Source organism: Thermodesulfobacteriota bacterium, assembly GCA_031082315.1.
Lineage (GTDB): Bacteria > Desulfobacterota > QYQD01 > QYQD01 > QYQD01 > QYQD01.
Genome location: JAVHLC010000002.1, coordinates 1 through 57,671, shown reverse-complemented (window position 1 = coordinate 57,671; position 57,671 = coordinate 1). Strand labels below are relative to the sequence as shown.

The 57,671-nt window shown below is 49.7% G+C and carries 50 protein-coding genes, 1 tRNA gene and 1 riboswitch (1 of these 52 running past the window's edge); of the genes, 28 read left to right on the top strand and 23 right to left on the bottom strand.

Annotated elements, in window-relative coordinates; all coding sequences use genetic code 11:
• From RDU59_02140 to RDU59_02130, 3 genes are all read left to right on the top strand, one after another.
• Window positions 1–2,097: the 3' portion of a response regulator gene (locus tag RDU59_02140; GenBank protein ID MDQ7837275.1), read on the top strand. It extends 678 nt beyond the left edge of the window; 2,097 of the gene's 2,775 nt are visible here — the last part of the coding sequence; the start codon falls outside the window, past its left edge; it ends in the stop codon at window positions 2,095–2,097.
• A gap of 391 nt (window positions 2,098–2,488) precedes the next feature.
• A complete protein-coding gene (locus tag RDU59_02135; GenBank protein MDQ7837274.1) occupies window positions 2,489–3,499 on the top strand; it encodes a lysophospholipid acyltransferase family protein in 1,011 nt (336 codons plus the stop codon).
• The gene (locus RDU59_02130) at window positions 3,435–4,574 is read left to right on the top strand and encodes a dipeptide epimerase (protein ID MDQ7837273.1); all 1,140 of its coding nucleotides are present in this window, start codon (window positions 3,435–3,437) and stop codon (window positions 4,572–4,574) included. Before RDU59_02135 ends, RDU59_02130 begins: the two co-directional genes overlap by 65 nt.
• Here RDU59_02130 and RDU59_02125 read toward each other — a convergent pair.
• Entirely contained in the window at window positions 4,562–5,851 is a 1,290-nt protein-coding gene (locus RDU59_02125; GenBank protein MDQ7837272.1) for an outer membrane protein transport protein, read from the bottom strand. The two genes, RDU59_02130 and RDU59_02125, sit on opposite strands and share 13 nt — an antisense overlap.
• Window positions 5,852–6,021: 170 nt before the next feature.
• Entirely contained in the window at window positions 6,022–6,474 is a 453-nt protein-coding gene (locus RDU59_02120; GenBank protein MDQ7837271.1) for a universal stress protein, read from the bottom strand.
• 366 nt (window positions 6,475–6,840) lie between these two features.
• On the opposite strand from RDU59_02120, the gene pgeF reads away from it, so the two are divergent.
• The 12 genes from pgeF to RDU59_02060 all read left to right on the top strand — a co-directional run bounded on the left by pgeF (window position 6,841) and on the right by RDU59_02060 (window position 15,734).
• Window positions 6,841–7,611, top strand: coding sequence for a peptidoglycan editing factor PgeF (gene pgeF, locus RDU59_02115; GenBank protein MDQ7837270.1), 771 nt, complete (start codon window positions 6,841–6,843; stop codon window positions 7,609–7,611).
• 27 nt (window positions 7,612–7,638) lie between these two features.
• Window positions 7,639–8,412 (top strand): dihydroorotate dehydrogenase electron transfer subunit, encoded by a 774-nt coding sequence (locus RDU59_02110; GenBank protein MDQ7837269.1) that lies wholly within the window; start codon window positions 7,639–7,641, stop codon window positions 8,410–8,412.
• Window positions 8,409–9,332: a dihydroorotate dehydrogenase gene (locus tag RDU59_02105; protein MDQ7837268.1), complete on the top strand. Its 924-nt coding sequence runs from the start codon at window positions 8,409–8,411 to the stop codon at window positions 9,330–9,332. Before RDU59_02110 ends, RDU59_02105 begins: the two co-directional genes overlap by 4 nt.
• A 108-nt stretch (window positions 9,333–9,440) precedes the next feature.
• Window positions 9,441–9,917 (top strand): DUF134 domain-containing protein, encoded by a 477-nt coding sequence (locus RDU59_02100; GenBank protein ID MDQ7837267.1) that lies wholly within the window; start codon window positions 9,441–9,443, stop codon window positions 9,915–9,917.
• Window positions 9,918–9,974: 57 nt separating this feature from the next.
• Complete coding sequence (locus RDU59_02095) at window positions 9,975–10,337, top strand: NifB/NifX family molybdenum-iron cluster-binding protein (protein ID MDQ7837266.1); 363 nt, start codon at window positions 9,975–9,977, stop codon at window positions 10,335–10,337.
• A gap of 495 nt (window positions 10,338–10,832) precedes the next feature.
• Window positions 10,833–11,126, top strand: a complete 294-nt coding sequence (locus tag RDU59_02090) for a DUF5320 domain-containing protein (GenBank protein MDQ7837265.1) — start codon at window positions 10,833–10,835, stop codon at window positions 11,124–11,126.
• Window positions 11,127–11,135: 9 nt separating this feature from the next.
• Window positions 11,136–11,993: an ATP-binding protein gene (locus tag RDU59_02085; GenBank protein MDQ7837264.1), complete on the top strand. Its 858-nt coding sequence runs from the start codon at window positions 11,136–11,138 to the stop codon at window positions 11,991–11,993.
• Window positions 11,990–12,856 (top strand): 4Fe-4S binding protein, encoded by an 867-nt coding sequence (locus RDU59_02080; protein ID MDQ7837263.1) that lies wholly within the window; start codon window positions 11,990–11,992, stop codon window positions 12,854–12,856. The genes RDU59_02085 and RDU59_02080 overlap by 4 nt, the downstream gene beginning before the upstream one ends.
• A gap of 28 nt (window positions 12,857–12,884) precedes the next feature.
• Window positions 12,885–13,217, top strand: coding sequence for a NifB/NifX family molybdenum-iron cluster-binding protein (locus tag RDU59_02075; GenBank protein MDQ7837262.1), 333 nt, complete (start codon window positions 12,885–12,887; stop codon window positions 13,215–13,217).
• Window positions 13,218–13,321: 104 nt separating this feature from the next.
• Entirely contained in the window at window positions 13,322–14,536 is a 1,215-nt protein-coding gene (locus RDU59_02070; protein MDQ7837261.1) for a cation diffusion facilitator family transporter, read from the top strand.
• Between the two features lie 35 nt (window positions 14,537–14,571).
• Complete coding sequence (locus RDU59_02065; GenBank protein ID MDQ7837260.1) at window positions 14,572–14,931, top strand: CGGC domain-containing protein; 360 nt, start codon at window positions 14,572–14,574, stop codon at window positions 14,929–14,931.
• 161 nt (window positions 14,932–15,092) lie between these two features.
• Entirely contained in the window at window positions 15,093–15,734 is a 642-nt protein-coding gene (locus RDU59_02060) for an MBL fold metallo-hydrolase (protein ID MDQ7837259.1), read from the top strand.
• Between the two features lie 8 nt (window positions 15,735–15,742).
• Here the strand turns inward: RDU59_02060 and RDU59_02055 are convergent, their stop codons facing one another.
• On the bottom strand, window positions 15,743–16,891 hold the full coding sequence (locus RDU59_02055; GenBank protein MDQ7837258.1) for a radical SAM protein: 1,149 nt from the start codon (window positions 16,889–16,891) through the stop codon (window positions 15,743–15,745).
• 552 nt (window positions 16,892–17,443) lie between these two features.
• Between RDU59_02055 and RDU59_02050 the strand changes: the two genes are divergently transcribed.
• The 4 genes from RDU59_02050 (at window position 17,444) to carB (ending at window position 22,893) form a co-directional block, all read left to right on the top strand.
• Window positions 17,444–18,457, top strand: a complete 1,014-nt coding sequence (locus RDU59_02050; protein MDQ7837257.1) for a histidinol-phosphate transaminase — start codon at window positions 17,444–17,446, stop codon at window positions 18,455–18,457.
• A 51-nt stretch (window positions 18,458–18,508) separates the two neighbouring features.
• Complete coding sequence (locus RDU59_02045; protein ID MDQ7837256.1) at window positions 18,509–18,910, top strand: PTS fructose transporter subunit IIA; 402 nt, start codon at window positions 18,509–18,511, stop codon at window positions 18,908–18,910.
• A gap of 52 nt (window positions 18,911–18,962) precedes the next feature.
• On the top strand, window positions 18,963–19,490 hold the full coding sequence (locus RDU59_02040; GenBank protein MDQ7837255.1) for a ZIP family metal transporter: 528 nt from the start codon (window positions 18,963–18,965) through the stop codon (window positions 19,488–19,490).
• Window positions 19,491–19,692: 202 nt separating this feature from the next.
• Window positions 19,693–22,893: a carbamoyl-phosphate synthase large subunit gene (gene carB, locus RDU59_02035; protein ID MDQ7837254.1), complete on the top strand. Its 3,201-nt coding sequence runs from the start codon at window positions 19,693–19,695 to the stop codon at window positions 22,891–22,893.
• Between the two features lie 124 nt (window positions 22,894–23,017).
• On the opposite strand, the gene selB is transcribed toward carB, so the two are convergent.
• The 17 genes from selB to RDU59_01950 all read right to left on the bottom strand — a co-directional run bounded on the left by selB (window position 23,018) and on the right by RDU59_01950 (window position 43,488).
• Window positions 23,018–24,931 (bottom strand): selenocysteine-specific translation elongation factor, encoded by a 1,914-nt coding sequence (gene selB, locus RDU59_02030; GenBank protein ID MDQ7837253.1) that lies wholly within the window; start codon window positions 24,929–24,931, stop codon window positions 23,018–23,020.
• 134 nt (window positions 24,932–25,065) lie between these two features.
• Window positions 25,066–26,502, bottom strand: a complete 1,437-nt coding sequence (locus RDU59_02025) for a flagellar hook protein FlgE (GenBank protein ID MDQ7837252.1) — start codon at window positions 26,500–26,502, stop codon at window positions 25,066–25,068.
• A gap of 14 nt (window positions 26,503–26,516) precedes the next feature.
• Entirely contained in the window at window positions 26,517–27,212 is a 696-nt protein-coding gene (locus RDU59_02020; GenBank protein MDQ7837251.1) for a flagellar hook capping FlgD N-terminal domain-containing protein, read from the bottom strand.
• A gap of 18 nt (window positions 27,213–27,230) precedes the next feature.
• Window positions 27,231–28,895 (bottom strand): flagellar hook-length control protein FliK, encoded by a 1,665-nt coding sequence (locus tag RDU59_02015; GenBank protein ID MDQ7837250.1) that lies wholly within the window; start codon window positions 28,893–28,895, stop codon window positions 27,231–27,233.
• A gap of 319 nt (window positions 28,896–29,214) precedes the next feature.
• Window positions 29,215–29,790, bottom strand: a complete 576-nt coding sequence (locus RDU59_02010; GenBank protein MDQ7837249.1) for a hypothetical protein — start codon at window positions 29,788–29,790, stop codon at window positions 29,215–29,217.
• Entirely contained in the window at window positions 29,783–30,250 is a 468-nt protein-coding gene (fliJ, locus tag RDU59_02005; protein ID MDQ7837248.1) for a flagellar export protein FliJ, read from the bottom strand. Before fliJ ends, RDU59_02010 begins: the two co-directional genes overlap by 8 nt.
• 257 nt (window positions 30,251–30,507) lie before the next feature.
• Window positions 30,508–31,842 carry a flagellar protein export ATPase FliI gene (fliI, locus tag RDU59_02000; GenBank protein ID MDQ7837247.1) on the bottom strand — a complete coding sequence of 445 codons (1,335 nt, stop codon included), beginning with the start codon at window positions 31,840–31,842 and terminating at the stop codon, window positions 30,508–30,510.
• Complete coding sequence (locus RDU59_01995) at window positions 31,826–32,536, bottom strand: FliH/SctL family protein (GenBank protein MDQ7837246.1); 711 nt, start codon at window positions 32,534–32,536, stop codon at window positions 31,826–31,828. The genes fliI and RDU59_01995 overlap by 17 nt, the downstream gene beginning before the upstream one ends.
• 198 nt (window positions 32,537–32,734) lie before the next feature.
• Entirely contained in the window at window positions 32,735–33,760 is a 1,026-nt protein-coding gene (fliG, locus tag RDU59_01990) for a flagellar motor switch protein FliG (GenBank protein ID MDQ7837245.1), read from the bottom strand.
• Complete coding sequence (gene fliF, locus RDU59_01985) at window positions 33,761–35,326, bottom strand: flagellar basal-body MS-ring/collar protein FliF (GenBank protein ID MDQ7837244.1); 1,566 nt, start codon at window positions 35,324–35,326, stop codon at window positions 33,761–33,763.
• 224 nt (window positions 35,327–35,550) lie between these two features.
• Entirely contained in the window at window positions 35,551–35,856 is a 306-nt protein-coding gene (gene fliE / locus RDU59_01980; protein MDQ7837243.1) for a flagellar hook-basal body complex protein FliE, read from the bottom strand.
• Window positions 35,857–35,964: 108 nt separating this feature from the next.
• Window positions 35,965–36,402 (bottom strand): flagellar basal body rod protein FlgC, encoded by a 438-nt coding sequence (gene flgC / locus RDU59_01975; GenBank protein MDQ7837242.1) that lies wholly within the window; start codon window positions 36,400–36,402, stop codon window positions 35,965–35,967.
• 2 nt (window positions 36,403–36,404) lie between these two features.
• Window positions 36,405–36,794: a flagellar basal body rod protein FlgB gene (gene flgB, locus RDU59_01970; GenBank protein MDQ7837241.1), complete on the bottom strand. Its 390-nt coding sequence runs from the start codon at window positions 36,792–36,794 to the stop codon at window positions 36,405–36,407.
• Between the two features lie 227 nt (window positions 36,795–37,021).
• Window positions 37,022–38,389, bottom strand: a complete 1,368-nt coding sequence (locus RDU59_01965) for a sigma-54 dependent transcriptional regulator (protein MDQ7837240.1) — start codon at window positions 38,387–38,389, stop codon at window positions 37,022–37,024.
• Between the two features lie 17 nt (window positions 38,390–38,406).
• The gene (locus RDU59_01960) at window positions 38,407–39,675 is read right to left on the bottom strand and encodes an ATP-binding protein (GenBank protein ID MDQ7837239.1); all 1,269 of its coding nucleotides are present in this window, start codon (window positions 39,673–39,675) and stop codon (window positions 38,407–38,409) included.
• 183 nt (window positions 39,676–39,858) lie between these two features.
• Window positions 39,859–41,880 (bottom strand): tetratricopeptide repeat protein, encoded by a 2,022-nt coding sequence (locus RDU59_01955; protein MDQ7837238.1) that lies wholly within the window; start codon window positions 41,878–41,880, stop codon window positions 39,859–39,861.
• 201 nt (window positions 41,881–42,081) lie between these two features.
• Entirely contained in the window at window positions 42,082–43,488 is a 1,407-nt protein-coding gene (locus RDU59_01950) for a sigma-54 dependent transcriptional regulator (protein MDQ7837237.1), read from the bottom strand.
• Window positions 43,489–44,149: 661 nt separating this feature from the next.
• Between RDU59_01950 and RDU59_01945 the strand changes: the two genes are divergently transcribed.
• Window positions 44,150–45,277, top strand: a complete 1,128-nt coding sequence (locus tag RDU59_01945) for a DegT/DnrJ/EryC1/StrS family aminotransferase (GenBank protein ID MDQ7837236.1) — start codon at window positions 44,150–44,152, stop codon at window positions 45,275–45,277.
• Between the two features lie 118 nt (window positions 45,278–45,395).
• Here RDU59_01945 and RDU59_01940 read toward each other — a convergent pair whose 3' ends face one another.
• Window positions 45,396–45,671: a hypothetical protein gene (locus RDU59_01940; protein MDQ7837235.1), complete on the bottom strand. Its 276-nt coding sequence runs from the start codon at window positions 45,669–45,671 to the stop codon at window positions 45,396–45,398.
• A gap of 324 nt (window positions 45,672–45,995) precedes the next feature.
• Here RDU59_01940 and RDU59_01935 point away from each other — a divergent pair, with 324 nt between their 5' ends.
• The 6 genes from RDU59_01935 to recQ all read left to right on the top strand — a co-directional run bounded on the left by RDU59_01935 (window position 45,996) and on the right by recQ (window position 54,648).
• Window positions 45,996–46,838 carry a universal stress protein gene (locus RDU59_01935; protein MDQ7837234.1) on the top strand — a complete coding sequence of 281 codons (843 nt, stop codon included), beginning with the start codon at window positions 45,996–45,998 and terminating at the stop codon, window positions 46,836–46,838.
• The gene (locus RDU59_01930; GenBank protein MDQ7837233.1) at window positions 46,828–49,506 is read left to right on the top strand and encodes a cation-transporting P-type ATPase; all 2,679 of its coding nucleotides are present in this window, start codon (window positions 46,828–46,830) and stop codon (window positions 49,504–49,506) included. Before RDU59_01935 ends, RDU59_01930 begins: the two co-directional genes overlap by 11 nt.
• 278 nt (window positions 49,507–49,784) lie before the next feature.
• Window positions 49,785–49,918, top strand: a riboswitch (cyclic di-AMP (ydaO/yuaA leader).
• An 83-nt stretch (window positions 49,919–50,001) separates the two neighbouring features.
• Window positions 50,002–51,984 (top strand): APC family permease, encoded by a 1,983-nt coding sequence (locus tag RDU59_01925; GenBank protein ID MDQ7837232.1) that lies wholly within the window; start codon window positions 50,002–50,004, stop codon window positions 51,982–51,984.
• Between the two features lie 80 nt (window positions 51,985–52,064).
• Entirely contained in the window at window positions 52,065–52,166 is a 102-nt protein-coding gene (locus RDU59_01920; GenBank protein ID MDQ7837231.1) for a hypothetical protein, read from the top strand.
• 45 nt (window positions 52,167–52,211) lie between these two features.
• Window positions 52,212–52,288: transfer RNA gene (locus RDU59_01915), tRNA-Arg, on the top strand.
• A 170-nt stretch (window positions 52,289–52,458) separates the two neighbouring features.
• Entirely contained in the window at window positions 52,459–54,648 is a 2,190-nt protein-coding gene (gene recQ, locus RDU59_01910) for a DNA helicase RecQ (GenBank protein ID MDQ7837230.1), read from the top strand.
• A 554-nt stretch (window positions 54,649–55,202) separates the two neighbouring features.
• Here the strand turns inward: recQ and RDU59_01905 are convergent.
• Window positions 55,203–55,697 carry a hypothetical protein gene (locus RDU59_01905; GenBank protein MDQ7837229.1) on the bottom strand — a complete coding sequence of 165 codons (495 nt, stop codon included), beginning with the start codon at window positions 55,695–55,697 and terminating at the stop codon, window positions 55,203–55,205.
• Window positions 55,698–55,820: 123 nt separating this feature from the next.
• The gene (locus RDU59_01900) at window positions 55,821–56,714 is read right to left on the bottom strand and encodes a hypothetical protein (GenBank protein MDQ7837228.1); all 894 of its coding nucleotides are present in this window, start codon (window positions 56,712–56,714) and stop codon (window positions 55,821–55,823) included.
• 364 nt (window positions 56,715–57,078) lie between these two features.
• On the opposite strand from RDU59_01900, the gene RDU59_01895 reads away from it, so the two are divergent.
• A complete protein-coding gene (locus RDU59_01895; protein MDQ7837227.1) occupies window positions 57,079–57,387 on the top strand; it encodes a transposase in 309 nt (102 codons plus the stop codon).
• The coding region (locus tag RDU59_01890; protein ID MDQ7837226.1) for an IS3 family transposase at window positions 57,384–57,671 on the top strand (288 nt) is incomplete at its 3' end. The genes RDU59_01895 and RDU59_01890, both read left to right, overlap by 4 nt.

Sequence of the window (57,671 nt, the reverse complement as noted above, 5' to 3'; positions counted from 1 at the left end):
AGAGACAAAGAATTAATAAAGAAGAAATATGACGAGGTACACAGGCTAAATATTCAACTTAAGAACAAGATCGACCAGCTCTTAAGCCTTCAGGAAGTGAGCACAGCGATCCTTTCTACCCTGGATACAGAACGTCTGTTTGATTTGATTTTAAAGCTTCTGGTCAAGGTGGCCCGGCTGGACAGGGCGGCTATCTTTATCGTGGACGAAGAGAAACAGGCCCTTTCTCTGGTACATGCTGTCGGCGTCTCGCCGGAAGATTTTTCAGAGATCAAGGATTACACGGTATCCTTATCCAAAATAGATAACATTATTGCCCGAACTGCGGCCCGGAACGAGCCTGTCTTTGTGGAAGATGTGGCAGGATCGGCATTGAATAAAGATAATCCACTCGTCAGAAAATTTAAACCCAAAGCGTTCATTCTGGTCCCTCTGGCCGCTCAGGGTAAAATACTTGGCGTATTAATAGGTGATCAAGTCCAGGATAGTCTGAATGTGTCATTTCCTGATAGGGAGTTTTTGACGAGTTTTGCCAACCAGATCGCCATGGCCCTGAACAATAGCAATCTCTACAGGAAACTTGCCGAATCCGAAAGAAGATATCGACAGTTGATAGAGAATGCCCATGATGGCATCTGGGTCCTGGACGATAAAGACAACTTGATTCTGGCCAATCGGCGAATGTCAGAAATCTTTACCAATGGACATCTCATGGGCCAGAATATTCACCGCTACGTGGATGGGGTGAATGAGAAAATTCTCAATGGGCTGCTTGACCAAAACAAGGCTGGTTTCGTTGCCCAGGGAATGATGGACTTGAGGAGTAAAGACGGTGGGCAGATTTCAGCCATAATCAGTAGTGTGCCCTTAATGGAGGAGGGGTCATGTAAAGGCAGTTTTGCCATAGTAACTGATATCAGTCATATAAAGAAATTGGAACGGCAATTGTACCAGGCCCAAAAAATGGAATGCGTAGGGACTATGGCCGGTGGGATCGCCCACGACTTCAATAATATTCTGACTAGTATCCTGGGGTATACTGCCCTTCTGAAACAGCAGGTTCAAGATATGGATGCCCAAAAAAGTCTCGACGTTATAGAAAAGTCGAGCTTAAGGGCCGCAGATCTGGTCAAAAAAATGCTCACTTTCAGCCGGGGAGGCCAGATTCAAAACTTGGCGGCGGTTGATGTTAATGAAATTATCCTGGAAACAGTACGGTTGTTAGAAAACGTTATTGATAAAAGAGTGGAGATCCAACTGCGGCTAGATGCCAGCCCGGCTACCATTCTGGGGGATGCCACCCAACTACAGCAGGCCATGCTCAATATCTGTCTCAACGCCCGTGACGTAATGCCTGATGGCGGAGTACTAGGCATTAAAACGGAAATTTGTACGATAACTAATGGTTACGACACACACTATCCCTCTGTCGCACACGGGAGATACATGAAAATCAGCATATCTGACACCGGGCCGGGTATTGACGAAAATAAGTTAGGTAAAATTTTCGATCCGTTTTTTACGACTAAACCGCTGGGAAAGGGCACAGGGTTGGGGTTGGCAGTAGTCCACGGAATCGTCAAGGGTCTCAAAGGCCATATCCATGTGGATAGCAAGATTGGAAAAGGAAGCACCTTTGAATTGCTTTTCCCGGAGGCCGACATCGAAGCTGTTGAACAAGCGGCAACAGAACATACGGTAAAGGTTGAAGGCAGAGAAACGATATTGCTGGTAGATGATGAACAATACAACAGGGAACTGGGAGAAAAGGTGCTCACTTTTCACGGCTATAATGTGCTATTGGCCAAAGATGGCCTTGAGGCCGTTGACATATATAAATCTGCGAAGGATGCGATTGCCCTGGTTATTTTGGATTTCATGATGCCGAACCTGTCGGGGAAAGATACTTACAAACGGCTTAAGGAGATTAATCCGGGTGTGAAGGTGATCATTTGCACCGGTTACGGTCTTGACCATGAAGCTATGCAAGAGCTGCAGGGTGGGGTATGTGGCTTTATCCCAAAGCCGTATAATCTTGAAAAACTTACCCAGGCAGTCCGCAAAGGTATTGACTCAGGGGACGTCTTGCATAACTAGTTCAACATCTCCTTTAATTTGTTGTTTTCCCGCCATAATATCACTCGCTGGCCTGACTTTGACGTAGCCCTGCCCCTATCGTAAAAACTCTTTTTTTTCGTTTTATTATGTGATAAGCATATTCAGCGTTTGAGTGCTTCTTACAGCTAAGCGATTAACTTCTTTTCTCGTGCAGTCTCACTCAAAGCCTCTCTACACTTAGCGAAGGTCAATCAGATGTACCTTTAGTGCGGTCGAGGCCGATGACCAACTCTGCTGCTAATGCTAATAATCGTCTCCCGTCAAAAAACACACTGTCATACCTTTTGTCATCAATATTGCTAATACCTACGTTCAATCCAATTTTTTTGGATAATGGCCTATTAAAAATATTACGCGGGAGGTATTCACCATGAAAGGAACAGGCAAACGCATATTCGGCAAGGTCGGACTGAGCAGGTTTTTGCAATGGCGGATTAATACTTATATAGTCCGCTTTCTTCCCCTGGCCCTCTCGCGGGCCTATTTGTGCTTTTTGGGGTGTATATATTATGCACTCAATAAGGGGGAACGAAAAGCCATCGAAAATACCATAGCAGCCATATTTGAAGGAAGATGTCACCCCAAAGAAATAGAAAGAACAATCGAATTGACGATTAAGGGGATTTTCACCCATTACCATGAAAAGTTGTTGATGCCTTATTCTAACTATAAGTGGCTGCGTTCCTTCATATTCCAAAATATACGCCTGAGAAATCAGGGACTGCTCGATGCGGCCCTTAAAAAAGGCCGGGGTGTTATCCTGGTGACCGGTCATTTTGGAGCAGTGGAGTTCATGCCTGCAACTCTGGCCCTGCGCAACTATCCCCTGGCTATGATCGTCCGTTTCAAGACCAGAAGGCTCAAAGAGGCCACGCTGGAACTAACCAGACAACACGGTGTTCAAGTGCTGGATCCCGATTCTGAAAATATATCATTTGCTACGCTCAGGACACTCAAGGAGAATAGAATACTTCTTACCGAATGTGATGAGTTCGAGGCGTGGAGACCGCACAAAGATAGAAGTATAGAGTTTCTGGGAGTTACCTTGCCGGTGGACAGGACCCTGGATGCACTACAGAGGAAATATCAGTCCCCGGTGATCTTCGCACTCTTAAAACGTGGGTGGAACGGCACCTATGTCCTGGAATTTCATGATGTAACTAAAGACAATGAGACAAAACAAGGCTTTTCTATAGCCGAAAGGGCCTTGTCCGTCCTGGAGAATTATATTTACACCTATCCCGAGCAATGGTATCAATGGAAACAGGCCGGCCTGTTTTTAAGACCGCTACTGCAGGGAGTCATGGGGGAGACTGATGAGGTTAAAGGCGCTGGACATCTTTCATCTCCGCATCCCGTTTTTGTTCCCGGTCAAACATAGCCTGGCTGTCCGGGAGTGCTCGGAGTCTCTCGTCGTGCGGGCAGAGACGGAAACGGGTCTCTCCGGTTATGGCGAAGGGACTCCCAGAGGCTATGTAACCGGAGAAAGCATAAGCGGGAACATTGCATTTCTTGAAAAAGGTCTTGTCCCCATGCTTGCCGGGCACGTTTACCCGGACCCGCTAAGTGTGCGCGAGTTTCTTGACGCGCTGTCTGCGCAGGATGACGCATGCAAAAACCCCTCAGCGGTTTGTGCCCTTGAAACTGCGTTGCTGGACGCGGTCGGAAAGGCATGGCAGCAGCCTATATTTGAAATAATCAGTCTAGAATGTAAACAGAAGCAGCTTACTTACAGCGCTGTAGTTTCTCTATTACCTTTGGACAAGTTTGAAGCTTTTCTCCTCATGGTCAAACAGAGGGAGATGAGATTTCTCAAATTAAAGGTGGGCAACGAGTCAGACCTGGCCCGTCTGGAATTGGCCCGTAAAATTCTGGGAAGCGACATCGATATCCGGGTGGATGCTAATTGTGCATGGACGGCCGACGAGGCTATCCGGAAGATCGAGGAGATGAAAAGATACGGGATTTCGGCCGTAGAGCAGCCGGTAACCAAGGAAGACTTTAAAGGCCTTAAGAAGGTTTCCGAAAGCACCGGCGTTCCCATTATTGCCGACGAATCGCTCTGTAGTGTCGCCGATGCCAAACGTCTGGCGGAAATGAAGGCCTGTGAAATTTTTGATATTCGTCTCTCAAAATGCGGCGGTTTCCAAAATGCTTCCAGGATATTGGAGATAGGCCGTAAAACGGGTATAAGAGCCATGCTCGGGAGTCATGTCGGCGAAACAGGCATCCTCTCGGCGGCAGGCCGGCACTTTGCCCAGTGTTTTGATGAACTCGTCTATATCGAGGGTTCCTTCTCTTCCCTGCTTCTGAAAGAAGATATCGTCCAGGAAGATCTGGTCTTCGGCAAGGGGGGCAGGGCGCCTTCGCTTAAGGGCCCGGGGTTAGGCATTACCGTACGGGAAGACGTATTGAAACAATATGCCGTGCAACAGATAACTTTTCAAAAGCTGTAGGAGATACTAACCGCCAGAGAATGTGAGGTCTGCTGGTATTCCCCGTTAGTGCGGTTGTCACCGGGCACAACGTCTGCGCCAATGGTATTGTGCTTGTCCCGTTTTTTGCCCAGGATGTAGTTGTAGGCCATACCAATAGTAAAATCCTTGAGCCGATAATCCCCGCCCAGACAAAATATATGCCGGTCAGCATCCGGGATGGATGGATCCATAGTCTCATCCGGAACCGGGGATTCATCGAAAATATAACCGGCCCGGATGGTGGTGGCCTTATCCCATCGATAATTAACCCCGAAACGATAGGCGAACACATCGTTCCAGTTCCTTGGTTGAATCGATACCGATGTCTGGGCAGCGCCTACCGGTCTATCCAGGTCAACCCTTAATTCCTCAAAGGTGGACCAGCCTGTCCAGGTAAGGTCGCATTCAAAGACCCAGGGGGACAGCCCCTTGTAGGCGATGCCGGCGAACAGGGAAGGCGGAAAGACTAACCGGCTGTGAGCCCCGCCGCTCGGGAAGAGATGGGCTACAGCCGCGGGCACGCTGAATTCTGCCTCGCCATCAATCTTGACCTTGACCTCGCTCCGGTAGGAAAGGCCAATATTTGTGGCGGGAGTCAATTGGTAAATGAGACCCAGGTTGTACCCATAGCCGTAGTCTGCTCCCTTGAATAACCGGTCACCGTCGGGAAGTCCAAGCGTACCCAGGTTCAGCTTTCTTCTGAGATCGGCCTCTGTGCGCATGATATTGGCGCCGCCGGCAACGGATAATTCAGAAGATACTCTCCAGGAGAGGACCGGATTAATATTGAGGGTCTCTAGATCAGAACTTGTGGCCAGATAGCGGCCGGTCCAACCGGCATCCCATTTCGTCCCCAGCCCAAAAGGGGAAAATACGCCCAGACCTAAGGCCAGATTTGGCATAAGCTCGTGTGTCAAATAGAATTGAGGAGGAGAATATAATTGCGATTCGGTCCTGGTTTTTGTGCCCAGACTATCTTTATACTCGGCTCGCGGGGCAATGGCTGTAGCCCCCAGATAGACTTGGGTGCCCTTAAGCTGATTTATCCCGGCCGGATTGAAAAAGATGGCCGAAGGATCGTCCGCCTGGGCGGCAAAGGCATTTCCCTGCGCCATAGGCGCTGTGCCCTGCTGAAGAATGGCAAACCCGGCGGCAAAGGCGGACAAAGGAAAGAGAAGACAAAGCACGGTGGGTGCAGTCGCGATAATTATCAATAAACCCAATTTATTCTTTATGACCTTTTGCTCCGTCGTCATCCGACATCCCCACTTATGAGTCTTGGTTTATACCGGATTTATTTAGGGATGTCCGATAAGGGCTATACTATTTCAGATTATTTCTGCCTGTGCGGACACGCAGACAGGTAAATAGCTTGTTCCACATATAAGCCGCCCTCTTTTCATCTCTTGCCCGGGCGATGAAGAAATTAAATCTGCGGGACGCAGAGGACCGGACACGGCAACAGACGCACTACCTTTTCGGCAGTACTGCCGAAAAATATCTCGTCTATCTGTCCTCCCTTACCATGCTGGCCATATCCGCCCATAACGATCAAGTCAACCTTGTCTTTCCTGGCTTTAAGGGCAATCTCGTGGAATGGGACGCCTGCGGCCACTTCCGCGGTACAGGACGCCTTGGTGTTATTCCACTTTTTGATAAAATCTTTGAGCGCTGTTTTTGCACTGCGCATCATCTTTTCCCGGATTTCTTTTAATGGCGCGCCGGTAAATTCAGCAATGCGTTCGATATGCCGGGTATCAATTACATTAAGTAAGATTACCTTGGCCGGAAAAAGTACAGCCAGGTCCAGGGCATACCTGAACGCCGAGGCCGAACATTCGGAAAAGTCTATAGCTACCATAATACTCGAGATCTTCATATTTCCTCCATCCGAGAACTATCTTACTTAGTTCCCATCCGGGAACCCGAAAATTCCGGATGAGCGATCAGCACTCAGCTATCAGCGTTCAGCTTAATGTGTTGTTTGTCTTAGATTTTTGCTGACAGCTAATCGCTGACCGCTGAAAGCGTGAAGCCGGAAACAGTAGTTTCCGGATGAGCACTATTTAGTAGCTACTTATATCTTTCGCCGGGCATTTGTCAACAGTTCTCGCCAAACGGGCGGCCTTCTTGACAGTCCCGGTGAATAGCAGTATAAACGCTGATAACGTTGCAACGAGCGTGTAAACGTTCAAGCGTTTGCCGGTCTTGCAAATGACAGTATAAATGCCGATAAATAGAGAACATGCAAAAGACCGCTGCCGGCCCTGTAGAATTCTATCAGTTTGACCTCCTGAGCAACTTTCCTGAAGTCAGCCACGCTGTATTCACCCGCCGGGGGGGGATGAGCCCGGTTCCCTTTGATAGTTTGAATGTCAGTTATCACACCGGAGATGACGCAGCCCTGGTTCAGAAAAATAGAAAAAAAATAACAGCAATAATCGGGGCCGCCCATCTGGTCTCGGCGCATCAAGTGCATAAGAACGGCGTCAGGATTATAGATCACCCTCCCGAGAGCGAGTATGAACCGCAGGGATTTGATGCCTTGTTCACTCATCTCACGGACGTGGCCTTAATGATAAAGCAGGCCGATTGCCAGGCCATAATCCTCTACGACCCCGGGCACAAAGCCATCGGCAACGTGCACTGCGGCTGGCGGGGAAATGTCCTGGATATTATCGGTCACACTGTTCAGACCATGGCAGAGGCATTCGGGAGCAGGCCGCAGGACATCCTGGCCTGTATCAGTCCTTCTCTGGGCCCATGCTGCGCCGAGTTTAAAAATTTTCAGCAGGAGTTCCCCCCTTCACTCTGGCGATATGAGGTAAGGCCTGATCATTTTGACCTCTGGGCTATAAGCCGCGACCAGTTGCTTTCAGCCGGTATTCTTTCAGAGCACATTGAAATGGCCGGAATATGCACAAAGTGCCGGCAGGATGAGTTCTTTTCGTATCGTGGGGAAAAGATTACCGGCCGTTTTGGTACGGTAGTAGCATTGTCTAACGGAGTCTTTTAGTCTATAGTACACGGGGCCAGGAGCAAGATGGAGCAAGGCACAGCCACTGTTTTAGAAAACCGGCTCGCGGCGCCCGGTGTCTATAGGTTGCGCATAGAGGCGCCGGCCTTGGCCGGGGCTGCCGGTCCCGGTCAATTCCTCATGCTGCGTATTGGACAGACCCTAGACCCGCTCCTTCGCCGCCCCTTTTCCATACATGCCGTTCATGGTTCCAGGACTGTAGATATTCTCTACCGCGTAGTGGGCAAAGGTACGAACATACTTACTACTCTCAGAAGCGGCGAAGGTCTGGATATTGTAGGCCCTCTCGGCTGTGGTTTTTCCTGGCGAGAGGAGTCCCCGTCCCTTCTTGTGGCCGGCGGTATGGGTATTGCCCCCCTGTTTTTTCTTGCTCAAATCATCGCCAAAAATGGCGTAGGAGACAAGACTTCTGCACTCATCGGCGCCCGAAACAAAACAGAACTCCTTTGCGTGGAAGAGCTAAAGGCTATGGGGCTTCAAGTGCAGGTGACCACGGAAGATGGCTCGGCGGGTAAGAGAGGGCTGGTTACGGGGTTGCTTACAAACAGAGTTGCTGCCTTAAGGCCCGTTATCTATAGCTGCGGACCCTATCCCATGCTCCATGCCGTCGCATCTCTGGCTATGCAGTACGGCCTTTCCTGTCAAGTCTCCTTAGAGAGCTTTATGGCCTGCGGACTTGGCGCCTGCCTGGGCTGCGTGGCCGAGATGAAAAACGGCGATTTAGTCCGGGTCTGCAAGGAAGGCCCGGTCTTTGATGCTTATGAGGTAGCCTGGAAATGAAAAAGACGAACCCCGACCTTTCGGTCCGGATCGGCCTCCTTAGGCTGCAAAACCCGGTGCTTACTGCCTCGGGCACCTTTGGTTATGGCCAGGAATATGCCGGCCTGGTTGATCTTAACCGTCTGGGCGGGATAATCGTCAAGGGTCTTTCTCTTAACCCTCGTCCGGGGAATATGCCGCCGCGTACTGTAGAGACGCCTTGCGGACTGCTCAACGCTATCGGCCTGCAAAATGTAGGGGTCGAGAATTTCATCGCAGACAAGCTTCCATTTTTACGCAAGCTTTCTGTCCCGGTTATCGTCAACATCCTGGGACAAGACATTAAAGAATATCGAAAACTGGCGGAAAGGCTGAGCAACGTCGAGGGGATAGCGGCCCTGGAAGTCAATATCTCCTGCCCCAATGTGAAGAAAGGCGGCGTAGTCTTTGGGACAGACTACAAGGCCGCAGCGCGGGTTACCAGGGCGGTACGGGCGGCAGTGCGGCTTCCAATAATTATCAAGCTCAGTCCTAATGTGACGGACATCGTGAGCATAGCCCGCGCCGTGGAAGAGGCCGGGGCAGATGCCGTTTCCCTCATCAACACCCTCACGGGCATGGCTATTGATGTTGAGGCAAGACGCCCCAAGCTTCATAATGTCACCGGCGGCCTCTCCGGGCCGGCCATTAAACCCGTTGCCCTGCGTATGGTCTGGCAGGTAGCCGGCGCGGTGAATATCCCGGTAATCGGCTGCGGCGGCATTATGACCGCAGCCGATGCCCTGGAGTTTCTCCTTGCCGGGGCCTCGGCGGTCCAGGTCGGAACGGCCAACTTTGTCAATCCCAGGGCCACCATGGAGATTATCTCCGGGATAGAAGAATACCTGGCCAGGCATGACCTTAAAGACATAAAATCTCTGGTGGGCAGCCTGATACTATAGATTTCTTGACTTTTTATGGGGTCATCGACGTTCCCCTGCCAATTTTATTGACAGGGGAATTTTTTGTGCTATATTATTGGCATATGCTAATAATTAAGAGAGACAATCATGCCGCGACCTTTTAAATGCAGACGGGTTTGTGGCGCTCCCCGCGCGGCTTACTTCAAGCCTGCGGGAATTCCAGTATTTGCCCTGGAACAAGTCAACCTTACGGTGGATGAATTTGAGGCTATCCGGTTAGCTGATTTAGAGGGGCTGTATCAGGAAGAGGCCGCCAAGCGGATGAATATTTCCCGGCAGACCTTCGGCAATATCATCGAATCTGCCCACAAGAAGATTGCGGATGCCATCGTGAATGCCAAGGCGCTTAAAATCGAGGGCGGAGCTGTGGAAATGATGCAAAGATATTTTTTGTGTTCGGACTGTACGAACGAATGGGTTATGCCATACGATACCGAGGGGCCGGTTGAGTGCCCGAAGTGCCGGGGTAAAAACATTCTCAAGGCGCTCCAAGATCATGATTGGGCAGACGGCGGGGGGCCGGGCAGAGGACGGGGCAGGTGCCGCCGGAGAGGCAGGATATGAGGTATGCAATTTCAACTATAAATGTAGAACGGTAAAGAAAAGAGGAGGTGAACGGGTGTGAAGATAGCAATTAGTGCAAAAGGTAAAGAATTAGATGATGAGATTGACCCGCGGTTTGGCCGGGCGGCATATTTTATTATAGTTGACCCCGAAACCATGGAAATTAAGGCTGTGGATAACACGCAAAATATCGAAGCCATGCAGGGCGCCGGTATCCAGGCGGCGCGGACCGTAGCGGAAGAGGGCGCTGGCCTGCTCATTACCGGCCATTGCGGGCCGAAGGCCTTTATGACCCTGCAGGCAGCCAAGATAAACGTGGCGGTTAATGTGGCAGGAACAGTTCGAGAGGCGGTCGAAAAATTCAAAAAAGGCGAAATTTCATATGCGGCCAGTCCCAATGTCGAAGGACACTGGCGCTAAAGGAGGTAAGATATGCCTATGGGAGATGGAACCGGACCGGCAGGAAAGGGGCCGGGCACCGGAAGAGGTTTAGGGCGGGGCGGCGGCCGTGGCCTGGGGCCAGGCGGAGAGTGTGTCTGCCCGAGCTGCGGGCGGACGGCTCCCCATCAGCCGGGCGTGCCCTGTAATACAATCAAATGCCCAAATTGCGGCAGTCAAATGACAAGGAAATTTTGAAAGTTCTATGAAAAACAAACCACAGAGCGCACTGAGGAAAGAGAAAATTTTCAAGAAATAAAAAGAAATTAGAAAAAAACCAGTTCGCTGGGTGTTCATTGAACCTCTGTGCTCTCCAAAACAGGTCCGGATGTATTTTGAGACCACCAATACGAATATTAGGAGAGCACAGAGGGGAGAAGCTAACATCTGTTATAATTTATTGATATTTTATTTTCTCTGTGTCCTCTGTGGTTGAGTTATTGATAATACTCCGAAAAAAGAAAGGAGGTGAGGAGGATGCCGGGATTTGATGGTACAGGTCCGATGGGTATGGGGCCTATGACCGGTAGAGGCATGGGGCCTTGCGGCCGCGGATATGGCCGACCGTTTGGTTTCGGTCGCGGCTGGGGTAGTGGTCGAGGCTTCGGCTTTTCCGGAGCGCGGCGCGGTTACTATGGCCCGGCTCCGGGATGGAGAGAGCCAACCCCCGCGGAGGAGATGAGCGACCTGCGGGCAGAGGCTGAATGTTTGCGAGGGGAATTAAACCAGATTGAAAAACGTATCGCCGAGTTAGAAAAAGGAAAGGAGTAAGGACCTGAGATGGTAATCAGTATAGCCAGCGGCAAGGGTGGCACAGGAAAGACTACCGTGGGAGTAAACCTGGCAGTATCATTGGATAAGCGGGTAAGGTTTTTTGACTGCGATGTGGAGGAGCCTAACGCTCATCTCTTTCTAAAGCCGATTATCAATGAAAGGACCGCAGTTAACACTTTTGTTCCGGAAATAGATTTTACTAAGTGCACCTATTGCGGAAAGTGTGGCGAGATCTGCCAATTCAATGCGATTGCCGTGCTGAAGGATTATGTACTCACCTTCCCTGAGCTGTGCCACAGTTGCCGCGGCTGCCTCTTTGTCTGCCCGGAGAAAGCGGTACAGGAGTCAAGTCGGGAACTGGGCGTTATTGAACAGGGCCGGGCGGGGCAGGTAGAATTTATACATGGCCGTCTGCGCATCGGAGAGGCCATGTCTCCACCCCTGATCAGGGCGGTTAAAGAGAGGATAGATAAGAGGCAAATAAATATTATTGATGCCCCGCCCGGTACATCCTGCCCGGTGATCGCTGCCTTAAAGGGTGCTGATTTTGCCCTTCTGGTGACGGAGCCTACGCCTTTCGGCCTGAATGATCTTATATTGGCAGTAGAGGCCGTACGGGCGCTCAAGATACCACTTGGGGTGGTGCTCAATCGTGCGGGTAACGGTGATGTTTGTGTGCAATCATATCTGGCCAGAGAAAATATCCCGCTTCTCCTGGAAATACCTATGGACCGAAAGATTGCAGAGGCCTATTCACGAGGCCAGATGATAGTGGATGTCATGCCGGAATGGAAGGAAAAATTCAGGGGACTGTACCAGAAAATAGAAGACATACTTAACGGAAATAGGTGGGGAAACGCATGAAGGAACTGACCATAATCAGCGGCAAGGGAGGGACCGGGAAGACCAGCCTGGTAGCGGCCTTTGCCAGTCTGGCAGTAAACAAGGTTATTGTGGACGGCGATGTGGACGCTGCGGATCTGCACCTGATCCTTAAACCGGAGATAAAAACCCATGAGGAGTTCAAGGGCGGACGGAAAGCGGTAATTAATCCTGATTTATGCACAGCCTGCGGTCAATGCATAGAATTATGCCAGTTTAAGGCCATAAGTAAAGACTATGTGATAGATGAGTTTAGTTGCGAAGGCTGCGGGGTCTGTGTGCATTTTTGCCCGGTTCAGGCCATAGAATTTCCGGAAAACATTTGTGGAGAATGGTTCGTTTCGGAGACCAGGCTTGGGCCTTTTGTCCATGCGAAGCTGGGCATTGCCGAGGAGAATTCCGGCAAGTTGATTACCACGATAAGACGGCAAGCGGAGAAACTGGGTGAAGAGCGCGGCCTGGATATGATTCTCATAGACGGACCTCCGGGTATCGGCTGCCCGGTCATCGCCGCCACCACCGGGGCCTCAGCGGTGCTGGTCGTCACCGAGCCGACCGTCTCCGGAGTACATGATCTGGAGCGTGTAGGCGAACTAACCAAATATTTCAAGATTCCAGCCATGGTTTGTATCAACAAGTTCGACATTAATTTGGATGTGGCGGATCGTATTGAGAAGTATTGTGTTCAGGAGGGCTTTGAACTCGTGGGCAAAATTCCCTACGACCCGATTTTTACAGAGGCGATGATAGCAGAAAAGACGATTATCGAGTACTCCCCAAACGGGCTTTCGGAGATGGTGCGTGGAATGTGGGGAAGGATAATAAATAGGATGGAAACTATCTAAAAATTTTTAGGTCTTGGAGGTATGAAGTATGAAAATAGCATTGCCGGTTGTTGACAATAAGCTCTGCACCCATTTCGGTCACTGTGACAAATTTGCCATCCTGGATATCCAGGATAACAAGATTGTAAGCAAATCGTTGGTCATCCCGCCGCCCCATGAGCCGGGCGTGTTGCCCAGATGGCTGGGTGAGATGGATGTTAACGTCATAATCGCCGGCGGCATGGGTCAGAGAGCCTTAACGCTGTTTACCGAAAGAGGGATTAAGGTCATCACCGGCGCGCCGGCTTCATCCCCGGAAGAGCTGGTACAGCAGTACTTAAGCAATAGCCTTGTGTCCGGCCTGAATGTGTGTGATCATTAAATACATCTCTCATCCCTTGTCCCCTCTTTCCCAAAGAGGGGACTAACAATATCCCCCCTTTGAAAGGGGGAATAGGGGGAATTTAAAAAGATTTTCTAGGTAGCATGCACGAAGAGGGGAGCGGCGCTATCGCCCGGACAATGAGGTTTGAAAAGAGCGAAAAATTAGCCTGTTACTCTATTGTCCTTAGCGTCTTTCTGGTAGGCTTCAAGTATTTGCTGGGGACCCTTTCCGGTAGTATGGCCCTGATCGCAGACGCGGTCCATTCTTTTGCCGACGTTATTTCTTCGTTTGCTGTTTTTATTGGTATTCGGCTATCAAAGCGTAAATCCCGCGCCTTTCCTTACGGCCTTTATAAGGTCGAAAATCTGATCTCGCTGGTAATTTCCCTGCTTATTTTCGGGGCCGGGTTTGAGGTCGTAAAAACGGCCATAATGCAGGATGGGGAGATGATACTTACCCATGTGCCTTTGTCTATAGGGAGCTACCTGTTTATCATGACTGCCATCTATGCCTTTTCCCGTTATGAGCTTCGTCAGGGAGAAGAAACGGGATCTCCCAGTCTGATAGCGGATGCCCAGCAGCTCAAGGCAGATTTGTTTTCATATCTGGTCATTATTGGTGGTCTCATAGGAAGTTACTTTTACCTTTCTCTGGATCGGATTATGACAGTTATAGTCGCTTTTTTTATAGGACGTTCAGGATGGCGTATCTTTGTAGATGCCATCCGGGTCCTGCTGGATGCTTCGGTGGACTTTACCACATTGGACAGAGTGAAAACCATTACGTCGCAAGATCCTCATGTTCGGGAGATAAAGGAACTTCGGGGCCGAAGCTCCGGACGCTACAAATTCATCGAGATGGTTCTAACGCTAAAGGTCCGCAGTCTGGAAAAAGCGCACTATGTGAGCAAAAACATTGAGACCAGGGTCAAAGAAAGTATCCCGCAGGTGGACCGGGTTCTCATACACTACGAACCCGAGGAGAAGGACACGGTCACCTATGCCATACCCCTGGAGAAAGATAAGGCCTCGATATGTATCCATTTCGGCAGTTCACCCTTTTTTGCATTGATTACCGCAAAAGATAACGATATTTTTAATGAAGAGATAGTGTCTAATCCTTACTCCCAGGAAGAAAAGAGGAAGGGGATAATGACCAGCAAGTGGCTTATTCAAAAGGGGGTGGATGTGGTGTTAAGTAAAAGCAGCTTAGAGGGCAAGGGTGCCGGTTATCCCCTGACCGATGCAGGTGTAGAGATAACGGCCGTGCCTTATGAGAGGATAGAAGAAGTAGTCAATTCTATCACACATCCTTGAACAGATGAGTAACTTTAAAAGAGGAGGGAGAAAAAATGGCAAAAATAGCGATTCTTTCTTGTAAGAAAATCAAAGACATCACCTGCGTATCGTGTATTAAGTGTTTCAAGGCCATGCAGGCCAGAGAAGGAGAATTCGCGCGCTACAAGGACGAAGAATTGGATATAGTGGCCATGGGTGATTGCGGAGACTGTCCGGGACTGGCTATGCCCAAGTTAGCCCTCATCAGTGATGTGGCCAAACAATATGGGCGTGACTTTGATACCGTACACTTAGGGACTTGTATAGTAAAAGCCACGACCACTGCTGCCTGCCCTATAAATATCGACCGTCTAAAGGAGATGATCGAAAAGAAGATGAATAAAAAGGTGGTAGTCGGCACCCACAATTATTAAATCGGGCCGCTTTATTACTCCGGCAGGCAAATACATAAAAAATGTCATGCCGGATCCCCAATCAAGTTGAGGACAGGCTTGATCCGGCATCCAGTTCCTTGCTGGATTCCCGCTTTCGCGGGAATGACAGTATTTGGGTATTTAATTGCTGGAGTAATAGTATGAAGATCATCATTGTTTATGATAACGAAGCCTTGCGGGAAGGCCTCAAAGCTGACTGGGGCTTCTCCTGCCTCATAGAACCAGAAAATGGCCAGCGGATTCTCTTCGACACCGGGGCGAGCGGCTCGATTCTTCTCCATAATCTGGAAAGGCTCAACATCGACCCTTGCGCAATTCCCGAGGTCTTCATTTCCCACGCCCACTGGGACCATATCGGGGGACTTTTGGATTTGCTTAAGCTCAATAAAGAAGTCAAGGTTTACATTCCCAATTCCTGTCCTAAGCCTCCTGGTGCGGGTAAGGTGATCAGCATTACCGGCCCTGTTCAAATCCATGAAAACGTATTTTCCACTGGTGAGCTCGAAGGCATAGAGCAATCTCTTGTGGTCAGGGCCAGAGAGGGTCTGGTCGTGGTTACCGGTTGCTCCCACCCCGGGGTGAGAGCCATCCTTCAGGCCGCATCAAGCTTCGGAAAGGTCGATGCCCTCATCGGAGGTCTGCATGGGTTCAGAGAACTCGATCTCCTTAGGGATCTAAAACTGGTCTGTCCTTGTCACTGTACCCAGTTTAAGTCGGAAATAAGGCGTCTCTATCCTGAGAAATGTCTTGACTGTGGGGCGGGCAAGGTATTGGAAATTTAAATTGATGCTCAGATGCCATACGCCTTATAACAGGTACGGCATCCTCCCGGCAGAGGATTTCGGGACAGACCGTTTTTCAGTATCTTTTCAGCCTCCTCCAGTTCATGCCGGTCTGTTGTAAAAGGGCCTATATGGCCATAAGTCTTTTCGAATACATCGAGCCTGTTTTGATAAACTTTTCTGAATTCCGTATATTCGGGGCTGTTCCATATTTCTATAAAGTCTTTCTTGGCCACATTACCAAAGCATATCCTCGGTATTTCGTGATATGAGCCGCAGAAGATTCTGGGTATTGATTCCGACTTGGGCAGGTTGAGATACACGCAAGGCGAGACACTGCCATCATGAGAAAAAAACACGATGTGCAAGGGATTGAGTTCACACATGATGACCTCTTCCATCTCGAGTGGGTAACAGCGAAAGGGTAGCTTTATTCCCCGCGCTTCTTTTTCTGCTTCTTCCAAGATTCTTTGCAATCTGCTATCAGTCCCGTGGCAGGAAAAGACTCTTAGATCGTCCTGGACTTCAGTTGGGCAATAGTCAAGGTTGTTGGCTACCAGTTCGTTTACGCCTATTTCTCGCGCCAGACGCACGGCATCTGCCAGTTCTTCGATATTTGTCTTGGTCATCAGGTAGGAGAATACCACCTTGGGGGTCTTTGATTTTAGTTTTGCCTTAAGCTGGGCGAGGGTTTTTACGTTAGTAAGCAGGGTATCAAAATGTGAGCCGCACCGTATCGCCTCGTGAGCGTCTTTCGATGCCCCGGCCAAAGAAATGGCAATTATGTCAAGACCTTCCTTGATTAGTGTTTCTGATCTGTCAGGGGTTAGAAGGACCCCATTTGTGGTCAAACTCACCTGGCAACCCTTGGCCCTGGCCATACGAACCATGGCAAGTAATTCGGGGTAGAGCAGTGGTTCTCCCCACCCCTGGAGGTGAACATCCCTGACCAGGTGAAAGTATCTGCTTATCTTTTCAAAGACAGGAAGAGGCATATCGCCCGCTACCCATTCATCCTGGAAAGTAGTTTTCGGGCACATTACACATTTAAGCTGACACCTGGAGGTGGGCTCTATCTGAAAAGACAGAAAGGGCCTTTTTCGGGTTTTAAATTTTGCAAGATAGCTTCTCATAAGACCGGACACAATAGTCTTCACAGCTACATTCTCTTTTAACCCTTATAGGATAAAAACACAATGTTGGTTTCACTTTAGTCTTTTGAAAATGCCGCGAAACCCAGGACCAGATCATTATGCTAAGGCTTACAAGTAAAGACACAAAATTATTGCGAAGGATAACCAAGGCCAATGCTGCCAGAATGCACACGCTTCTTGGTCCATTATTTCGCTTTCTCCGTTGGGGACTTGCCTTTTCAGGATTGTATGCGATGTTCGCTGTATGTCCCTTTTGCGGGCGGGTTGGTTGCCCGGTTGGAGCCGGTAGCGCCGGTTTGGTAGGTGGATTCTTTGCCTTATGTATGCAGGCCTGGAAGACACTAAAGCGCACCATACTAAATAAGTCCGGCAGTATGTATTGATTAACGGACCTTGGGATTATAACAAATTTATGTCCAGGTTTGTTTGGGAGTCTGTATGGTGAAGAAAAACTAAGAAAAAATTTTGAACAGGCTCCGATATGAAGATTACTATTGTCTATGATAACGAAGCCCTGGAAGAAGGCATTAAGGCTGACTTTGCGGGTGAGATCTTATGAAGAAAAGCAGGCTAGAAAAAGGAGGGTTTCCTCTTGAGGGTATAAATTTGGCCCTCTGCGAAAACCCTCTTCCCCCCATAGATGAAGCCATAGAGGCGGCCAGGAAAGAGATCCGTCTGGGCAATCACTATACAGAACCCTATTCATGGAAGCTGAAAGAGAGAATATCAGACTATGTTAAGGTTCCTGTGGAAAATATCCACATAAATGCAGGCTCTGAACTTATACTCCGCCAATTGTTTTTACTTTATGGCCGGAGGGCGCATTTAATCTCTCCCACCTATTATCTTTTCGAGGAAATTGCAGAGAAAAAGACTTGTACTTTTTTGGCTGAAAAGGAAGATTTCCTTTTTAATATGAAAGGCCTTGAAATACCGAAAGATACAACTGTGGCAGTAATCGTCAACCCGAATAATCCTACCGGCACCGTCTTTAATATAAAGGAGAATCTTTCGCTTATCGAAAGACATCCTGATACCATGTTCTTAATCGATGAGGCATTCATTGAGTTCGGAAGCAATACAGCGGCAGATCTGATCCTTGAATACAAAAATGTTATTGTAACTCGTACGTTCTCAAAGGCATTTAGTTTGGCGGGTTTTAGAGTAGGCTATGCCATCGCAGATAACGAATTGATACGCTATCTGAATAATTATAATGATGCCTATCCGCTGGCAAGGACTGCCGAGGCTGCGGCAATGGCATCCCTTGAACATTTGGATAAAATTAATGCCAGAGTTGTAGTGCTAAAAGACCTGACCAAAGATTTTGCAAAATCATTACAGAATGTAGGCATTACGACGTACCCTACAGAGACCTACTTCTTTCTGGGTAAGATCCCCCATATGAGCGCAGATGAATTTGCTAAGGTTTTAAGAGAAAAAAACATCCACATAAGGCCCCTTCATCAGGAAGGGCTGGGGAATAATTTTTTAAGGTTTGCAACCTCCACCTCTGAAAATAACATGATAGTCCTGGATACCATAAGAGAAATCTTTGAAAGTCTGTAGCCATGAAGGTTAGCATTTTCAAGGTCGATTCTATCCCGGGTTAAGATCGATATGGATGGGTTCAGTGTCATAGTGGCCACGCATGGGCATTTAGGCGAGGAAATGATCCGCGTGGCTACTCATATTATGGGCCATAAGCTGCCCGTGATGGCGGCTTTTTCTGTACCATTTTCAGCGGGTAACAGTTCTGCGCTCAGGGTGGCCTTGAGAGACCAGATAGCCAGGCTTGACTGTGGAGGAGGGGTGCTCATCCTGACCGACATACTGGGGGGAACCCCTACTAATCTGGCGCGTTCACTCCTGGATGAAGGCAGGATAGGCATCGTAACCGGCGTCAACCTCCCTATGCTGCTCAAGTTGCCTAAAATTAAAGACCTGACCTTAGAAGATGCGGTGGAAATTCTGGCCGGCCTGGCGCGGAAGACAATCCAGCCGATCAACAGGAGGTTATGAAGATACGTCCATACAGGCCAGCCGAGATTCTTATGCGCAGGACGCTCTAACAATGATCTTGACTTACATCATCATATTCAGTTTCGCGGGCAGTATAGGCGCTATCGCCGGGGCGTCCATTCTCATGTTGCTCGGTAGCAAGGTCAAGAAGGTAATTCCTTACATTTTAAGTTATGCCATAGGCACCTTACTAGGTGCCGCCTTTCTGGGTATGCTGCCCAAGGCCATGACCATGCTCAGCCCGGCCCTTGTCTTGAGATATGCCCTAATAGGTCTCTTATTTTTTTTCCTCCTCGAAAAAATAGTTATCTGGCGGCATTGTCATGATCCGCAATGCGATGTCCACAGCGCGGCTGGTTACTTAATCCTGATTGGAGACGCCTTTCACAACTTCATGGACGGCATCGTCATTGCCACCGCTTTTATGATTTCCATACCTCTTGGAATTGGGACATCCCTGGCCGTAATAGCCCATGAAATCCCTCAGGAGGTAGGGGATTTTGCCATACTCCTGGACTCCGGCATTGCCAATACTGGGTCTTTGCCAAAAACAGATTCCACTTCTCTGGTTATCTCCTAAATGGAAGGTTTTCCGGAAAGCTCTCTTAAGACGGGCAGGTTAGTGTCGAACTTTTTTCCCCGAGCTTTAGCAGCAGAAAAAGCAAAAACGCGTGTATGTTTTTAACTTGACACACGACCGGGGCTTTCCTATATTCCCGGCAGTCGGAAGCAACGCCTAATCCGTTGTTTCTTGCATACGCGATGGATTTAAAGGAGATACCATGCCAAGACGTGAGGACATCAAAAAGGTAATGATCATCGGTTCCGGGCCTATTGTCATCGGTCAGGCCTGTGAATTTGATTATTCCGGCACCCAGGCCTGCAAGGCGTTGCGCAAATTTGGTTATGAGATAGTACTGGTTAATTCCAACCCGGCTACCATCATGACCGACCCGGGCACGGCCGACTTCACCTATATTGAGCCGCTTAATCTCCAGAGTCTGGTAGAAATCATTGAGAAAGAACGGCCTGACGCCCTGCTGCCTAATCTGGGCGGCCAGACTGGTCTAAACCTCTGCTCTGAACTGGCGCATGCGGGCGTACTTGAGAAATACGGTGTAAAAGTAATCGGTGTAGAGGTAGAGGCCATTAAACGCGGCGAAGACCGGATTGCCTTCAAGGAAACCATGGACAGGCTGGGTATCGAAATGCCAAGAAGCGCACCTGCCTTCACTGTGAAGGAGGCTGAGGCCATAGCTAATGATCTCGGCTACCCGGTGGTCATCCGTCCTGCTTACACCTTAGGGGGTACGGGAGGCGGCCTGGTCTATAATGTAGAAGAACTACGCATTATAGTCAGCCGCGGTATATCAGCCAGTCTCGTGGGGCAGGTGCTGGTAGAAGAGTCCGTCCTGGGATGGGAGGAACTGGAGCTTGAGGTCGTCCGCGATGCCAAGAACCAGATGATCACCGTCTGTTTTATCGAAAACGTGGATGCCATGGGCGTCCACACCGGAGACTCATTCTGTGTCGCCCCCATGCTCACCATCGATCCTGCCCTGCAGAAGCGCCTGCAGAAATATTCCTATGACATTGTCGAGGCCATCCGGGTGATCGGAGGGACCAATATCCAGTTTGCCCATGATCCCAAGACCAGCCGGGTGGTAGTAATCGAGATTAACCCCAGGACTTCCCGGTCTTCTGCCCTGGCCTCCAAGGCTACCGGCTTCCCCATTGCCCTCATCTCTTCCATGCTGGCCGTCGGTATTAGCCTGGATGAGATCCCTTACTGGCGGGAGGGGACGCTTGATAAATATACCCCATCCGGCGACTACGTGGTTGTGAAATTCGCACGCTGGGCCTTCGAAAAGTTTGAGGGCGTCGAAGATAAACTCGGCACCCAGATGCGGGCCGTGGGCGAAGTCATGAGCATCGGAAAGAATTACAAAGAAGCATTACAGAAGGCCATCCGTTCCCTGGAAACCAGCCGTTATGGACTCGGTTTTGCTAAGGACTTTCATAAACATTCTCTGCCGGAACTCATGGAGACCCTGGCCGAGCCGTCCAGTGAGCGCCAGTTTATCATGTACGAGGCGCTGCGGAAGGGCGCTACAGTAGAGGATCTCTATGCCAAGACCTATATAAAACCCTGGTTTATCCGGCAGATGAAAGAACTGGTAGAGATGGAAGAGCAAATCCTGCGCTATAAGGGAAAGGACCTGCCGGAGGAACTTTTGCGACAGGCAAAAAAGGATGGATTTTCCGATCGCTACCTGTCGCAGATTCTCGGTATTCCAGAGGCAGAGATCAGGCGGCAGCGTACCCAAGCCGGGATAGTTGAGGCCTGGGACTCCCTGCCCGTGAGTGGTGTGGAAAATGCGGCTTACTATTTTTCCACCTACAATGCCCCCGATAAGGTCGTGACCAGCAAAAGGCGTAAGATAATGGTCCTGGGCGGGGGACCCAACCGGATCGGCCAGGGGATTGAATTTGATTACTGCTGCGTTCATGCCGCCCTTGCCCTGCGCGACGAAGGCTATGAGTCTATCATGGTCAACTGTAATCCCGAGACCGTCTCTACGGACTACGACACCTCAGACAAGCTTTACTTTGAGCCGCTCACGGTAGAGGATGTCCTGAGTATCTATGAGAAGGAGAAACCGGAAGGGGTAATCGTACAGTTCGGCGGCCAGACTCCGCTCAACATTGCCAATGAGCTGGCCCAGGCAGGCGTTAAAATCATCGGTACCTCGCCGGAGGCCATTGACCTGGCTGAGGACCGGGACCGCTTCCGCCAGATGATGACCAAGATAGGCATACCGGAGCCTGAATCCGGCATGGCCAGCAACCCGGAAGAGGCCCTGGCCGTGGCCAAACAGATCGGCTATCCGCTGATGGTGCGGCCATCCTATGTCCTGGGCGGACGCGCCATGCAGGTGATCCACGACGAGGAGATGCTCACCCATTATGTTTCCGCGGCCGTAGATATTTCACCAGAGCGGCCCATTTTGATTGATAAGTTTCTGGAAAATGCTATCGAGGTCGAGGCAGACGCCATCGCTGATGGCTCAAACGCTTTTGTCCCCGCGGTTATGGAACACATCGAGCTGGCTGGTATCCACTCCGGCGACTCCGCCTGCGTGATTCCACCTATCAGCATACCAGCCAAACACCTCGACACCATCTACGAATATACAAGAAGAATAGCCCTGGAGCTTCGGGTGGTCGGTCTGATGAATATCCAGTATGCCATAGCCAATGATACCGTTTACGTTCTTGAGGCGAACCCGCGGGCCTCCCGGACCGTTCCCCTGGTCTCAAAGGTATGCAACATTTCCATGGTGCGCCTGGCCACCCAGATACTTCTGGGTAAAAAACTTTCCGATTTGAATCTCAAGCGGCAGTCGATTCCGCATTACGGCGTTAAGGAAGCAGTCTTTCCGTTTAACATGTTCCCTGAGGTTGACCCGCTACTTGGTCCGGAAATGCGGTCCACCGGAGAGGTATTGGGACTGGCGGACTCTTTTGGGCTCGCCTTTTACAAGGCCCAGGAAGCCGCCCAGCAGTTGCTGCCTTCCGAGGGAACCGTCTTGATTACCGTCTCGGAAAACGATCGGCCGGCAGTGCTGGAGGTGGCCCGCCAGTTTAGCAAGCTTGGGTTCAGAATCAGGGCTACCGCCGGAACCCAGGCCTTTTTAGCCGCGAAGGGAATCCAATCCGAGCCTATCAATAAGATGCATGAAGGACGTCCCAACATCGTTGATACCATTAAGAACGAAGAGATCCAGCTAGTGATCAACACCCCTAGCGGCAAGCTGAGCAAACACGACGACTCCTATATTCGTAAGGCCGCCATAAAGTACAAGGTGCCCTACATTACTACTCTGGCCGCAGCTCTGGCCGCAGCCAGAGGGATTGCCAAGCGCCGGAAGGGTCACGGCCAGGTGCGGTCTCTGCAGAGCTACCATGCAGAAATTTCATAGACGTGTCACATGACGACTCAAAAAATCCGGGCGGCCTCCCCGGGAAAAGGCTTTCCGTGTAACGCGGGGCCAAACTGTCTTTTCCTCTTGGCTGGTGTCTGTCCGGAAACTCTTCTCCCCCTGGCTATTTCTTTTCCCGCAGCACCCGTTTATCCCCCACCCGAATAGTGACCTTCGCGGCATCAAAGTATTCCAGGAGGGGTATCATGTACTTGCGTGAAAGGTTGGTCACCTCTTTGAACTGGGCCGGGGTTATCTCCTGGTGTTTTCTGAGAAAATCTACGATGCGGTCTCTAAGGTCAATTAAGGGCTTGTTATGGAAGCAGAGGTCTTCCTTCACCTTTATCAATATATTTTCCCGGATGAGAAGGTCAATAAATTTCCCGGACTGGGCGCCGTCTTTCCCCAGAAGCTCTGATACCGCGCTACGCGAGGGCGGCTCCCATCCCGCTTTAAGGTATATCTTTTCTATCTTATCCTTCAGGCCCTTTTCATCCACCTGCAAATCTACTTTATGACCGGGCAGGCGCAGGAGTTCCTTTTCGGCCACAAGCCTTTTGGATTGAACCAGATCGTTTATTAAAAAGGAGAATAACCTTGGATCCATCTCGGAAGAAAGTTTGCTTCTCAGCTCTTCCTTCGGGATGCCAAAGAGAAGCGGATTACGTTTGTGGTAATCTTGCAGGATGCCAAGGACATTTTCCCTGGCTCCCTCATAGACTCCGGAGGCCACAAAGGCCTGGTTTTCCTGATTGAAGAGCAGAATATCCCCGCTCTTGGTTAGTTTGTGGATTGTACTGGCCAAATCCTGTTCATTTAATCCGCCAAGAAGAGCTAGCTGCCTGCGCGTCAGCCCTTGCGCCTCCGCCTTGTTTACATGTAAAAGAACGATCTCTTCCGGGCTTCCGGCCTCCAGGATCTTTAAATCCGAAAGAGTGGCTTCGATGAAGCGTTTATGCCGTTTGGGGACAGGATGTAATATTTCTCCCCCGCCAATAGTACGCGTCGGTGAATAGCTGCGCAGCACGTAGCGATCTCCAGGCAAGACGGCTGCTTTTTTAAGCAGTCTTAACTGGGCATAGGTCTTTTCTCCCGGCTTTAGTTCATCACGGTCCAGCAGGGTTACTCTGGCGGCGATCTCGCATGTTCCGGTATGGAACCGCACCCGGGCGCTATTTTTTAATGGCTTAGAAACGCTCGGCAAGTAGTAAAGGCTGACATCCAGCAGGTAGGAGTTTTCCAGGCTGTTTGCCGTAGCCAGGACGTCTCCTCTCTCAATGGTTTCCTTTTCTATGCCCTGAAGGTTTATAGCCGTACGAAGCCCGGCCTTAGCCTCGCGCACTTCCTGGTTATGTACCTGGAGGCCGCGTATCCTGGCCGGCAGCGCACGGGGATAGATGGTAACGCTGTCTCCGGTGCTTATTCTACCTGAAATGGACGCGCCCGTAACCACGGTGCCAAAGCCTTTGATGGTAAAGACACGGTCTATAGGCAGGCGAAAAGGCCCGCTGGTCGGTTTTTCCATCACCCCGGCGGCCAGGGATTCGAGCGCTCCGGTCAACTCCGACAACCCATCCCCGGTTAGTGAAGAAACGACCACAATTGGCGCTTCTTCCAGGAAGGTTCCCTTGAGAAATTTGCTTACGTCATCCCGCACCAGTTCCAGCCATTCTTCATCCACCATATCCTTTTTAGTCAACACTACCACACCGCTCTTGACGTTAAGGATCTGACATATCTCCAGATGTTCCCTTGTCTGGGGCATGACCCCTTCATCAGCCGCTATAATCAGGGCCACTATATCGATACCGCTGGCCCCGGCCACCATGTTTTTGACAAAGCGTTCGTGCCCTGGGACATCGACGATACCCAGTTTTTGGCCGCCGGGCAGGGTGAGATGGGCAAATCCCAACTCTATGGTGATGCCGCGCTCCTTTTCTTCCTTGAGCCGGTCGGTGTCAATGCCGCTAAGTACCTTGATAAGGGATGTTTTGCCGTGATCAATATGCCCGGCCGTGCCCAAAATTACGTGTTTCATATTTAGCCTGGTCTTGGGAGTGGATTATGCTTATGGCATAGCAAAGATTTTGCAGGTTGGCAAGGTAAATTACCCTCCAAAAGGCAAGGCGGCAGGAGAGGTTTAAAACGACTCTCCTGCCGCTGTCAGAATTACTAACGTTTCAGGCTAATCAGTTCGGCGAGCATATCGTCGGTAGTGGTGATGATCTTGGAATTGGCCTGGAATCCCCTTTGCACGGTGATCATGCGGACAAATTCCGCGCCGAGATCCACATTGGACTGCTCCAGTGAGTTAGGGGCGATGCTTCCCAGTCCGTTCGTACCGGGCTGGCCGGTGATAGGCGCTCCGGACTCGGTAGTCACCGAGAAGAGGTTGCCGCCCAGCTTGGAAAGGCCGATCAGGTTGTTGAAATCGGCCAGACCAATCAAGTTACGCGGGATGATCTGCCCGTTAGAATAATGGCCGGTGATTACACCCTCGGCGCTGACGGAGACGGACTGCAGGAAGCCTGCGCCAAAACCGTTCTGGTCCTGAAAGATGGTGGTTGAGGCGCTGGCATACTGGCTGCTGGCCAGGGCCTCTTTCTCCCAGGCCGTGGAGGTTAAACTATAGGTACTGCCGAAATTGAGATCGACAACCTGGTTATCTGCCGCCCCCGTAAAATTGGCTTCAAACTGAAAATAGCCATTAGGGGTATCGTCATCAGCATCCAAGGCATCTAATGTACCGTCACTTGCGTCAACCGTGCTGGCAGTAATATCAGTTATGTCTCCAGAGGTGTTGAATTCTATCGTACCATAAAGCAGCGCACCGGCCCATTCATCCGTAGCCGGGTCTATTCCAGATCTTTGATCTTCGGCCGGGTTACAGGTCACCACGTACTCCCAGATGTTAGCGGTAGAGGTGGGATCAAAGTAGATTGTTACGTCGTGGCTATTGCCCAGAGAATCATAGACCTGAATGGCGCTGTGGTACGTGTATGAGTTCGCACTTGCCGGCGGGTCGGCGGTCCCGTCCCAGTCGCTGTCCCCCGGCACAACATCATAAAGATCATTTCCACTGGCCTCAGACTCCCGCGAGTCTAAGTTGGTAATGACCTCTATGGCATCTGTCGCCACCGGGGCAGAACTCTTGGGAACCAGGATATCCCCGATCGTGCCGGTAACCTCACCGGTATCCTGATCCAGTGCCCAGCCCTGTGCTACGTATCCGGCCGGATTAACCAGATAACCGCTCTGATCAAAGCGGAATTCACCGGCCCGTGTATAATACAGGTTATTTTCCGTCCCCGGGGCCCGCACGATGAAAAAGCCGTTGCCGCCGATAGCCAGATCGGTCGCCTGTGAAGAGCTCTCGAAAGAACCCTGGGCAAACAGGCCGCTTACGCTGGCCAGTGTGACGCCGCGACCGACCTGGGATGACCCGGAGGCCGTGGATATCTGCTGGGCCAACACGTCCTGAAAGGTAGCTCGGGACGATTTAAAGGCCACGGTGTTCACGTTAGAGATATTGTCGCCAATAACGGACATGGCATTGCCCATGGTAGAAAGGCCGCTGATGCCCGCATAGAGCGAACTTGAAATAGACATGATTTATCCCTCCGTTAGGTAGTTGTCTCTTCTTGTGTATTACTATCAGCTGTATCTATTACCCTGACCACATCAGCCACGCTGATCTTTGATCCATTTTCCAGTACCAGCATGGTTAAGCCGCCCTCAAAGTCCAGGCCGGTGATACGGCCGCAGATGGAGGTATTGACCGGGACCTCCTGACCGGCGGCGTCTTTAGCTACAACATCGAAATAGTACCGGCCATCGGGAAGAACCACACCTTTCTGATCTTTGCCATCCCATCCCAGCGTATAACTACCGGCATCCCCGGACCCAAGATTGAGGCGGCGCACATTTGTGCCGTTCTCATCAGAGATATTGATGACGCAAGAATTCGCGTCTTCCGTTAATTCATAATAGGCTTCAGTTGCTTTACCCTCTTGCAGTGTGATCTCATCCGTTACCACTTCCACCTTCTTATCGATTAAAGAAAGGAGTTGCAGGTTATTCTGCGAGGTCTGGTAGGCTATCAGGTTAGTCATATTTTCGTTTAAGTTATAAAGCTGCTCCAGACTGCTGAACTGGGCGAGTTGCGCCGAAAACTCATAGGCCTCCATAGGATTGAGCGGGTCTTGATGTTCCATCTGGGCCACAAAGAGCTTCAAAAAAGAATCCTTATCCAGGACCTGGCCACCCCCGGATTGTGTCTGACTGGCCGAGGTGGCCAGTCCCAGTCCATTTATATCCATTTCTCATCCTCCTTTTAGTCAGGCAAATAGGTCAATCCCCTGTATCAAGGACTTGGGGGAATTAATAGGTACGGTTTCTATCCCTTCTCCCCCGGCATAATCCTCGTCTCCATCACGATATAATGGCCATGGCCTGCGATCATGCCCTGCATACGGTTCATGTTCTCTAAAAAATTGGCGAAAATCCTGGCTCAATTCCACATGGCATTCCCCCATTTTGATGCCCTGTTCGGACAAGGCCGTTCTGAGTTGCGGCAGGCCGCTCTCCACGATCTCTTTTACTCTGTAATTATCAAGAGTAAATGTGGTATGGAGCTGGTCGTTTTTGAAAACCAGGTTGACCTTTACTTCGCCCAGGTGTGGCGGGAAAAGCTTAATAATCACCTGATCTTCCTTCAGGCGAAGTGAACCGGAGAGACGACCGGTGATTTGCGAGAAAATATCCTCCGGATAAACAACCGGCCTTATAGTGTCTTTTGCCGCACTACTCACGTTATTTACCGCTGACGCCAGCGGTGCTCCGTCTAATATGAAGAGCGGTTTCTGCACCAACTTTTCGCTGTGCGCCCATTGTCCGGCCATTTCCTCCAACCAGACCGGGGTTATTCCACCCTCCACAGACAGCTTTCCATTGGACCAGCTATCTAACGTGAGCGCTTGTTCTTTCAGATCAAGCCCGGCCCTTACTTCTCTGAGGCTCTCCAGCCACCTGTCCTGCCAGGAACGGAGAGCGGCCATACGGCTGTCTCCGGCAGGTCTGACCTCTGTTTCAAGCTTTATTTTGCTGAGAAGGTGCTCCAGGTTGTGGAAAAAACTATCTGCATCAATGGGGTTTTGTTTCCGTTCTACGACCTCGGTGGTCTTGTCCAGTATAGAAACGAGCTTCGGGAGAGAAAAACTTTTATCGCTTAGGCCGGCCTCAACGGCAATCTTACGGATTTCTTCCTCAGTCAGACCCAGTTTGGCGAGCAGACCAGCAAGAGAATCCTCATGCCATTCCTCAAGGGGCATACCGGATAGAGGACGCTTACATTCCTCTTCCAGCGTTCGCACCAGTTGGCCAATTTTTACAAAGCCGCCCTCTGTCAGACACTTCTCCGAGATGCCTCTTATCTCTTGCGGCGTCAATCCAAAGCCCTCCAGCATGGAGCTTATGGCCGATAGATCCGAAAGAGTCATGCGGTGCTGTGGAGAGAGGAGGGATTCCGCTTGCGCCTTGTCCTGTAAGGCCTGCGGGTCCAGCATGGCAAACAGGATATTGATGTTGTATTCTCCCTCTTCACCTTTCATTTTTGCTGTAGCCTGAGAAAGTTCGGCTTCTTTCAGGCCGCAGGCACGCAAGAACTCGGCAAGCATAAGCTCGTCTGGATGCTCTATCGCCAGGCCGGTTCCGCATAAGCTTGTCTCTTTAAGTGTGTCTTTTAACGACCGGAGAATATGGCGCAGGTCATTACGACAAAGCTTTCCCCCGGGAACGGGACTTAACAGGGATCCTTTTTCACTGATACCCGTCCGTCCCCCACGTTGAACCGACCCGCCAAGACAATTTCTGATCGGAGAGGAACTGTTATTTAAAAAAGACAGAAACGGGGCGCCCCCTTCACCTTTTGTTGCCGGGGTCTCAAGTTTCCCGGTGAATGTACCATCTGATATTCCGGTCAAAGTAGGCGTTGTATATAGCAATATCTTCACCTCCTTTCGGTTCCGTCTTGAACTCCGGCCATTTGTACTGCAACGCCTGTGCCATTTGTTTATTTCTTACAATTACTAATTATTCCGGATAGTTATTTTGTAGACAAAATTGCCCTGTCCTCAAAAACAAAAAGAGGCGGCAATTTTTTCAGTTTTGCCTGCGGGATGGCGGAAAAAATTGCCGGGTGGGAAAGATTGCAGGATCGAATAGGTTTGCCACAGAGTACACAGGGGGCACAGAGATAAAAAAGCGGAGGGTTGAATTTCGAATTTGCTGATGGCTGATAGCTGAGTGCTGATAGCTATCTTATCACCTTGCTTCACTGGCCAATTTCTGAGAAAGTCTGGCTGCCTTCTCTGTCTCTACAAAGCTCAGTATGGCGCCTACATCCTTGCTCTTCATGGCCGAAAGGATCTGCAGCGCCACATCGTCGTTTAGCTTTTCAATAAGGCTGGCCGCCTTATCAGGTTTCATGGCACTGTAAGCCCCGACCAGATGTTTTAAACGCGTCTCCTGAGACTGCCTGGCGGCCTCACCATTTTTCTGAAGATGGCCCTGCAATTCTGTTTGTAGCTGGGAGAGATTAGCCAGTTTGTTTTCTATATCCTTCTTCAGGATCAAAAGCTCCTCTTCCTTTTTTCTTAGTTCTTCTTCTCTGGCTGCCAGCTCGCGGCGTTTATTTTCCAGCTCTTCGAATAGCCTAAGATCATCTAAGTCAATAGCCTGCTTGTTCTTTACTTTGTCCTCGGCTATAGCCTGATTATGGCCTGGTGGTTGCCAGCGAAATCCACGTTCATAAAAATAAAACCCGAGCATGCCCAGCTTGACACAGATAATCGCCCCCAAAAAGATCATTATATATCTGAGGGTATTAAATCTACGCATATCCCAGTCCTTCTGAAAACACATCTTTGGCCTGACGCCTTATAAGAACCAATTCATCGTTTTCTTTCTGTTCCAGACGTATCATCTCCTGCGTAAAGGCGTCAAAATCTTTTTTCTTTAATTTCTCGACCATCTTCTTTTCCCTGGACAACTTGAGAAGCTTCTGCCTGGCCTCTTCAACCGCCCGGGTTGATGCCTGCACCACTTCTTCCTGTACAGCGATGTCCCTGGCCAACAGGTTAAGGTAGTTTATATAAAGTAAATGCTGCGCTGCCGGGATGCCTTTTGTCCTTTTTTCTGTCAACTCAAACAAACATTCCTCTTCCCGGGTTCTTAGCCGATTCAGCTTTTGTTCCGCCTCTGCCAGTTTGGTCATCTTTTGAGCCAGGACCTGCTGGGCGACCTCCTCCAGGCGTTTCTTGTAATTTAGCAAGGTCTCAAATTTAAAAGAATAGCGCATAGTGTTCATCCAGCGACTATTGTTCCCGGCCTACGGTCGGCCTAAGGCCGGTCGTGCCATAGGCAGATTCGCCGGGGCGAACTCCACGCTTTCAGCGATCAGCCATCAGCTGTCAGCATGTTTGTTATCCGTTATCCGTTAACCGTTGTCCGACATTTTCTTTCGGTAAACGGTCAACAGTGAACGGTGGACCGGCTTCATGCCGATAGCTGGGTGCTGACTGCTCGTCCGGAATTCTCCTGGTTTCCGGACGAAAATTATCCCGCAAACAAGGCCGCCAGTTGAGCGGCGCTTTCGCCATAGCTTACCCGTTCCTCTACTTCCTGTTGCAGATATGCATTAACCTTATCGATCATCTTGACGGCATAGTCTATTTTGGGGTTGCTTCCTTTTACGTATGCCCCGATATTAATGAGGTCTTCGGCCTTCCGGTATGTGGCCAGGATGTTGATGAGCTTTTTGGTATTCTTTCGCTGATTCTCTCCTGTAATATCCCGCATTACCCGGCTGATACTGCCTAGAACATCTATAGCCGGATAGTGATTCTCATGGGCCAGATCACGGGATAAGACAATATGCCCGTCTATGATGGAGCGTGAGGCATCGGCAATAGGCTCGTTCATATCATCTCCCTCGACCAGCACGGTATAAATACCCGTAATACTCCCGCCACCGCGCTTGGTCCCGGCCCGTTCCAGCAATTTAGGCAGTTGAGCAAATACAGAGGGGGTATATCCGCGCGAGGTTGGCGGTTCGCCGATAGCCAGCCCAACTTCCCGGTAGGACATGGCGAAACGGGTTATTGAATCCATCATCAGGATAACGTCTTTGCCTTTGTCCCGGAAATATTCAGCTATGGCTGTGGCCAGATAAGCTCCACGCATCCTTATAAGCGGCGGCTGGTCTGAAGTGGCCACCACCACTACCGAACGCCTTAAGCCGGCCTCTCCCAGATCCCGTTCGATAAATTCTCTTACCTCCCGGCCCCGTTCCCCGATAAGGGCTATGACGCTGATATCGGCGGCGGTATGCCGGGCGATCATCCCCATGAGCACACTCTTCCCTACACCCGAACCGGACATAATACCGATCCTCTGCCCCTTGCCTATAGTAATAAGGCCGTTTATAGCCCGTATGCCCACATCTACCGGTTCACTTATACGCTCGCGCAGTAAAGGGTTCAAGGGCTCGGCATAGAGAGGATAATCTGTTTCATATTCTATGCGATCCTTTTGATCGATCTGATTCCCGAGTCCGTCTATAACCCGCCCCAGGAGTTTTTGGCCTGTCTTGATATTGGGACTCTGCTGTTTAAGCCTTATTCTACTGCCTGGTTCTATGCCCCGCATCTCACCCAGAGGCATAAGCAGCACCCGGTCGTTTCGAAAACCAACTACCTCCGCTGGAATGCTGCTCCCGTTATTTTTGAGATCAATCTCACATATCCCACCCACTGCCATACCTGGTCCCCGGCCTTCAATGACCATGCCGATTACCTGGGTTACTACACCCTGCACACTAATGGTCTTTGCCTCTTCGACGGCCTGCCTATAGGCCCCCCAGTTAATGGCCGGGTTACTGGCTGGAGTCATTCGTTATCCCTTTGCCGGTTTTCAGAACTTTCTCTACAGCAGCCTCAACAGCCGCCAGCTGTCCGTCTAAAGTAACATCTATATCACCAAATTCCGTTTCCAGCAGGCAACCGCCCTGCGTAATATTTTTGTCTTCCACTATCTCTACATGCTTTAGCCCGGCAATCCCCTTTAAAAAATCTTCTTTAATCTCATCGACGAACGCAAAATCGTAGGGATGAGCCCTGATTCTTACTTTTGAATTTTCCACCACGTGATTCAGCGCCTCTCTGATGGCGTATCTTATCAATTCCGGTGAAGTGATAACTTCGTGATGGATGACTTTTCTGGCAATCGCAAGGGTCAGAGTTAATATCTCTTCCTCCCATTTCTTGTAGAGCGAAGACTTAAGGTCGTTGATTTCACGCATTATCCTGGCAAAATTCTGCAACTCAATTATGAGCTTTTCTTTGCCGAATTCAAAACCGTCCTTTTCTCCCTGGGCGTATCCTTTCTCGTAGGCCTCGTGTTCAATAAAAACGGATTTCTCTCTGGCCTGGCGAATGATTTTTTCGGCCTCCCTCCCGGCGCTATATTCATCATCCCCCGGTCCCTTGCCTGTCCCCTGGCCATCTCCCGGATTACCCTGGAGGAAGGCCTCCAGTCTTTCGAAAGAAAAATCCGTCTTTCTTTTAGTACCTACTTTTTGCCTCATAAGCTTATAAGCCCACCGGAAAAATATTATTTTTACCCTCGCTGAAAGCTGACTGCTGATAGCTTCTGACTAGCCTTCATCTGGAACCTACCGTTTCCAGATTCAAGCTTTCAGCCATCAGCGGTCAGCTGTCAGCAAAAGAATAGGATAAACAGCATGTTAAGCTGAATGCTGATAGCTGAGTGCTGACTGCTGAATTTATACAAAAATGTCCTCCCCGCCCTTGCCGCCAAGCATAATTTTACCTTCGCTTTCCAGCCTCTTGGCCACCTTTATGATCGCCTGCTGGGCCAGTTCTACATCCCTTAATCTTGCCGGCCCGGCGATCTCCATGTCTTCCTTAAGCATCTCGGACGCACGCGAAGACATATTACGAAATACCTTATCTTTAAGCTCCTCCGAGGCAGTCTTTAAAGCCATCTTAAGTTCATCACTGCTGACCTCTTTAAGTATGGCCATTATGCTGCGATCGTCCACCTGCAGGAGGTCTTCGAAGATAAACATTCTCTTGCGAATCTCATCGGCCAGGTCCTGTTTCTGTTCTTCGATCTGTTCCATGATGGCTGCTTCCGTGGCCCGGTCCGTCTGATTCAATATCTCCGCGGCCGTTTGAATACCGCCGATAGTATGCGTTCCCTCTGTGCCGCCGATAACCGTCAGCTCTTCCTGAATAGCCTTGTCAATTTCTTCAATAACCTCAGGGCTGACTTTTTCCAGCATGGCAATGCGCATCAATACATCGGCCTGTATATTTTGCGGGAGCTCCATAATGATACTGGCGGCCTGCGCTTGTTCCAGGTGCGCAAGAATCAGGGCGACAGTCTGGGGATGCTCGCTCTTAATAAAATTACCAACCGTTTTACTATCTAACTTCCTTACCTTCTGAAAGAAGTTAAGTTTCCATTCCTGTTCAATCTCTTCCAGAATACTCTGGGCCTGTTCGCCCTTAAAAGCATGGCCTACCGCCTTCTTGAAAAACTCATTGCCATCTACCGCTAGCCCTCTGATCGATCCGGAAGAGACAAAACCCTGGAATTCCGTGACCAGGCTTTCAACAATATTCCCCGAGACAGGTTCAACCTTAGTCATCTGCCTGGCCAACTCTTTGATCTCATCTTCTTTCAGTCTCTTAAAAACTTCAGCCGTAAATTCCTCTCCCATGGACAGGAGAAGAATAGCGGCCTTTTGCGGACCAGAAAGGAGCTTCTCACCCTTCTCAGCCATTTATTTTTCCCTCAACCACTTTTTTACCAGTTCTGCCGCCCGGTCAGGCTGGCCTTGCACCAGTTGCATTGTCTGATCTCTTTCCGCTTCTTTAAAGTCCACTAACGCTCCTTTTTCCAGATCCCTGATTGATGCCGGCAGACCCGTTAAAACCGTTTTTTCCGGCCTGCTTGTAAGCAACCACTTCAATAGCGGCTTAGCCACAAAGAAGATAAATATCAGGACCAGAACAATATTAAATAACGGCCTGGCTATCTTGGAGAGATACTCCCGCCAGGGGACAGATGCCGGCGACTCTTCTTCCGGCGCGCCCCAGGCAAAGGGTATATTTACAACTTCTACCTGATCACCTCTTGCCTCATCGAAGCCGACCGCCTTTTTTACTATGTTCTCAAACTGACTCATTTCAGCTTGCGTGCGCGCTGCATATTGCCGGGCGCTTTTTCCTTCCTTGGCCGCCGTCTCTTTGTAGGCGCCGTCTATCATTACCGCCACAGAGAGTCTTTTAATGGAGCCGGCCGGTCCCAGCACCTGCCTGTTTATCTTGTTTATCTCATAATTTGTGATCTCGCTTTCCTTTTGATAAAGGGACTTATTGCCCAAATTGGCGCTTCCTTCTAACTTGCCGGCCAGGCTCCCTTTTACCCCCGGGATACCGGCCGGAATGTTACTCCCGCCTTCTGATTTTTCTTCCGAGCGCTGTTCGCTTCTTACAACCGCACTATCCGGGTCGTATTTTTCTTCGGTTATATTTATCTGCTGGAAATCGATGTCCGCTGAAACACGGGCGATGGCTTTGTTGGGACCTAAGACCTCTCCCAGCATGCCTTCCACCTTTTTCCTCAGCCCATCTTCTATGCCTTTCTGGTAATCGAGTTGTGCCGTGGAAAGAGATCCGGTTATATCAGAGCTGCTTTTTTTGTAGAATAACCTGCCTCCGACATCGGCTATAGTTACATCTTCAGGGGCCAGTCCCTGCACCGCACTGGCTACCAGATGGACAATGCTCTCTACCTGGTTATTGTTAAGGGTCATACCGCCTCTTAACTTTAAGATAACCGAGGCCGCGGGTTTCTTTTCCTCCTCTACAAAAAGAGACTCCCGGGGGATGGCAATATGCACCCTGGCCTGCTCTACTTCCCGAAATTGACTGATGGTACGGGCCAATTCTCCTTGCACCGCACGTTGATAATTGAGTTTCTGCACAAAATCCGTAGTCCCCAGGCTGGTCTTGTCAAAGATTTCAAAGCCCACGCCGCCGCCCCGAGGCAATCCTTCACCCGCTAACGTCAGGCGCATCTCGTGTACACTTTCCCGGGGGACCGTTATGACCGTGCCGTTTTGTTCCAACTGATAAAGTATTTTTTTCTCTTTAAGTTTGGCTATGATACCGGCGGCGTCGTCTTGATTCAAGTTGGTATATAACACTTCGTAATCAGGGCGGTTTGCCCAGGTCATAAGCAAAATGAAGCCCAAGACCACCGTTCCAATAACAACCAGGGTCATAATCTTCTGTTTTATGCTGAGCGACTGGACAAATTCCAAAAGCTGCTGAATTTGCGGCATTTTTACCCCTTATGGCCTGGCAAGTATTGTCAAAAGATTAACCACAGAGCACACAGAGAAAATAAGAATATCAATAAATTAAGATCAGCTTTATGCACTTGTGGTTATTTTTCACCTGAAAATACCTTTTATCTGTCATTCCGGGCGGTCTTATCCCCGCTGACGTCAGAAGTTTATATTTAATATCCTGGAAATCTGCGTTCATCTGCGTCCGAAATCAAAGATTAGAACTGCATACGCATGACTTCTTCATAGGCTGAAATAATTTTATTCCGGACCTGCATCATCATGCGGAACGAAATGCCGGCCTTTTCCACAGCGATCAGTGTTTCATGCAGGTTAGCATTCTGGCCGGAAGCCAGCTCTTCGACCTTTTTATCGGCAACCTGCTGTAATTCGTTTACTTCGGAGAGATATTTCTTGAGTTGATCACCGAAGCCGGTTCCGGATGCCTTTTTTATATTTTTGAGACCAGCCCCAGCGTTATTAAGGGGCGCAGCAATATCCGGGGTTATACTCTTTGGACTCATGGAAGTAACCTCCGCTTGTTTTAACTATCAGCAATCAGCCGTCAGTTTTCAGTGATTTGAAATCTCAGATCATAAACCGCTAGTTGCTGAACGCTGATAGCTTCTTTATCATTTTCCTATCTCCAGCGTCTTTAATGCCATGCTCTTGGCGGCGCTGATAGCAGTTACATTGGCCTCATAGGCACGGGTTGCCGAAAGCATGTCCACCATTTCTTCCATGACATTAACATTCGGCATGCGGACAACACCGCGTTCATCGGCATCCGGATGGCTCGGATCATACACCTCTTTGAAATCTTCCTTATCCTCAATCACACCTAAAACCTCTACACCCCGCATGCCTTCATTCAATTTATCGGCCAGGGCGGCCTTAAAATCTTCCTGTACCGGTTTGGCCATAAAGACTATAGACCTGGCCCGGTACGGTCCCCCCTCCGGCGTCTGCGTCGTCTGAACATTAGCCAGGTTGCTGGAGACTACGTTCATACGGGCGCGCTGTGCCGTTAGCCCCGAAGCGCTGATGCTCATCGCCGTTAAAAGATCCATAATTATTTACCCCCTTCAATTATGACCGTCTTTATTCCTTCAAATTTTTTTGCCAAAAGTTGTATGGAGGCCTGATACATCAGGTTGTTTTCCGCCAGTCCGGCCATTTCCTGGTCTATATCCACCCCCTGGTAAGGGGATTCGACGACGCGGGCTGATAAATTATCATCATCTCCGACAGGCAGATGGCAGCGGCTGGTCCTGACAAGTTGCAGCTCACCCCCTTCTACGGCCGTGCGCATGGCATCCTTAAAGGATATGTCCTTTGGTTTAAAACCGGGGACCTCGGCGTTGGCCACATTACTCGTAGTCAGGCCATGCTTCAGGAGACGGACATCCAGCGACCGTTTAAGAACCTGCATGGTATGCGTAAATAGCTTTCCACCATCCATAATCCCCTCCCTATTTATGCTGTTTCTTTGTAATTACTCGGGTTATCAGGTTCACGGTTCACAGTTGGCTACCTTGCGCCTTTCATACTCAACCTTGAACCTTGGAACTTTGAACCTGAGTAGTTACGTTTCTTTTTACCTTTTCTGTTTTTAATACTATCTATTATTTCTCTGTGTGCTCTGTGGTTAAATCCTGCCTTTTAATTAAGCAAATTCCATACCATGTACTACTTAACCCACCCCTGTAAGCGATATTCCTGTAGTTTATTACGCATGGTGCGCACACTAATACCCAGGATTTTAGCCGCATAGGTACGATTACCGTCGGTTTCGTCCAGGGCCTTTAAAATCTGCTCTCTTTCTATGTCCTTAAGTGGAGCCGTACCGGTCGGGGATGCAGGCTTTTCTCCGGGAGGCTTTACGGCCATATCATCGAGCATAAGACTCTGTCTGGTTACCTCGTTACCGGTACAGAGCAGTACCGCTCTTTCAACGGTGTTTTCTAATTCGCGCACATTACCTTTCCACGACAGGGTTATGAGATATTCAGAGGCCTCAGGCGATACGCCTTGCACCGGCCTTCCATACAACTGACTATACTTTTTCATAAAGTAGTCGCAAAGGGCAGGGATGTCTTCTTTCCTCTCTCTTAAGGGCGGTATTTTGAGGGGGATTACGTTCAGGCGGTAGTACAGATCCTCGCGAAACGCTCCTTTTTTAACCATTGCTTCTACATCCCGATTTGTGGTAGCAATAACCCGCACATCTATAGCTATGGGAACCTTACCCCCGACACGGTCTATCTCATTTTCCTGAAGGACCCTCAGCAACTTGGCCTGTAACTGGATCTGCATCTCGCTGATCTCATCCAGCAGGATGGTGCCGGTCTGGGCCAGCTCAAATTTTCCTATCTTACGGGTTATGGCCCCGGTAAACGCCCCTTTTTCATGTCCAAATAGTTCACTTTCCAGTAACCCTTCGGGCAGGGCGGCACAATTGACCGCCACAAACGGCTTATCCTTTCGTTCGCTTTCCGCATGAATAAACCGGGCCAGGAGTTCCTTCCCGGTCCCGCTTTCTCCCTGGATAAAGACCGTAGCGCGGCTGGTGGCCACGCTTCTGGCAATATCCAGAATCCCCTGCATTCGTGCGTTGCGCGTGACCAGTGTGGGGGCAGGCGGCAAGCTACTTTCAGAGGCGGGTTGTCCTTTCATAATATGCGCCCCCCGCCTCGTTCCCAGGGCGCGCTCTACCACGTGCTCCAGTACCTCGACCGAACAGGGTTTAAGGATATAATCAAAGGCCCCCTTTTTCATGGTTTCCACGGCATTCGCTATAGTTCCATAGCCGGTAAGCATAACCACCGGCATATCCGGAAATCTCTTTTTGGCCTCTAGCAAGACGCCCATCCCGTCCAGCTTTGGCATCTTAAGGTCAGTAATAATGAGATCCAGCGGCGTCTTATCTATCACCTTGACCGCGGCCTGACCATCCTCTGCCAGCACAATCTTATGCTTATTACGCGCCAATGCCTCAAATAGCGCCAGGCGCATGTTAGGATCATCATCTACGATCAGGATGGATGCCGCAGTCATTATCCGTTCCCGGTGACTCACTTTGCACTTTTCATTGGTAAATAAATGGTAAAACTGGTTCCTTTGCCTGCTGCGCTGTTAACCTCAATCATACCTCCGTGCGCCCGAACGATATTGTTCACTATGGCCAATCCCAGACCACTGCCGCCCTCTTTTGTGGTGAAAAATGGGTTGAATATCTTCTCCAGGTGTTCGGCCGCAATTCCTGTGCCGGTATCGGCAAACCGTATAGCCACCCCTTCTTTTCCCTTTCTAATTCCCGTTGAACCTTTTCGCCTGGGGTTATCTTTTTCATCTCTGGTCTCAATAACAAGATTGCCCCCGGCGGGCATGGCCTGGATAGCATTGAGCATAAGGTTGAGCGCCACCTGCTTCAGCAACTCACGATCCCCCATGATCCATGGCCGGCGGGCATGGTACTTTTTAATAATCTCCAGCGGTTTTGCCCGGGGCAGGAGGCCGACAAAATTTGCCGCTTCATCGAGCCATGCGGCCACCGGGATTTTCTGCAGCCTCGGCCTTGGCGACTGAGTAAAGATCAGGTAATTAGCCAGTAGATTGTCCAGGCTGCGCACCGCCTGAATAATATGTCCTGCTATCCGATGGTTTTCGACATCACCGGCCAATTCTCTCTGCAAGATGGAAGCAAAAATCTCTATGCTGCCAAGCGGGTTACGCACCTCGCTAACCATCTTGGCGGTCAAATCACACATGGCAATGAGACGGCTATTACGTTCCGCCTGATCTTCCAGCCTCTTCCACCTGGTAATATCTTGCAGGATGGCAATACAACCGGCTTCATCAACGGCAGCGTCGCCTTTTAAAGGGGTCAGGGTGTACAAGACAGAAACAAAATCACTTCCGTGCCTGAACCTGAGCACACGCTCTTCTCCATATCCTAATGCCTTTATTTCTTTCACAGTGCAATCTTCCAGCAGGGGGTGTTTACTCAGAATCCGGTAAAAATTTCTCCCCTTATACCGGCTGAAGTTGATGCCTGTGATGGCGCAGGCGGCGCTATTCCATGCCGCTATTTTCTCCCCTTTATTCAATACCACAATGCCGGGTTGCAGGCTCTCCAGGATATGGTGAAGGAAGTCCCGGACCTTCCTGTTTTCAGCCAGGCTGTCCGCCAGTTTTCTGTTTTTAGACTCAAGCTCAAGGTCCAACTCCTTTATTTTAGACTCAAGCTGAACGAAAGACTTTTGTAAGTCCATGGCAGCATGATTAAAAGCGGTAAACGCCTTGCCAAGCAGTCTCAATTGTGCTGATTCGGGCACGGTCATTAGAATCACCGTAACAATTTAGCGCTTTTAAAAATGCGCTAAATCTCATTGCAAAATGGAAAATGCAACATGGAAAATGTAAAATTTCGGACAAAAACCATCAACATTTTGAATTTTGCACTTTGAATCTTGCATTTTGAATTGAAGTTTAGCCAGTTTTTCAAAAGGCTAAACTGATACGAATCACCTTACCGAACTAAGTCTGATTCCCTGTAATCTGCCCTGGGCTACCTTTTTCCAGAATTCATCACCGGTTTTAGCAATAGCCGTAAGCTCGACCTCGGCCTCGGCCATCTTCCCCAGGGCCTCATAACAACCGGCCAACTTGTAGTGAATTCCGTGTCTTTTTTCCGGCGGCACGGCAAGCGCCAGCGCCGCCAGGTAATCCTTTATGGCCGCTTCGAATTGTCTTTTCTCCTTTTGCCTGTCTCCCAGATCAACCCACAGTTCGGCAATCCGGGTCTTCAACGAGCCGCTATAGTCTTTTTCACCCAGCAACGGGGTAAGCATATTCAGTATGTTACGTGTTTGTGCCTCTGCGCCGGTGCGCTGTGTACAGTAGGCCCAGCTATACAGCAAAGAAGGGTTCATATATTCCCCCGGGTTCTTTTTAACCAGCCCGGCAAGGTAACGCGCCCCCTCTCGCCATTCACCGGCCAGGACATAGTTTTGTCCCAGGTTACCCGATGCTTTTTCTAAAATAGATTCGTTGCCGGGGCTGGAGATCAAGCGCTTCAGCAGTATGCCGGCCGTACGATAATCGCTCTTTCTTTGCGCAGTGTCCGCCCAATCCAGCAGGACCCGCTGACCTTCTTCTCCCTTGACGCCCAGCTTATTGGCCTGGTAATAAAAATGAGCGGCAGAATCATAAACACCCAACTCCCGAAAGGCGCCGGCTAAATAATAGAAAAAAGCGCCGTCCTTTAGCCCGGTTATTATTTTATCGTTCTTACGATAGGCATTAATGATCTCTACATATTGCCGGCGGGAAAGAAGGTCTCTGGCCTGACTGGAAAGCGTTTCCTGGCCTACATCCAGGACGAAAGCCAGATACGCAGACTGAGGGTATTTTTCTATGAAAAGCTGTACCCAGCTCATACTCTCTGCTGCATTCCCGGCCTCATAGTACCTTAACGCCAGCCGGGCCATGGCCTCTTCCGCTAACGGGTATTTCCGGGGTTTTTCTATCAGATTAAGATAAGGACGGGTATCAAACGACACCTTCCCCCCTTGAATTGTTTTATCCGGCCATTTTATCCGTTCGATCAGCCGGTAGCGGGCCAGGACAGCGCCCTCACTCTGAGGATAGAAGTTGGTCAAAAAGGTATAAAGCTTTATGGCTTCCTGAATTTTCCCTTCTATTTCATAGGCCTCGGCTATCTTATAAATAGCCAGATCATCTTTATCATCATTCGGAGTTATATTTATATAACGGAGGAAATCGGCACGGGCCGGGGCGTACTGTCCGGCTGCCGTTTCAACCTCTCCCCTGAAGAATAAAACCAGCGGCCAGCGCTGATGGGCATCAGGCCAAAACTTCAGTAGCTTCTCCAAATTCTGTGCCGCCTGTTCATAAGACTTTCTGTGGATATAGACCTCGATTAGTCCTAAATATGCCTCGCCTATTATCTTGCTCTGGGGGAATTTTGATATAACTTCCTGGAACTCTCCTTCAGCCTTGTCCAACTGCCGGGCCGAGAGGCATGATTTCCCCTTATAAAAATGGGCATAAGGGATATAGGGCGTGTTCTTATAGTTTTTGCCGACCAGGTTGAAATAAGCTGATGCCTCATAGTCATAACCCATTTCCTGATAAAGCAGGCCTAGTTGGAGATAGGCCCTGGGGACCTCGGCAGAGGACGGATACTTGTGTATAGCCGTCTGGTAAGCCTCGATGATAGAACTAAAATGGGAAGCCAGGCTCGGTCTATACTTGTAGAAATAGCAGTCTGCGAGGAGAAAATAAGCCTTTTCTGCCAAATTGCCGTATTCGTCGGTCTCAATAACCCTCTCATAAACGGATATGGCCTCATCATAGTAGCCTTGCTGAAAATTGATCGCTGCCTTTTCCCAAATCGCCGTCAGATGTGACGGAACTTTTTCTTTTTCCTGGGCTTGGGCCTGTCCGACAGGCTCGCCGGCTATGGATACCCAGGCCGCCAGAAGAAAAACAAAAATCGATCTATTTACCCTTCCGGGTTTCATACATACTCTCAGTTTTCATAAAAAATGAATAAACCAGACACCCTGCCAAAGGAGAAAGCAAGGAGTATGCCACAAGTGGTCAAGACAGAACTTAGTTCTTATATACAAATAGTTACGTATGTAGAGATTATCAGACGCCCGCCCTCAGTGGGTAAGGCAAGGGGAGGTTAAGGACTATATGGTCAAATTTTTGACAAATACTTAATTATCCATGGGATTGGCAGGCTTCATTAGTTTTTGCTTTTTCATCTTCTCAATAAGGGTCGTCCGGTTGAGATTGAGCAATTGTGCGGCCTTATTTTTTACCCAGCCGGCCCTGTCTAATGCCTGCAGGATCAGATTCCTTTCAAACTCGTTAACGGCGGCATGCAGATAAAGGCCCTCTTCAGGAAGGGCATTATGTGGTTGTGATTGGGCGGTATCCTTCTTACGATGGGCCAGCAATCTTTCCGGCAAGTCGCGTACGGTGATCTTATCATCATTGGCCAGTATGATCAGCCGCTCGGTCATATTTTCCAGCTCGCGAACATTCCCCGGCCAGTCATAAGACATGAAGCATTGCATGACCTCTTTAGAAATAGATTTTATATTTTTCTTCTTACTCTTGTTAAATTTTTCCAGGAAATGATGCACCAGAAGAGGAATATCACCGACGCGTTCTCTCAACGGCGGGACATGGATAGGGATAACATTAAGCCGATAATAAAGATCTTCCCTGAATCGCCCGCTTTCCACGGCCTCTTCCAGATTTTTATTGGTAGCGGCGATGACCCGGATATCTGTTTTAATGGTTTTGGTCCCTCCGATACGTTCAAACTGGTGGCCTTGCAGGACGCGTAAGATTTTTACCTGGAGGTTGGGGCTCATATCGCCTATTTCGTCCAGGAAAATAGTCCCGTTATGGGCCAGTTCAAAACGTCCGATACGCGTGCGAATGGCATGTGTAAAAGCGCCTTTTTCATGGCCGAATAACTCGCTTTCCAGCAGCTCTTCCGGAATAGCGCCGCAGTTGACCGGGATAAACGGCTTATCCCGGCGATCGCTTTGATAGTGGATGGCATGCGCGATCAATTCTTTCCCGGTCCCGCTCTCTCCCATTATCAAGACCGTGCTATCCGTCTGGGCTACCTTATCAATAAGGCGGAAAACTTCGCAGATATTTTCACTGTCTCCAACGATATTTTCGTAAGCGTATCTGGCATTAACTTGTTTTTTTAGAGTGGTATTTTCCCGTTTTAAGTCCCGGTAATTGAGAGCTCTTTCAATAACTACCTGTATTTCTTCCGATTTGACCGGCTTGGTCAGATAATCAAAGGCGCCTAATCGAATGGCCTCAACCGCGTTTTTGATAGTGCCGTAACCGGTGATGATAATACACATAGACTCCGGTGAATTTTCGGTAATATATTTCAGCAGTTCCATGCCATCCTTTTTGGGCATAGCCAGATCTGTCAAAATTATGTCATAAAATTTGTCATTAATCTTATCGACGGCTATTGCTCCGTCAGACGCGGTATCCACGGTATAGCCGTTAGACTGTAAAATTTCAGCAATGCCGCTTAAAACAGCCGGGGAATCATCTACAACGAGAATCGTCTCATTTCCCATAATTAAGCCTCTTTTTATAATTAGTGTTCATCCGGAAACTACCGTTTCCGGCTTCACGCTTACAGCGATCAGCTTTCAGCCGTCAGCAAAAACCTAAGACAAGACAAACAACACATTAAGCTGAACGCTGATAGCTGAGTGCTGAAAGCTCGTCCGGAATTTTTTGGTTTCCGGACGAAAACTAATTAACCGTCAAAAATACTTATACTAGTCAACCCGCCTGACTTAACCGGCCGGGCTAAGGAGTTATATATCAAGCGGTTAACGGGTGTCAATTATTTTATCATTCATTGTGGAAAATTATATAATACATACCCTAATTGTCATTGAGTGTCAATTATCCGTACATAACCCTGATCCACCATCAAGACATCATCTGCGGCGTTGTCTTCGCTCGCTCCTCCTTGCGGCGTATTGCTCCATACGCCTCAGTTGTCGCTCCTCGGCGCCTTGCATCTAATATCTTGCTGGTGATCAGGAATACCAACCTGCTGATGTTAATCTTGATAGCCAAACTAGAGGTGGATTTGGGCATAACATAACGACGGAATATAGACCGTGAGCATCTTTTCACTTGCAGTTAATACCTGTATAAATTAAAGTGCACCGTCAAATGTTTTTCGCATCAGCAGGACATAACCGGATATAAAATTTAAGGGGTATGAGATTGAACTTCGTTGACTTAAGACGCCAATATCTCTCCTACAAAGAAGAGATTGACCGGGCCATAGACAAGGTTTTGAACTCAACCCGGTTCATAATGGGACCGGAAATAAAAGAATTGGAAGAGCAACTTGCCGCCTATGTGGGAGTGAAGCACGCCATAGGTGTCAGTTCCGGGACCGATGCCTTGCTTTTAGCCCTTATGGCTTACGATATAAAACCAGGGGACGAAATTATAACTACCCCCTTCAGCTTTATTGCCACAGCCGAGGTCATCTCCCTGTTAAAGGCCAAACCGGTCTTTGCAGACATCGAAGACAGCACCTACAACCTTGACCCCGCGAAAATAGCCGGGATAATAGAACAGAAGAAGAAAACAGAAGAATTCAGGATTAAAGGTATTATAGCCGTAAGCCTGTATGGTCAATGTGCAGATTTTGACGCTTTAAAATCTATAGCCCAACGACATGATCTTTTTGTCTTAGAGGACGCCTGTCAATCCTTTGGCGCAACCTATAAAGACAGGCGCTCCTGTTCCCTTACTGACGTGGCGGCCACATCATTTTTCCCTTCGAAACCATTGGGCTGCTATGGCGATGGGGGGATGGTGTTTACCGGTGATGATTCCTTGGCCGGGAAGGTGCGTCACCTGCGCGAACACGGCTCTCAGGAAAAATATGAGCATAAGTATGTCGGTTTAAACAGCCGCCTGGACACAATTCAGGCGGCTGTTTTGCTTGCCAAGTTCAGGCACTTTGAAGATGAGCTTATTTTGAGGCAGAAATGCGGGGCGTACTACACAGAAAAATTAAAGGACCTCCAACCAACGGTAATCCCACCCGCCATCTTGGCGCATAATAAAAGCGTCTATGCCCAATATTCCATCCGGGTAAAAAGACGTGACCATCTGGCTGAGTCGCTCAGGAAAGATGGCATCCCCACCGCTATCCACTATCCAAAACCCCTGCACCTGCAGACAGCCCTCGATTATCTGGGACACCGTCCGGGAGACTTCCCTGTCTCTGAATCCGTGGCCGGGGAAATACTCTCCCTGCCTATGCATCCTTTTCTTACGGAAGACGAGCAATCCTTTATTGTGGACAGGATTGCCGCAGCACTGGCTTAGCTACTTTTTAATGGCCAAGAGGTTCTTTACGCAGATATATACTAATACCGGCCATCCGGCGATAACTGCAATCCAGAGCAGTAAGCCGAGAAACCCCAGTCCGCACATGGCCTTATAGTTAAGTCGTCAAACAGGCAAAACGCCAGCAGCAATCGGCCTGATCGCAATATACGATAGCCGTGCCGAAACAGTCAAAATTGCCTTCGGCGCGCTGGATGGCCCTGACAGCGTCTGCAAGCGTGAGGCCCTCGATAGAGATGTTCAAACCTTTGGCCCTTTTTGTTGCCATGGCCTTGGCCTTCGCCGTAACGCCGGCCCCTTCTTTCTTCACTGCCGCCGGAGCCTTCGGCTTTTGGGCCTTCGCCGCCGCCTCTTTTTTAGCTTTTGCCGCCATAGTCAAATAACCTCCCTGTTCTTAAACGATCATAAAAAATAATACGATTATTCTTATTCGTTGACAACTCTTTTTTTGAACCCTAAACTTTAATTAAGTTGTTTTAATCCGGAAATCCAAGAATTCCGGATGAGCTGTCAGCGTTCAGCTTAATGTGTTGTTTGTCTTGTCTTAGGTTTTGCTGACAGCTAATCGCTGATTGCTGAAAGCGTGAAGCCGGAAACATTAGTTTCCGGATGAACACCAATTAAGTTGAAACAACGATCTGAATTTGCATAATTTTCTTGTCGGATTTTTTATGATTATAGTTTAAAGAAGATTGCCATGACGTACAAAAAAATTTTATCCGCAGTTAATGAACACCTGAATTCAGAGATCGCGGCAAGGTATGCCATGAACCTGGCGCGGGCCTGCGCGGCAAGGTTCTACCTGTGTTTTGTGGCGGAAAAGGGGATGTCCGGAGCCGGCCTGGATCGGGCCGAGGATGCCATGAAGAGACTATTTAATGCGGCCCTGGCTATGGACCTTCCGGTGGAGAGCATTATAGGGACCGGAGACCCGGTGAAAGAGATTGACAAAATTGTCAGGCAAGAAAAGATCGACATAGTTTTTGCCTCCACGCGGAGGGAAGATATTGAGAAAAGATTCTACGCCGGCACCGTTGCCAGAGGCCTTTCTCTAAAACTTCCCTGCTCCGTAGCCCTGGTGCGGGTGGTGCACATGGGAAAGATACACCCGCACAAAATACTCGTACCCTTGAAAGCCATGATTGACCGTATAGCAGAAAGGGCGTACTTCACCTCAAAGATAGCCCAGAGTTTTGGTTCAAAGGTGTTCGTCTTTCATGCCACAAGGCCCATGACCAGGTTTTTCCATGGCGAGATACATCTGACTCCGGCCCAATGGGAAAAGAGATTGCCGGGAGACATCACGGATTTCATAGGGCATATCCGGAAACATAAGATTGAGATTGAAGGCCGGTTTTTGCCCGGCGCCACAGCCCGGAGTATAACCATAGAGGCGGCGGCCAAAAGGCACGACCTGATAATAATGGGAGCCAGCCAAAGGAACCTGTTAAGTGCGGTTCTGAAAGGCAATCCCGTGGAAGATGTCCTGAGAATGACACCCTGCGACCTCATAATCCTGAGCCCCCGGCATGAAGATTAATAACCTCACCAGAGAAGAAGTTTTACGCAATCTGGTCACATCAGAAAGCGGCCTCACCGAAGAAGAGTCCCAAAAGCGGCTTCTGGAATTCGGCCCCAATGAGATCAGAGAGGTGAGGAAGACCTCCTTATCCATCCGTTTTCTGAGACAGTTTACCCATTTCCTGGCCATACTCCTCTGGATAGGGGCCGGGCTGGCCTTTTTATCAGAATATCTGCACCCCGGAGAGGGGATGCTGACCCTCGGCCTGGCCATAGTGGGTGTAATATTCATCAACGCCGTCTTTACATTTATACAGGAATACAAGGCGGAAAAGGCCATTGAGAAATTAAGACTTCTCCTTCCTTTTCAGGTGAAAGTAATAAGGGAAGGGGGAGAAAGGGAGCTGCCGGCCAGAGAGGTAGTACCAGGCGATTTAATCATCCTTTCCGAAGGCGACAAGGTCCCGGCAGATGCCAGGCTTATAGATGTCACCTACCTTATGGTAAACAATGCCCCTCTCACCGGCGAATCCGAACCCGTGTCGTTGCATCATGAACCCGGCGAGGAGGAACTGATAGTAAGCAGAAATATCGCCTTTGCCGGAACGACTGTAGTCAGCGGTTCTGGAAAGGCTATAGTCTTTGCCACCGGTATGCGGACCGAGTTCGGCCGTATAGCCCACCTGACCAGCGCCGTGGAAGCCGGTCTAAGCCCCCTCCAGAAAGAGATTATTAAAGTGACCAGGATCATCGCCTTTATAGCCACCATAACAGGCGTTGTCTTTTTCGTTATCGGGCACCTCGTTGGAAGGGGGTTCTGGGAGAACTTTATCTTTGCCGTGGGTATAATCGTGGCCAATGTGCCGGAAGGGTTGCTCCCCACGGTCACCCTCTCCCTGGCCATGGGGAGCCAGAGGATGGCCAGGAAAATGGCCCTGATAAAGACCCTCACTTCGGTTGAAACCCTGGGATCGGTGACCGTTATATGCACAGACAAGACCGGCACCCTTACCCAAAACCGGATGGAGGCAAAAAAAATATGGACGGTCGATGAGCAGCAGTCCACAGTCAACAGCCTGATGAGAATAGCCTATTTTTGTAACAATACCCGGCTTATTGATGGGCAATACAAAGGAGATCCCACAGAAATCGCGCTGTTAAGGGCGGCAAGGGAAACCGTTGGGGATTTAAAGGCAGAGCGAGTGTTTGAAATACCCTTTGATTCCGAAAGAAAGCGGATGACCGCTGTGAATAAAATCCCCCCCGACCCCCCTTTGCCAAAGGGGGGGGAGGGGGGATTTTTCGCCTTTACCAAAGGGGCTTTAGAAAGCGTTTTACCATTATGCAGCCACATACTGATAAACAAAGGGGTAATCCCGTTAAATGAGACTGACAAAAAAAGAATTATGGATGCCTATCATTCATTGACGGATATGGGGTTAAGGGTGCTTGCTTTTGCCTACAAAGAGATGGCAGAAATCTCAAATTTCAAATCTCAAATTTCAAATCTCAACGCCGCGTCACTCGAAACCAATATGGTCTTTGTAGGACTGATCGGTCTGGAAGACCCGCCCAGGCCGGAAGTCCCTGAAGCCCTGGAGAGATGCCATGCGGCGGGCATAAAGGTGATAATGATTACCGGCGACGGAAGCCGGACGGCCCTGGCCATTGCCAGAGAGATAGGGCTGGTAAAGGGTAATCCGGTGGTGATAGAGGGGCATGAATTCGAGAGGATGGGTGATAGGGAACTCAGAGAAAAACTCACCGAGAAAGAGATAGTATTTGCCAGGATGACACCCAAGCACAAGATGAGGGTAGTATCCATTCTTAAGGAAGAGGGGGAGAGGGTGGCCGTGACCGGTGATGGAGTAAACGACGCCCCGGCTTTGAAGAAGGCGGATATTGGTATCGCCATGGGCATCTCTGGAACCGACGTGGCCAAGGAAGCCGCGGATATGATACTACTCGATGACAACTTTGCCACCATCGTGAACGCCGTAGAGGAAGGCCGGGCCGTGTATGAGAACATAAGAAAATTTATAAGTTACATATTCTCATCAAACATCCCTGAGATGGTGCCTTATCTTGCCTATGTGCTTTTCAGAATCCCTCTACCCCTGACTATCATGCAGATACTGGCGGTTGACCTGGGGACGGACATGCTCCCGGCCCTCGCCCTGGGGGCGGAAAAACCCAGCCGGGAGGTCATGAGACAGCCGCCGAGAAGCCCTGAGGAGAGGCTCCTGAATTTAAAACTCCTGAGCCGTGCCTATTTATTCCTCGGCCCTATAGAGGCCGCAGCAGGGCTATTTGGATTCTTTTATGTGTTGAATACCGGCGGCTGGAAGTGGGGAGAAATGCTGGCCGCAAACCATCCGCTTTACATGCAGGCCACCACCGCCTGCCTTACGGCGATAATAATCACTCAGGTGGCCAATATCTTCGCTTGCCGCTCCTTCCGGGAATCTGTATTCCGCATCGGCTTTTTCTCTAACAAATTGATATTTGTCGGCATAGCATCTGAGCTTATGTTGCAGTTATTTATCGTCTATCATCCCTGGGGTAATAAGATATTCTCCACTTATCCCATCGCCGTAAAGGTGTGGTTTATCCTGATTCCTTTTGCCTTTATCCTGTTTGCGGCAGAAGAGATAAGAAAATGGGTATCAAGAAAAAAATCGCGGTAACACGTTAGGTGTTTGAAACAGTCCTACACTCAAAAAAGGCTATTAATCTGGAACTCAGGAAATCAGGAACAGATAGACCCTCTTTATTTGTGTTTGCACTTCCCTGAGTTTCTGAGTTCCAGATTTGATATGTTTCTTTGCACTTTTTATCATGCATTTTCAAAACGCTAAATTGTTACTAAAAAAGGGATTTTAGGGGTGACATAATCATATTGCATTTACAAGGGACAATTTGGCGCTTGACAAACTTATGGTGAATCATTACAGTCGCATACTAACATAACTTGTAGCCGAAATCCATTCAGAGAATGGATGCGGGGGACCCAAACTTTTGGGGCGTAGTCCTTTTTGGATAGGGCACTTCCAAGCCCGAGCCCGTCAGCTAACTCCGTAGGCATTTGGAAGGGCAAAGGTCAGCGTTATTTAAAGCCGCCGGTCTTGTGCCGGCGGCTTTTTTTCGTTTAAAGTGGATAATCAGTTTGTTATGGAGGTTGTATGGTTTCCAGTGACAGCCAAACGGAAGGAAATGTCATCACAAAAATCATTCATGCGATCATAGGGGCGCCCAAGCAGGTGAAAGACCCCAATATTTTTCATAAAATGTCGCTGATCCCGGTGCTGGCATGGATAGGCCTCGGAGCCGACGGACTTTCATCTTCTGCCTACGGTCCCGAAGAAGCCTACCGGGCGCTCGGAACCCATACGTATCTGGCCATCCTTCTGGGCCTGACCACGGCCCTTACGGTTTTTATTATCTCATACGCCTACTCCCGGATCATCGAGCATTTCCCACATGGCGGAGGCGGCTATATCGTTGCCACCCACATGCTGGGCGAAAAGGCCGGGGTCATCTCCGGCAGCGCCCTTCTGGTGGACTATGTGCTGACCATCACCATATCCATTGCCGCTTGCGTAGATGCGCTTTTCAGTTACCTTCCCCTGAACTTCCACCACTACAAAGTCACAGTTGCCTGTTTCTTATGTTTGATGCTGATTGTTTTGAATATCCGGGGGGTCAAGGAATCTGTCGCGATCATGACGCCCATTTTTGTGACCTTTGTTGCCACCCATCTTTTGTTGCTGCTCGATGGCCTCTTTACCCATACCGACCGCTTTATTCCCCTGGTGAATGACTTTCAGACCGGCATTCAGCAGGACATCTCCTCCATAGGCATCGCAGGTATTCTTATGCTGTTCCTGCGGGCCTATTCATTGGGAGGCGGGACTTATACCGGCATCGAGGCAGTTTCCAACGGTTTGCAGATCATGCGAGAGCCGCGGGTGCAGACCGGCAAGCGGACAATGCTCTATATGGCAAGCTCCCTTGCCTTTACCGCAGGCGTACTGTTTCTGTGCTATGCGCTTCTTGACGTAAAACCGGTGGAAGGCAAGACCCTTAATGCCGTGATTGCAGACAACCTGTTTGCCGGTTGGGGGATGGGAAAGGCAATCGCCTTTACCACGATCTTTTCCGAGGGCGCATTGCTTCTGGTTGCAGCGCAAACCGGGTTTGTGGATGGGCCCCGGGTGATGGCGAACATGGCGGTTGATTCCTGGTTCCCCCACCGGTTTGCGGCGCTGTCCGAACGGCTGACCATGCGTAACGGCATCGTCCTTATGGGAGCTTCGGCCATTGCTCTGTTGATCTATACCCATGGCTCGGTATCGGCGCTGGTGATCATGTACTCCATCAACGTTTTTGTTACGTTTTCCTTTTCTCAGTTGGGAATGTCCCGTTTCTACATCCGGCGCCGCAGGGAAGACCCCAAATGGATGCAGCACTTGAGCGTTCATCTTGTCGGGCTTGTCCTTTGCGCCACCATTCTTGTGATAACCACTGTGGAGAAATTTCTCGAAGGCGGCTGGATGACGCTTCTGATCACATCTCTGGTCGTTGGCGTCTGTTATCTCATCCACAGCCACTATCAAACGGTATGGCAAGGAATTGCAGAGCTTGACAAGACGCTGCTGAACTTTCCCACATCCGGGCCGGTCAACAACAATCCGCCTGATAAGAACGATCCAACAGCCGTTCAACTTGTCTCCGGATTCAGTGGGTTCGGCGTTCATACCCTGCTTTCTATTCTTACGACCTTTCCCAATACCTACAAGAACATTATCTTCGTTTCTGTGGCAGTTATTGACTCCGGTTCATTCAAGGGCGCAGAAGAAGTTAAAGCCCTGGAACAATCGTTAAAGGATGAGCTTGAGAAATACGTTGAACTGGCAAGGAAGCTCGGCTTCGCCGCCGACTACCGCATGGCAGTGGGAACAGATGTGGTAGAAAACGCCATGCACCTTTGCAGGGATATCGCCGCCGAGTATCCACGATCGACGGTGTTTACCGGCCAACTCACCTTTCGGCTTGAAAAATTCTATCACAAGATATTACACAACGAGACAGCCTTTGCTATTCAGCGTCGCTTGCAATGGCACGGGCTGACAACGGTTATCCTGCCGATACGAATGAGAATTTAACAGAAAGGGGAATATATTTTGGGGGTTCTTTCTCAAACTGAGCAGGTAAAGTAAAATAGAAGGGCAGAAGGGGGACGGACATGCTCCCGGCCCTCGCCCTGGGGGCAGAAAACCCCACCCGGGAGGTCATGAGACAGCCGCCGAGAAGTCCTGAGGTGAGGGTCGGCAAGGTATGTAGATAAATTGCGATTGACAGCCGATCAAACAAGAGGTTATATAAACTCAGTGGGCGATTAGCTCAGGTGGATAGAGCGTTGGTCTCCGGAACCAAAGGTCGTGGGTTCGAGTCCCGCATCGCCCACCAAATAAATTCAGCAAGTCAGGCGCAAACCTGATAACGTTTTATTACTCTAAAAAATACATCCCCCTTCGTTCTACCCAAATCACACCTATAGCGAGGCGTCCTCCTTCACTTATGTGCGGGAGCGGTCGGCACGGCAAATACCGCGGGTCGTTTTATGCAGAGGAGTATCGATGAATGAGGGGAATGTTCCGGAAGAGCTGCGTATCCTCGACACCTTGAAGACCGTCTTCGGCTTTCAGTCCTTTCGTCCGAACCAGGAATCAATAATCAAGAGCATCATAAGGCGGCAGGACGTCTTCGCGGTAATGCCCACCGGCGGCGGGAAGTCGCTTTGCTATCAGTTGCCGGCAAAGATTACGCGGGGCACGGTCGTGGTGATCAGTCCTCTGATTTCGCTGATGAAAGACCAGGTCGACGCTGCGCTCGGAAACGGCATATCCGCTGCATTTATCAATAGTTCGCTGGGCGCCCGGCAGATATCGGACATCTATCGGATTCTGAAAGACGGCCGGATAGAGTTACTCTACATTGCGCCGGAACGTTTTGCCATACCCACTTTTCTTGAGACACTCACGACCGTTCCCGTCTCGCTCTTTGCCATAGACGAAGCGCATTGCATTTCCGAATGGGGGCATGATTTCCGTCCGGATTACCTAAATCTGGGTATTATCCGGGAGGCATTTCCTGAAGTTCCGATTGCGGCTTTCACCGCGACGGCTACTCTGAAGGTTCAGGAAGATATTGTCGGGAGGCTTGGCTTGATATCTCCGTATATTGTTCGCGCCTCGTTCAACCGGCCAAACCTCTTCTATCAGGTAATGAGAAAAAACCGGGTGGAGCCACAGATGCTGCAATTTCTGAAGGAGCATGCCAATGAGTCCGGTATTATCTATCGCGCCACGCGAGATTCCGTTATGGAAACGGTGGACTTCCTGAAATCCCGCGGGATCGCTGCCTTGCCCTATCATGCCGGATTGTCGGCTGAGGAACGAAGCAGGAACCAGGAATCGTTCAGCAGGGACGAGGCCTCGGTGATAGTGGCTACCATTGCCTTCGGTATGGGCATAGACAAATCGAATGTACGGTTCGTTGTTCATGCCGATCTGCCCAAGAATGTGGAAAGTTATTACCAGGAAACGGGGCGTGCCGGTCGTGATGGAGAACCCGCCCAGTGTCTCCTCTTCTTCAGCAGAGGTGACATCCCTAAGATCCGCTACTTCATTGATCAAATATCAAACGATGATGAACGCAGGATCGCGCTGGAGAAACTGAACCAAATGGTGGGTTATGCCTCCCATAACCTATGTCGGCGAAAACAGCTTCTCGGTTTTTTCGGCGAGGACTATCCCTCCGATGTTTGCGGTGCCTGTGATATCTGTTCCGGCAGTGTCGAATCAATCGACGTTACCGTAGATGCGCAGATATTCATGTCCGCCGTGGCAAGAACCCAGGAACGGTTTGGGATCGGGCACATCATTGATATAATAACCGGGGCTGATACCAGGCGTATCCGTGAGCTTCGGCACAACCAAATCAAAACCTATGGCGCGGGAACACACAAGGGCAAGAATTACTGGCGATATCTTGCGGATGAACTCCTGGCGCAGGATGCCGTCTGCCAGGAGGGTGGCAAGTATCCGGTGTTAAAGCTGACAGCAAAAGGTCTGGCCATACTTCACGGTAAAGGACAGGTTGCGGCGCTGAAGAGGGAGGAAAGCGGAGCGAAAGCCCGGCCGATGGCAGGCAGCGCATCCGAGGCGCATGATAATGCGCTTTTTGAAATACTTCGCGGTGTGCGCAAAAGCATTGCCGAAGACGAGCACGTCCCGCCCTTTATCGTATTCTCCGACAAGACCCTCCGTGAGATGGCCGGGAGCTCCCCGGTGACCCCGTCCGATATGAGCAGAATCAGCGGGGTGGGCACTGCCAAGCTCGAACGATACGGAGAGGCCTTCGTGCGTGCCATAAGAAGATACCTGGATGATAATCCCGGCATTTCCACGCGGGCCGGACAATATAGCGCCCTTGATGACAAGCCCGGCCCGAAAAAGAAAAAGGGCGAAACAGTGGGGGAGACGTATGGACTCTTCAGGAAAGGATTATCACTGGAGGAAATCGCAAAGTCGCGTGGACTTGCGCCGTCCACTATTGCCGCGCACCTGGAACGGCTTATCCACGACGGCCGCGATATCGATATAGGCCGGCTTATTGATCCCGAAAAGCGGGAGAAAATCGAAGCCCTGTTCCTGACGCTCCAGCAGTGGAATCTCAACCCCATAGTAGAGCATTCGGACGGAACGGTAACCTATGAGGAGGCCAGACTGGTAAGGGCCTGGCTATTGTCCAAGGCTCCGGCATAGACCGGAGTTATAATACAGACGCCCAAAGGTATTTATTTGGTAACACGTTAGGTGTTTGAACCCGTCCTACATTCAGAAAAGGCTATTAATCTGGAACTCAGGAAATCAGGAAAAGATAGACTCTTTTTATTTGGGTTTGCGCTTCCCTGAGTTCCTGAGTTCCAGATTTGATATGTTTTTTTTGCACTTCTTATAGCGAACGTATAGAGCAAGAATTGAAATCGGAAACATGATGGAAAAAACCGAAGAGAAGCAGAGTTTACAGCCAGAAAGAAGTTGCCGATTATTAAGTGAAGAATGAAGACATGCCCCCGCTGGCCCCCACAGTATAATTCCTGCCACAGGTCGCCCCGTGGCGCAGGGCGATACACAACCGCGCATTTTCTGCACGAACGCCCCGGTCGACAGTAATGGGTTGCAATTAATCGAATAAGGTTTTGTTACTTTTTTACCAGCGTCCCCACATCCCCGGTCGACTTCCCTGACCGGCGCTAGAAGGACGCCGTCTGCGGCGGCCTTTCAGCGTACGTGTCCAGGTGTTTGTTGGCATCCCCTCATTCTTGCGTGACGTCGTAGTCCTGCTTCTCTGGGTTGAATACCATTCTTGCCGAGGCCGGATAGTCATTCCCCACCTGACGGAACAGCCTGATGAGTCTGTCCACGGGGACTTGGTACAGTGATTTGTGTCGCTCCCGATCAGAGCAGAAGAACACGCCATCGAACGAACCGTTCTCCGTGAAGGACGGGACGAAGACAAAGCTATGGATGAGCTGGTTGCACACCCACGTCAATTCAGCCGCGCAGTCGGACGGTGAGTCAAGATCGTACAGCTTGCCTATCATGTCCCAGTTCATATGCGTCACAGGTCTGCCGCTATGGGGAAATGCCCGGAGACGGATGGACTGGCGAGCAAGGTGCGCAGACAGTTTGTGAGACTCGATCAGTTTGCGGATGCAGTAGCACCCGATCATCACGGTCTTCTCTACGACCGCGAATGACGCCTCCGGCCAGCGCTGCTGGGATTTCTTACGCTCCAGCGCTGTGGCCATCCGGAGAAGCTCATCTTTCCAGTATGCGGATTCCCAAATCATGTTTCCGATGCCAACGGTGGGGCTGTGCGGCTGGAGCGTAGCGACAGTCCGAACCAGCCCCTTGTTAGAAACTGATCACTCCTATTTCGAAGTTTTTCTTAGCTGCACAAACTCATCATCTGTAAGCTGGCCGATTTTCCCTAACCGTTCACTTATTTTCTGCTTTTCAAAGTCAATATCATGGACGGCGTGGGCATAGTAGCAATGAGGTAATACAAATTCCTTGACGAAAGGATGGTCCTGAGCGTGATGCCGGACCCAGATCTCTCCCGGGACATCAAACACTAGATAGATGTCTTTTCGATTTATTACACCAAAAATTTCGGTAATCGCAGCAATTAGCTTGTTGATTACATCTGATGCGATTGCCTCAAAATCGAATGTTCCGCTGTAGTGAATGCTTTGATGTCTAATCGGCATCAGCTCTTTCATAGTGGTGATTGCCTTTTCAGGCACTAGGCGCCAATCATGGATAATGGTAATCATCTTTCCCCAATCATCGAAGCTTTCTTTTCGATATACTCTCTTGTAATGAGGATCACCCTTAAAGTGCTCACGAGTTTTTAGGATTAAGCGATTCAGTATTCTCTCAGCCAGGCAACATGCCGAGGTTACAGCGGGATAGAAATATCCGGCTGAATATGTATTAATGATCTGAGTGATTTTCTCGGGATACTCGTCAATTAGCCCCAAAGGTGGATATTGGATTCTGAGCCACCTTTCAAGTTTTTGCTCAAACTTTTCATGCCCTAAGGCTGCCTTTAAATGTTCGGTATTCGTATCGGCCTGTTCCTTAAGAGCAGGTGTTGAGTAAAACCCACGGATTGTATCTATAAAAAAGCCCATCAATCTGTATCGGCGGTCAAGATCAGGGCACAGTAGATATATGGGATCTTTTCCAGCCACCTGAGAGTCTGTGACACTCAGGATATGCTTCTGCTTGCATGTCGGGCAGGTCCACTCTACTTTTGGCATTTTATCGTATTCCTAACGTTCGCGTTAACCCGCGAGCAAAAGGGGCGCGAAGCGCCGGTTTTGCGAGTCGGTCTTGAACGCGGTGTTATGCGTTTGTTTACCCTGTAATGATCCCACTACTTAACCCAGCCTTCACAAAGTTTTCGAGAGCCGCTAAATATTGATGGGAAAGATCGATAGCATCTTCAGGGCCACCCCAGTCCACAAACACGTAGCGAATGTTTACCTCGGCGTTTGATTCTTGTGGTTTAGATAGAGGCGGTTCTTCCTTGTGTTCGCGAATTTCTGTAGTGCCATCCTCTCTCTGTATGGGCTATACTGACATCTATGGACAGAGTTGCTTGAGTATGGCAGAAATGAAGAGATGAAACAGAACCACAGTTACAGCCCAGAACTTAAGGCAGAAGTTATTAAAATGGTAATTGAACAGGGGATGACCCATGATGAGGTATCCCGCAGGCTCACAATACCAAAGGGTACCATTGCAGGATGGGTTGTGAGCTACAAGAAGGGAAAAGGCACGTCGATGCCGGGGACACCTTCAGTAGCGGACCTTACCGCTGAGAATGCCAGGTTGAGAAAGGAACTGGCAGAAGCCCGGCTAGAGCGGGAAATCCTAAAAAAAGCCGCAGCGTACTTTGCCAAGGAATCGATGCCAGGTACGCGTTCATGAAAAAGTATCGGTTCCGCTATCCTATTGGTTTCATGGCCCGAATCCTGGAAGTTTCGCGCAGTGGTTATTATGCGTGGCTGAAAGCTGTACCGTCTCAGCGTGCCATCAGGCATAGAGGTTTGAAGCCCCTGATCGAGGAGGTTCATATTCAGAGCCGAAAGACCTATGGCAGTCGCCGTATTACCGCAGAACTCCAAGAGCAGGGACATGAGGTAGGAAGAGACCAAGTTTCACGCCTCCGTAAGGAAATGGGTCTGTTTTGCGTACAGAAGAAAAAATTCAAG

What these genes read in the sequence shown, in the direction of transcription:
- RDU59_02135 (MDQ7837274.1), top strand. Translation starts at nt 2,489, where the DNA reads ATGAAAGGAACAGGCAAACGCATATTCGGCAAGGTCGGACTGAGCAGG.
- RDU59_02130 (MDQ7837273.1), top strand. Translation starts at nt 3,435, where the DNA reads ATGAGGTTAAAGGCGCTGGACATCTTTCATCTCCGCATCCCGTTTTTG.
- RDU59_02125 (MDQ7837272.1), bottom strand. Translation starts at nt 5,851, where the DNA reads ATGACGACGGAGCAAAAGGTCATAAAGAATAAATTGGGTTTATTGATA.
- RDU59_02120 (MDQ7837271.1), bottom strand. Translation starts at nt 6,474, where the DNA reads ATGAAGATCTCGAGTATTATGGTAGCTATAGACTTTTCCGAATGTTCG.
- pgeF (MDQ7837270.1), top strand. Translation starts at nt 6,841, where the DNA reads ATGCAAAAGACCGCTGCCGGCCCTGTAGAATTCTATCAGTTTGACCTC.
- RDU59_02110 (MDQ7837269.1), top strand. Translation starts at nt 7,639, where the DNA reads ATGGAGCAAGGCACAGCCACTGTTTTAGAAAACCGGCTCGCGGCGCCC.
- RDU59_02105 (MDQ7837268.1), top strand. Translation starts at nt 8,409, where the DNA reads ATGAAAAAGACGAACCCCGACCTTTCGGTCCGGATCGGCCTCCTTAGG.
- RDU59_02100 (MDQ7837267.1), top strand. Translation starts at nt 9,441, where the DNA reads ATGCCGCGACCTTTTAAATGCAGACGGGTTTGTGGCGCTCCCCGCGCG.
- RDU59_02090 (MDQ7837265.1), top strand. Translation starts at nt 10,833, where the DNA reads ATGCCGGGATTTGATGGTACAGGTCCGATGGGTATGGGGCCTATGACC.
- RDU59_02085 (MDQ7837264.1), top strand. Translation starts at nt 11,136, where the DNA reads ATGGTAATCAGTATAGCCAGCGGCAAGGGTGGCACAGGAAAGACTACC.
- RDU59_02080 (MDQ7837263.1), top strand. Translation starts at nt 11,990, where the DNA reads ATGAAGGAACTGACCATAATCAGCGGCAAGGGAGGGACCGGGAAGACC.
- RDU59_02075 (MDQ7837262.1), top strand. Translation starts at nt 12,885, where the DNA reads ATGAAAATAGCATTGCCGGTTGTTGACAATAAGCTCTGCACCCATTTC.
- RDU59_02070 (MDQ7837261.1), top strand. Translation starts at nt 13,322, where the DNA reads ATGCACGAAGAGGGGAGCGGCGCTATCGCCCGGACAATGAGGTTTGAA.
- RDU59_02065 (MDQ7837260.1), top strand. Translation starts at nt 14,572, where the DNA reads ATGGCAAAAATAGCGATTCTTTCTTGTAAGAAAATCAAAGACATCACC.
- RDU59_02060 (MDQ7837259.1), top strand. Translation starts at nt 15,093, where the DNA reads ATGAAGATCATCATTGTTTATGATAACGAAGCCTTGCGGGAAGGCCTC.
- RDU59_02050 (MDQ7837257.1), top strand. Translation starts at nt 17,444, where the DNA reads ATGAAGAAAAGCAGGCTAGAAAAAGGAGGGTTTCCTCTTGAGGGTATA.
- RDU59_02045 (MDQ7837256.1), top strand. Translation starts at nt 18,509, where the DNA reads ATGGATGGGTTCAGTGTCATAGTGGCCACGCATGGGCATTTAGGCGAG.
- RDU59_02040 (MDQ7837255.1), top strand. Translation starts at nt 18,963, where the DNA reads ATGATCTTGACTTACATCATCATATTCAGTTTCGCGGGCAGTATAGGC.
- carB (MDQ7837254.1), top strand. Translation starts at nt 19,693, where the DNA reads ATGCCAAGACGTGAGGACATCAAAAAGGTAATGATCATCGGTTCCGGG.
- selB (MDQ7837253.1), bottom strand. Translation starts at nt 24,931, where the DNA reads ATGAAACACGTAATTTTGGGCACGGCCGGGCATATTGATCACGGCAAA.
- RDU59_02025 (MDQ7837252.1), bottom strand. Translation starts at nt 26,502, where the DNA reads ATGTCTATTTCAAGTTCGCTCTATGCGGGCATCAGCGGCCTTTCTACC.
- RDU59_02020 (MDQ7837251.1), bottom strand. Translation starts at nt 27,212, where the DNA reads ATGGATATAAATGGACTGGGACTGGCCACCTCGGCCAGTCAGACACAA.
- RDU59_02010 (MDQ7837249.1), bottom strand. Translation starts at nt 29,790, where the DNA reads ATGCGTAGATTTAATACCCTCAGATATATAATGATCTTTTTGGGGGCG.
- fliJ (MDQ7837248.1), bottom strand. Translation starts at nt 30,250, where the DNA reads ATGCGCTATTCTTTTAAATTTGAGACCTTGCTAAATTACAAGAAACGC.
- fliI (MDQ7837247.1), bottom strand. Translation starts at nt 31,842, where the DNA reads ATGACTCCAGCCAGTAACCCGGCCATTAACTGGGGGGCCTATAGGCAG.
- RDU59_01995 (MDQ7837246.1), bottom strand. Translation starts at nt 32,536, where the DNA reads ATGAGGCAAAAAGTAGGTACTAAAAGAAAGACGGATTTTTCTTTCGAA.
- fliG (MDQ7837245.1), bottom strand. Translation starts at nt 33,760, where the DNA reads ATGGCTGAGAAGGGTGAGAAGCTCCTTTCTGGTCCGCAAAAGGCCGCT.
- fliF (MDQ7837244.1), bottom strand. Translation starts at nt 35,326, where the DNA reads ATGCCGCAAATTCAGCAGCTTTTGGAATTTGTCCAGTCGCTCAGCATA.
- fliE (MDQ7837243.1), bottom strand. Translation starts at nt 35,856, where the DNA reads ATGAGTCCAAAGAGTATAACCCCGGATATTGCTGCGCCCCTTAATAAC.
- flgC (MDQ7837242.1), bottom strand. Translation starts at nt 36,402, where the DNA reads ATGGATCTTTTAACGGCGATGAGCATCAGCGCTTCGGGGCTAACGGCA.
- flgB (MDQ7837241.1), bottom strand. Translation starts at nt 36,794, where the DNA reads ATGGATGGTGGAAAGCTATTTACGCATACCATGCAGGTTCTTAAACGG.
- RDU59_01965 (MDQ7837240.1), bottom strand. Translation starts at nt 38,389, where the DNA reads ATGACTGCGGCATCCATCCTGATCGTAGATGATGATCCTAACATGCGC.
- RDU59_01960 (MDQ7837239.1), bottom strand. Translation starts at nt 39,675, where the DNA reads ATGACCGTGCCCGAATCAGCACAATTGAGACTGCTTGGCAAGGCGTTT.
- RDU59_01955 (MDQ7837238.1), bottom strand. Translation starts at nt 41,880, where the DNA reads ATGAAACCCGGAAGGGTAAATAGATCGATTTTTGTTTTTCTTCTGGCG.
- RDU59_01950 (MDQ7837237.1), bottom strand. Translation starts at nt 43,488, where the DNA reads ATGGGAAATGAGACGATTCTCGTTGTAGATGATTCCCCGGCTGTTTTA.
- RDU59_01945 (MDQ7837236.1), top strand. Translation starts at nt 44,150, where the DNA reads ATGAGATTGAACTTCGTTGACTTAAGACGCCAATATCTCTCCTACAAA.
- RDU59_01940 (MDQ7837235.1), bottom strand. Translation starts at nt 45,671, where the DNA reads ATGGCGGCAAAAGCTAAAAAAGAGGCGGCGGCGAAGGCCCAAAAGCCG.
- RDU59_01935 (MDQ7837234.1), top strand. Translation starts at nt 45,996, where the DNA reads ATGACGTACAAAAAAATTTTATCCGCAGTTAATGAACACCTGAATTCA.
- RDU59_01930 (MDQ7837233.1), top strand. Translation starts at nt 46,828, where the DNA reads ATGAAGATTAATAACCTCACCAGAGAAGAAGTTTTACGCAATCTGGTC.
- RDU59_01925 (MDQ7837232.1), top strand. Translation starts at nt 50,002, where the DNA reads ATGGTTTCCAGTGACAGCCAAACGGAAGGAAATGTCATCACAAAAATC.
- RDU59_01920 (MDQ7837231.1), top strand. Translation starts at nt 52,065, where the DNA reads ATGCTCCCGGCCCTCGCCCTGGGGGCAGAAAACCCCACCCGGGAGGTC.
- recQ (MDQ7837230.1), top strand. Translation starts at nt 52,459, where the DNA reads ATGAATGAGGGGAATGTTCCGGAAGAGCTGCGTATCCTCGACACCTTG.
- RDU59_01905 (MDQ7837229.1), bottom strand. Translation starts at nt 55,697, where the DNA reads ATGGCCACAGCGCTGGAGCGTAAGAAATCCCAGCAGCGCTGGCCGGAG.
- RDU59_01900 (MDQ7837228.1), bottom strand. Translation starts at nt 56,714, where the DNA reads ATGCCAAAAGTAGAGTGGACCTGCCCGACATGCAAGCAGAAGCATATC.
- RDU59_01895 (MDQ7837227.1), top strand. Translation starts at nt 57,079, where the DNA reads ATGAAACAGAACCACAGTTACAGCCCAGAACTTAAGGCAGAAGTTATT.